The organism is Pseudomonas sp. FDAARGOS_380, assembly GCF_002591235.1.
Taxonomy (GTDB): Bacteria; Pseudomonadota; Gammaproteobacteria; order Pseudomonadales; family Pseudomonadaceae; genus Aquipseudomonas; species Aquipseudomonas salmasensis.
In genome coordinates this window covers 6,349,005-6,402,229 of the sequence record NZ_CP023969.1, presented here as the reverse complement: position 1 = coordinate 6,402,229, position 53,225 = coordinate 6,349,005, and the positions used below count along the sequence as shown (strand labels likewise).

Sequence of the window (53,225 nt, the reverse complement as noted above, 5' to 3'; positions counted from 1 at the left end):
CTTGGCGGCGATCGCCAAGAAGCTGGATTTGCCAGTGGCCCCGCGAGAGAAGATCGTCGATAAAGCCGAAACCCTGATGCCAGAACTCAAGGACGGTGATTCCTTTGACGCTGCCTATACCGCGCAGCAGGTCAAGGAGAACGAAGACGCCATTGCCCTGTTCCAGAAAGAGGGCGCCGCGTCGGATGTGCCAGAGATAAAGGCATTGGTGGATGAGACGCTGCCCAAGCTTGAAGAGCGCCTGCAAAAAGCCCGTGCCCTGGCCTCGACCTATGGCAAGGGCCATCAAGGCGACGGCTGAGACCTTCCTGATATGAAAAACGGCGGTTGGAGAGGATCCAGCCGCCGTTTTTTATACCGAGTTCAGGCCCGTTCTGGACGCGGCCTATAACGCCAGTTCACCTTGACCGGTGCCTTCCAGCGCCAGCAAATACTGCTTGGCCGCCAGCCCGCCCGCGAAGCCGGTCAAGCCGCCAGAAGCACCAATCACCCGGTGGCAGGGCGCAATGATTGAGATCGGGTTACGCCCATTTGCGGCGCCGACAGCGCGCACGGCTTTGGGGTTGCCGATCTGCTCGGCGATTTGGCTATAGCTGCGGGTTTCGCCGAAGGGGATGGTCAGCAGTGCCTGCCAGACCTGTTTCTGAAAGTCGGTGCCGGTGAAGTCCAGTGCCAGTTCGAACTGGTTACGCGTTCCGGCAAAGTATTCCTGCAGTTGGCGTTCGGTTTCCAAAAGCACCGGGCTGTCGTGGGCCTCGATCAACTCACCCAAGCGTACGCGGTTGGCGCGTTCTACTTCCCAGAGGATGGCGCTGAGTTTGCCATCGCGCGCCACCAGGGTGAGTTCACCGACAGGGGAAGGCATGAGCTTGTAGTGGTAAGTCATCGGCAGGCTCCTTGAGGGGCGTGAAGGGGGACGACGTCACTGTAGTTCCATCAGGGCGTCTGGAAACTACGTTTCTTGCGGTCAAACTAGAAGTTCCAGTAAACCCAGCTTGAGTAATAGGGGGACACGTAGAGCCAGGCGATGATGCAAAGGGCCTTCAGGACTGACGCCGTACTTAACATGACCATAGAAACGACGTTGAGCAGGGTCAAAATCAAAGCGAACATAGCCACATGTGGGGTTGCGTGACGCCACGCAAACCTTACGCCATACCCTGACGCGACAATCACTCCTAACTCCAGCAATACTCTAAAAGGGAAGGGGAAGGGCAGACGCACAAACGAGATCAGCAGTGGTAAAACCAGTACCCAGCCCGCCACTTGGCGTAGGATGATTTTGGGTGTGGGTGGCTTGGTTCTCAGCATTGCCTGCTTCCGGTCTCTGGGGCGACGAGCCTGTATCATCGCGATGTTTAGCCCTCATCGCAGTAAGATTTTACTTAGGCGCAACTACCGCTCCTGCTGTAATACCTTGAGCGCTGCGGACGCCAGGAATCCCGAGCGGCTTTTTTCCTGTGGATGATTCAACACGTACTCATCGATGCGATTCAACAGATAGCCGGGCAGGGTGATGTTGAGCTTTTGGGCTTTGCCCAGGTATTTGGTGACGTCGATGTCCACCACAGCCCATGTGCAACCGGCGTACTGAGGGTTGGCAGCGTGTACGGTGACTTTCTGCGCGGTGGGGATCGGCGCGCCATCTTCTGCCAGGATCTCGAAGTGCCCTTCGATGGCTTCGCGGGCCATGGCCATGGCATCGTCCAGATCATCGCCGGCTGAATAACAGCCAGGAATATCCGGGACTTCCACGCCCCAGGCGTGGTCCGCGTCGCCCGTTGAAATTGCGATGGGGTAAAGCATGTTCTTGCCCTCCTTTTGGTGGGTTTTGGTGGTTACTATACCCACAGCTATAAAGTTATCAACACTCTACCTACCAACGGTTGATGTCCGAGATTTCGATAGGTGTTGAATGAAGTGTATGGGCGCGCGGAAATGACGCCGTTTGGAGGTATTGCGAGATACTTCACGTCCTCAGGCACGGCTTCGAGCAGCAGAACAACGCTGAAGACCGAATCCAAGGCATAAAAAAACCGGTCACCAAGGACCGGTTTTTTGTGCATCTTGCGCCAGAACCCTCCTGGCGCAAGTGCAAATCTGAGTGGAGCGGGTAGAGGGAATCGAACCCTCAACTAAAGCTTGGGAAGCTTTCGTTTTGCCACTAAACTATACCCGCTCAGAGCGGCTGACTTTGTACCAGATGTTCGGCTGGATTTGAAGTTTTTCTTTGAAAAATGTGAGAGTTGCGTGTGGCGAGCAAGCTTGCTCGCCACAGTGTCAGGCTTGATTTCAAAGCGCCCATGCATGCTGCGCCTGGCCCTGGCTATATCGCAACGGGCTGGCGGGCCGCTGCCCTTTCAAGAAGCCCACCACGGCCTCACGGCTATCGCGGCATGCGGCTTTATGTTCCATGTCCAGGAAGTGTCCCGTCGCCTGGATGGTGCTGAAGCTGCTCTTGGCCACATGCTGGCCAAACAGCTTGGCGTCGTCTGCACTGGTGTATTCGTCCCATTCGCCGTTCAAGAACAGCACCGGAATGTCGATCTGTCTGGCGGCCTTGAGGTAACACTGCCGGTCGCTGTTGAGCACGTGGCTGATGTGAAAATGCATCTGCCCATATTCGTGTGCGGCCAGGCTGCTGACATGGCGGTAGTTGAAGCGCTTGAACAGCGACGGCAGGTGCTTGCCGATGGTGCTGTTGACCAGGTGGCCGACACGGTCGCGGTCGAGGTTGCCCAGGTAGTCGACGCCCCGTTCCAGGTAGTCACGCATTGGCGCATTGATCACTGGCGAGAATGAGCTGATCACCGCTTTTTCCACGCGCCGCGGCCGGTGCGCAAGGGCAACCAATGTGGCGGCGCCGCCCCAGGAGAAGGACAGCACGTGTTCAGCGGCGAAGTGGTCGAGCAGTTCCAGGAGGATCTGGCCTTCGACTTCCTTGGTCAGCATGTGCTCATGACGGTTGTGGATTTTGGAACGGCCAGCGTAGGGCTGGTCGTACAACACCACATTGAATTGCGGGTACAGGCTTTTCACGGTTTGAGCGAAGGACGCTGTGGTCGCCATGGAGCCGTTGACCAAGACGATGGTCTTGGCTGCTGCGTCCGCGCGATAGAACTCCGTGTACACCCGATACTGACCCTGTATATCCAGCACAGCGATTTCTGGCCTCATGTCGTAAGACTCCTGGCAAGCGGGTAGTGCGCGCAAATCACTCTGCACGAGCTTTATGACAGGTAGGCATACGCCTGGAAAATGAGGGCCCATGTCGGTCCGATGACGGCTGGCCGGCGGGTGTTGTTATGGCGGGCTGTTTGCCGGGAGGGCCCGAAGATCAAGCGCGGGCGAGGCAAGGTGTTTCTTGGAGGTTATAGGGCGACTCGTCAGTCATCATCTGGCTGAAGCCTTGATTCAAGCAGCACCGAAGGCAGGTCGCAAGGCAAGCGGCTGGTTTTTTGCCATCACCGGCTGAACGGTCGTCAGACTTGTCGGATCTCGTCGTCAGTCAGTGGCCGATACTGACCCGGCGCAAGCGACGCATCCAGCGCCAAAGGGCCCATTCGTTCGCGGTGCAGGCCGATGACCTTGTTATCAAAATGCCCGAACATGCGCTTCACTTGGTGGTAACGGCCTTCGATGATGCTCAACCGGGCCGTTCTTGGGCCCAGCCGTACAAGCTCTGCGGGTTGGGTCGTGAGATCTTCAAAGGCGAAATACACACCTGCCGCGAACGTCACCGCATACTCCGGGCCGATGTCCTGTTCGGTTTGCACGTGGTACACCTTGGGCAACTTGGTTTGCGGTTGCGTGAGGCGCCGCGACCATTGGCCGTCGTTGGTGATCAGCATCAGGCCGGTGGTGTTGAAATCCAGGCGCCCGGCGATATGCAGGTCGGCTTTGTCCGGTTCGTCCAGCAGGTCCAGGACCGTGGGGTGTTGCGGGTCTGATGTGGCGCTGACGCAACCCTGGGGTTTGTGCAGCATGAAATAACGCGCCGGCTTGCCCGCTTGCAGGATTTCACCGTCCACGCAGACCTGGCTGAATTCCCGTACGTCATGGTGCGGATCGCTGACCGCAACGCCCTCGACGGTCACCCGACGCTCCACCAGCAACAGGCGCACTTGCTTGCGATTGAACTGTGGCAGGTTGCTGAGGAAGCGATCAACGCGCATGGCGGGTACGCAACTGTTCGTCCACTTGGGCGCAGCGCGGGCACAGGCAGGCTTTATTGCGCAACTCATCCGGCAGGGCTTCAAGCACCGCCGGGTCGATGATGACGCTGTAGCACCAGCAGGCCTGATCGGCTGTGCGCGGGTCGGCCAAGGAGCAGTCGTTGCGGGCACCGCAGGCGGGGCAGAGGGTCGGTGTGGTCATGGGTCGGTTCAGAAGGGAATCGGGTAGGGCGCGTTAGTTATTGCACGATACAGCGCGGCTGGGCGGCATTCCATCACCATGGCTGTTTGGCGAGGCTTCACTTCGTCTGAAACAGATGTTTCCACTTGTGTCGCGAACGCACCAGATTCTGTTTTTGATGTCAGATGTTTCGTCATTCAGTGAAGGCTGAATGCCGCTCGCCAGCGTCGCTGGAGGAGCTCTTCCGCGGTCCAGGAGGCCGCCATGTATCGACGACTGCTGCTTATCGCTTTGCTCGGCCTGACCCTTTCAGCCTGCGTGCCCTACTACGATGGAGGCGCTACCTACTATCGCTCCGAGGTCTACACCGCACCGGCGCCAGCCTACTACTACGGCGGCCCGCGTTATTACCCTTCCGGGCGCAGCTATTACGCGCCAGCGCCCCGTTACTATGCACCACAGCCTCGCTATTACTCGGCGCCGCGCTACTACCAACCAGCCCCGCGTTATTACCCCCGCGCCGGCTACCGGCCCTCCCAAAACCATGGATGGGGCGACCGCTGGGGCAATGGCGGGCGTGGCCGTGGTTCCGACCACGGAGGTGGCCGCGGCGGGCACCGTTAAATATCTTGAAAAACAAGCGGCGCATCATGCGCCGTTTTTTATGGGTACCGTACGTCCGTACTGTCAGATTTAACAGCTATCTTTGAGTTGCTAGCTGTACTTCACTAGCGCAGAGCCGAGTGCTTTTGCGTGGTGAGACTGAGCAGATGGAACCCCTATGTTCAAACAATTGATTTGCGTGCTACTGCTGATGAGCTACGTCATTGCACCGGCAAGAGCGGAGCAGGGCTGTCCTTATACAACGCAGATCGCATACGCCGACGGCCATTATCGCGCCAAGGACCATGGCCTGCGCTGGCAAAGCCCGAGGGTTGCGTCTCGTGGTGTTATCGACGGATTCATTGGCGCAGTGTTCATGCCGGCCGAGGGCGAGGAGAGAGGAAACGGCTACATGGACAAGTGCATCTACCGCACCAGTCGGAACGGGGTGGTAGCGTTGAGGCCACGCAAGGGCAATGAGGTTATCAACATGTCGTTGACCAGCACCTTGTATTGGGAGCTGCAGCCCGATGCGTTCAAGTTGCCGGTGTACACCTGCACGGACAGCCAGCCGGACAATTGCGCTTTCAAGGTCAACGACAAGCGTACAGACCTGTCAGTAGTCAGATAAATCCGCCAGAGGATTCCTACCTTCCCAGGCCTTGTCAAAGTGCGCCTGCACCACCGCTTCCGGCAGTGTGTTGATATCCGGCCAATGCCAATGAGGCGTCTGGTCTTTGTCGATCAGGCGCGCCCGAACCCCTTCGGCGAACTCCGGATGACGGCAGCAATTGAGGCTCAGGGTGTATTCCATCTCGAATACCTGGGCCAGGGAGAGGTGACGGGCGCGCTGGAGTTGTTCCCACACCAGATGCGCCGTCAGCGGGCAGCCCTCACTGAGGGTTTTGCCGGCGCGGTTCAATAGCGGGTCGCTGTGGTCGCGCAGCAGGCTCAAGGCGCGCCAGGCACAGCGCACATCTCCTACATCCAGCCATTCGTCGATCTGTGCGCGGCGCGGTAGCCATTGCGCTTCGGGTTGCTGGCTGTCTGCCTCCTGGGCCAGCGCCTTGAGCAGACTGTTGAGCTGCATCGCGCTCTGTTCCTGCCAGTTCAGCTGCAGCAGGCCATCGAGCAATTCGTCTTGCTGGTCATCGCGCAGGAAGCGGTCGGCCAGGCCCAAGTCCAGTGCGTCGCGGCCGTTGATATGGGCGCCGGTGAGGCCCAAAAACAAGCCGAGCTTGCCCGGCAAGCGCGACAGGAACCAACTGGCACCCACATCCGGGTACAAGCCAATGCTGATCTCGGGCATGGCCAAACGACTGCTCGGCGTAACGATACGCACGGCGGCGCTTTGCAACAGGCCCATGCCACCGCCCAATACATAACCGTGGCCCCAGCAGATCAACGGCTTTGGGTAGGTATGCAGGCGGTAGTCAAGACGATATTCAGCGGCAAAAAACTGCGCGGCCAGGGCTGGAACCTCACCGGGCTGTTCACGGCACGCCTGGGCCAGGCTGCGTACTTCGCCACCGGCGCAAAAGGCTTTGGCGCCGTTGCCGCGCAGCAGCACGCAGACGATCTGCGGGTCTTTGGCCCAAGCCTCCATGCGCTCATCCAGGGCCAGGATCATCGGCAGGGAGAGGGCGTTAAGGGACTTTGGCGCATCCAGGGTGGCGATGCCGATGCGGGCGCCGCCACTGCCGGTCAGTTCTTCGAAATGCAGGTTCATCGTGACCTCAATCGAGAAGGTGAAGGATGAGTATGATCCCTTCGTGGGAAAGTGCCGGTGCTATGTCAGATCAATTGACAAGCGGGGTCGGCTTTCCTAGGGTTCGCCTCATTCTTTTTTACAAGACAATTGAACTATGACCGATGGCGACCGTATCAAACTCGAACCCAGCTGGAAACACGCTCTGCGCGATGAGTTCGAGAAGCCCTACATGGCGCAATTGCGCGAGTTTCTGCGCCAGGAACATGCCGCTGGCAAAGAGATCTACCCGCCCGGCCCATTGATTTTCAACGCCCTCAATTCCACGCCCCTAGACAGGGTCAAGGTGGTGATCCTCGGCCAGGACCCTTACCACGGCCCTGGCCAGGCCCACGGCCTGTGCTTCTCGGTACAACCGGGCGTGCCGGCACCGCCGTCGCTGGTCAATATCTATAAAGAACTCAAGCGCGACCTGAACATCGACATCCCCAACCACGGTTACCTGCAAAGCTGGGCCGACCAAGGCGTACTGATGCTCAACACCACCATGACGGTGGAGCGCTCCAATGCCAATGCCCATGCGGGCAAGGGCTGGCAGTTTTTTACCGATCGGATTATCGAAGTGGTCAGTGAGCATCAGCCGCACTTGGTGTTCCTGCTGTGGGGCGCCCATGCTCAAAGCAAGCAGAAGCTCATCGACGCCACCAAGCATCTGGTGCTGACGTCGGTGCATCCGTCACCGTTGTCGGCGTATCGCGGGTTTCTGGGCTGCGGGCATTTCAGCCGGGCCAACAAGTTTCTTGAGCAGAATGGTGAGGCCCCGATCGAGTGGCGGCTGCCGCCACTCTGAACCGGACGACGTCGGGCTACAAACGGACTTGTGACACCGTGCTATTGCCAATATTGGCAACATAGGCGGTTCGGCCGTTGGGGGTCACGACGATACCCCGCGGTTTGTTGAAGCCAGTGAGGGTACCGGTTACGGTTTGTGTGCGGGTATTGAGAATGCTCATGCGGTTACCATCGGTTTCCGTGATGTAGGCGATCTCGAGCATAGTATGAAAGGCCACCTGAAAGGGAGCTAGCAAACCGGTCAGTATCCTACTGACCTGTGCGGTGGAGGTGTTGCCGATATAGACCTCACCACGATCTTGGTAGGTGATGTAGACCTGTGCGTTGAAGCGAGCATGCGCAATGGAGGTAGGTTGGCCGGCAACGGTATTGGTTTGGGTCACCACCCTGTTAGTTCCAAGGTTGATGCTAGTCCACCCATCAAGATCCGAGGCAAGGTGTAAACGGGCGTTGCCTGGTGCTATCGCGATCTCTCGAGGGTAGCGTACTTGGGGGGCGGCGATTCGCTGGTGAGTGGAGGCATCGATCACTACCAACTCTGAAGCGCCTTGGTCGGCGACGTACAAGCGTGTTCCGGTAGAATTCAAGGCCAACCCATTGATAGTAGTAAACCCCCTTATATGGTCACTGACGTTATCGGTCAAAGTGTCTATCACGGTGATCGGCGTATTGCTGGCCTGGCTGTTATCGCTGGCGTAAAGGCGCGGGGCAGTGGGGTGCATTGCCAGCCAAATGGGCGATCCCACAGTGGTGATTGTCCTGAGGACGCTAAAGTTCGCTGTGTCGATGACAGTAATGCCTTGTGGCAATGTGGAGCTTGCTACATACAGACGCGTTCCATCCCCATTGAGTACTAGGTGATTGGGGGACCCCGGGACGGCAACCGTATTTACGATTGCGACGGGTTCTTCATTTTCGTTTTCGAGCGTTGTTTCGGTTGGGGTCACCACGATTGCGCTCCTCAGTGGGAAGTCGCTCCATGAAAGGCCGCTAAGGTGAGTTTGGCTAGCTGTGAAGATTGCCAGTTCAGACAAACGGTCGTGGCCCTTGAGGGGCCACTTCCAGAATTAAGATTGGCGGTTCCAGTGCCTGAACAACGGCTCTGCCAAAAACAGCACAAACAGCAGACGCATCACCTGCATTGCCGTCACCAACGGCACCGACAATTGTAGCGTCTCGGCCGTCAGGCTCATTTCTGCAATGCCGCCGGGCATCATGCCCAGGGTCAGCGAACGCAGGTCCAACTGGGTCAGAGCGCTCAAGCCCACCGCCGCCAATGTCGCCAGCAGCATGGTCAATGCCGTGCCAATCAAGGTGCGGCCCATAAACGACGGTGCACGACGAAAGAACTGCCGATTGAAGTGGCAACCCAAACCGCTGCCGATCAACCATTGGCCGATCTGGCTGCCGCCGTCTGGCAGGCCGATGTGCAAGTCCCAGGTCACGCTGGCCACCGCACTCACCAGCAATGGCCCGAACAGCCAAGGGTTGGGTTGGCGCAAGCGTTGCCAGCCCCAGGCAATCAGCGCGCCCACCGGAAACAGCAGGGCCAGCCAGGCCCAGTCCACGGGCGCCGGATGAAACTGCGGCGCGCCGCCCCCGAGCAAATATTTGAAGATCGCCGGCACACACAGCACCACCACCAGCACCCGCAGGCTTTGCCCGGCCGCCACCCGGCTGAGCACCGCGCCATTGCGGGCGCCGAGGTTGACCATCTCGCCGGAACCGCCGGGCATGCTGGAAAAAAACGCCGTGGCGCGGTCTTCACCGCTGCGGCGCATCAACCACACGCCCACCACGCTCGACATGCTGGTGACCAGTGCGCCGAAAAAGATCAAGCCGAAGTGGCTCATCACCTGCTCGATCACCACCGGGGTGAAGTGCAGGCCAATGCCGATGCCCACTACCCATTGGCCGCATTTGCGCCCGCCGGGAATCTCCGCCAACTGCCAGGGCGTGAGGCAACGCACCAGGATGATCGCCAGCAACGAGCCGACCATGTACGGCAAAGGCCAGCCCACCAGGCTGGCCAGGTAACCGCCGGCCAAGCCGACCAGCGGTGTTCCCCACCAATGTTTAAAGGTGACCTCAGACATCGGCCAGGGCACGACGCTGTTGCACGCGTTTACGCCAGATACGCAGCAGCGGTACGAGCAGCATGATTGCGGTGAGTACCCAGACGCCAAAGGTGATCGGGCTCGACCACAGGATTTCCAGCGCACCGTTGGAGATCGACAGCGCACGGCGCAGGTTCTGCTCCATCAGGCCGCCGAGGATAAAGCCCAGCAGCAGCGGCGACAGCGGGAAGTCCAGCTTGCGCAGGATGTAGCCGAAGATGCCGATGGCGATCATCAGGAACAGATCGAAGGTGGTGGCATGCACGGCGTACACGCCAATCGCGGTGATGATGGCGATCACCGGCACCAGCGCCCAGTTCGGCACGGCGAGGATACGGGTGAAGATGCGGATCATCGGGATGTTGAGCACCACCAGCATGATGTTGGCAATGAACAACGAGGCGATCAGGCCCCAGACAATGTCCGGTTGCTGTTGGAACAGCAGCGGGCCAGGGGTGATGTTGTACAGCGACAGGGCGCCGATCATCACCGCCGTGGTGCCCGAGCCAGGAACGCCGAGGGTCAGCATCGGTACCATGGCGCCGCAGACCGATGCGCCAATCGCGGTTTCAGGGGCGGCCAGGCCGCGCATGTCGCCTTGGCCGAATTTGCCGCTGGCACCTGCGATGCGTTTCTCGGTCATGTAGGCAACGGCCGAGGCCATGGTCGCACCGGCACCCGGCAACACGCCGATGATAAAGCCCGACACGCCGCAACGCAGGTTCACGGTGAGCACCGACAAGGCTTCCTTGGCGTTGAACATCATGCGCCCGGTGGCTTTCACTGCTTCCTGGCCACGGTGGGTTTTTTCCAGCAGCAGCAAAATCTCGCTGATGGAGAACAGGCCGAGTACCAGCACCACGAACTGGATACCGTCGGTCAGGTGAATATTGTCGCCGGTAAAGCGGTATACACCGCTGTTGGCGTCGATGCCCACGCAGGAAAGGAACAAGCCGATCAGCGCTGCAACGAAGGTCTTCAGCGGTTTGTCACCGGCCATGCCGCCCAGGCAGACAATCGCAAACACCATCAATACGAAGTATTCCGCCGGGCCAAAAGCAATCGCCCACTTGGCCAGCAGCGGGGCGAACAGCACCATGCCGCAGGTGGCGATAAACGCGCCGATGAACGAACTCCAGGCCGACAACGACAGTGCCACGCCAGCCAGGCCTTTGCGGGCCATCGGGTAGCCGTCGAGGGTGGTCATCACGGTGGACGCTTCGCCCGGGATGTTCAGCAGAATCGAACTGATGCGGCCGCCGTATTCGCAGCCCAGGTACACGGCTGCCAGCAGGATCAGCGCCGACTCGGGCGGCAAGCCCAGGGCGAAGGCGATGGGGATCAACAGCGCCACGCCGTTGATCGGGCCCAGGCCCGGCAACAGGCCGACCACGGTGCCGATCAGGGTGCCGCACAGTGCGGTCACCAGGTTATAGGGGCTCAGCGCAATGCCGAAACCCTGGCCCAAATAGCCAAAAGTATCCATATCAGTTCTCCAGAACGTCGAGCAGGCCGAGGGGCAACGGTACGTCCATGGTTTTATCGAACAGCAGATAAAGACCGACGCTCATCAAGGTGATGATCACCACGCTGGGCCACCAGCGGCCGCCGTACAGCCGTGCCATCGGAATACCGATCAGCATGCTGCTGAGAATGAAACCCAAGGATTCGAACGTGCCGGCAAACACCAGCAGCAGGGCCACACAGATGCCGATCTTGATCAGCGTGGGTCGATCCAGCGCCGGTTCGTCGTCGGTATGCTTGGTCGCCTGCGGGCGAATCATCATGTAGACAAGCGCCAGGCCCATCAGCCCGAGCAGCAGCAGGGGGAAGGCTCTTGGCCCTACGGGTTCGTAGGAAAAGGCCGCCTGATACGGCCAAGCCATCAGTGCCAGGCCGATACAGGCCAGTAACAGCACCGCGGCAAAAATGCGTTGTAAGAGCATAGAAAACTCCAAGGCCCCTCTTGTAGGAGCGAGCTTGCTCGCGAAAAACGTCAACGATGACGCCGGCCATCCTGGATGCACACGGTGTACTTGCGTTCCTCGCGAGCAAGCTCGCTCCTACAGGGGCATTACACAAAAGAGGGGCGGTTACTGGATCAGGCCGAACTCTTTGGCCAGCACTTTGTAGTCAGCCACCTGCTTCTTCACGTAGGTGTCCAGCTCCTGGCCGGTCATGGCGAACGGGAACAGCTCACGCTGGTCACGCAGCTTGGCGAACTCCTCGGAGGCCAGCAGTTTGTCGAAGGCGTCTTTCCACCAGGCGTAGTCGGCATCGCTGACCTTTGGCCCGAGGTAGAAGCCACGCACCACCGGCCAGACGATGTCGTAGCCTTGCTCTTTGGCGGTCGGAATGTCCTTCATCTCTGGCTCGTCCAGGCGCTTCTCGGAGAACACTGCCAGCAGGCGCATGTCGCCACTTTGGATATGCGGCATGGAGTCGGAGATGTCGGTACTGCCCACTTGGATGTGACCACCCAGCAAGGCCGTAGCGATTTCACCGCCACCCTCAAGGGCGACGTAACGCAGTTCGCGCGGGTTGATCCCGGCGGCCTTGGCGATCAGCGCGGTTTGCATCCAGTCCTGGCTGCCGACGGTGCCGCCGGAGCCGATCACCACGCTGCCTGGGTCTTTCTTCAAGGCTTTGACCAGGTCGTCGAGGGTCTTGTAGGGCGAGTCGCTTTTCACCGCGATGGCGCCATAGCTGGTGCCCACTGCCGCCAACCAGCGCACGGCGCTTTCATCAAAACGGCCGAACTTGCCCTGGGCCAGGTTCAGCAGCGAACCGCTCGACCAGGCAACCAGGGTGCCGGCGTCCGCAGGGCGCTGGGCGACGACTGCGTTGTAGGCCACCGCGCCCACGCCGCCTGGCATGTAGGTCACACGCATCGGTTTGGTCAGCAGCTTTTGGTTCACCAGCGCGCTTTGCGCCAGTTTGCAGGTCAGGTCAAAACCGCCGCCGGGGGAGGCCGGGGCGATGCATTCCGGACGCTTGGGTTCGTCGGCGGCCAGCAGTTGGCCGGCGAACAGCATGCAGCCGGCGGCGAGGGCAAATTTACGCAGTGAAAGGGTCATGGTGATCTCCATCGTTTTTGTTATGAGGGGGGTACTACCAAAGTGCGACGCTGTAGCTGACCAGCAAGCGCATTTCATCTGCGTCACGGGCCGAATAGTTGGAGCGATAGGTGGCGTTACGCAGGCGCACGGCCACATCTTTGAACGTGCCGCTTTGCACCACGTACTTGATCTCGCTGTTGCGTTCCCACTCCTTGCCGGTCTCGCCGTTCTTGAGCTTGATGTTGTCACCCGAGAGGTAACGGCTCATGAAGCTCAAGCCCGGAATGCCCAGCTTGGCGAAATCGTAGTCGTAGCGTGCTTGCCAGGAGCGTTCTTCGGCGCCGGCAAAATCGTTGATCTGCACGAAGTTGACCAGGTACGGGTCACTGCCATCCACATACGGGAAGGCGCTGTCGCCGGACATGTGCTGGTAGCCGGCGCTGAGCTTATGGCCATTGAGAGCGTAGCTGAACAGGCCGTTGAGGGATTTGTTATCGATGTTGCCGCCGCGGGCCGAGCCGGTGTCATCACTGATCGCCAGGCGCAGGTCGGCGGCGAAGGTGCCAGGGCCCATCGGGCGGGATGCGACCATGCCGAGGAAGTGCTGGCGGTAGACGTCGTCGAGTTGGGCGAAGTGGTAGCTGCCGGTGATCTTGTCGGCGAACTTGTAGTCGACGCCACCGAAGTTGAAGTGCTTGCCGGTGGCACCGCTGAGAAAGCGGCTGTTCTTGTTATTGAGCGCGATGTCTTCGTAGTTGGTGTCGTCGCGGTCCTTGGCTTTGTCCAGGCGGCCACCGGTGAACAACAGGTTCTTGAATTCCTTGGAGGTGATCAAGCCACCGTTGAAGGTCTGCGGCAGGATGCGCCCGTCGTTGGGCTTGAGAATCGGCAGTTCGGGGATCAGCGAGCCGATCTTAAGCTCAGTGGCGGAGATTTTCACTTTGCCGGTCAGGCCCAGCTTTGAGTACTCGTTGGCGGCGCGGCCGTCATCGTGGGTCGGCAGCAGGCCGGTGCCGGTGCGGTCGGGGCTGGAGTCGAGCTTGACGCCGAGCATGCCCAGCGCATCCACGCCAAAGCCGACGGTGCCGTCGGTGTAGCCCGATTGCAGGTTGAGCATGAAGCCCTGGGCCCATTCGTCGCGCTTGGATTGCTGGGCACTGGTACCGTCGCGAAAGTCGCGGTTGAAGTACATGTTGCGGGTTTCCAGGGTCGCGCTACTGTCTTCGAAGAAGGCAGCCTGGCTGAGCGGCGCAAAGCCGGCAAGGGCGGCGGCACTGGCGAGGGCGGTGTGGGTCAGGCGGGAAGAGCGAACAGGCGGGCAAGCCTGTGGCTGGGTCGACAGCATCGTGGTGTACTCCGTTATTGTTCTTATTTTGGCGAAAACGCTTCAAGGCGTTTTTCGGGCGCTACGGGTCAGGCAACTCGGCGGGCATAGACCACCGTGGTTGGATGCTAAAGGGCGAAGCTTTCACTAACCTTTCAATCGCCTTTCAATGTTTTCGGGCTTCACAGGCCAGGTTGCAGCTGTAAACTGCCGGGCAAAGCGTGGCGCCGACCACCCCTGAATGAGGTAGAAATCCATGCGTGTCCTGTTGGTTGAAGACCATCTGCAGCTCGCCGAAAGTGTCGCCCAAGCGCTCAAGAGCATGGGTTTGACCGTTGATGTATTGCATGACGGCGTGGCGGCGGACCTGGCCTTGAGCAGCGAGGAATACGCCGCGGTGATCCTGGACGTGGGGTTGCCGCGCCTGGATGGTTTCGAGGTGCTCGCGCGTTTGCGGGCACGTGGAAAAAACCTGCCGGTGCTGATGCTGACCGCTCGCAGTGATGTAAAAGACCGCGTGCACGGCCTGAACCTGGGCGCCGATGACTACCTGGCCAAGCCGTTTGAACTCACGGAGCTTGAAGCACGGGTCAAGGCACTGTTGCGGCGCAGCGTGTTGGGCGGCGAGCGCCAGCAGACCTGCGGTGTGCTGGTGTACGACCTCGACACCCGGCGCTTCACGGTCGCAGGCGAACTGATGACCTTGACCTCCCGAGAGCAGGCGGTACTCGAGGCCTTGATTGCCCGCCCGGGCCGCGTGATGAGCAAGGAGCAATTGGCTTCCCAGGTATTCGGCCTGGACGAGGAGGCCAGCCCCGACGCCATCGAGATCTACGTGCATCGCCTGCGCAAGAAGCTCGATGGCCAGCCCATCGCCATCGTTACCTTCCGCGGCCTTGGCTATTTGCTGGAAGCCCGTGATGCATAAGCCCAGCAGCCTGCGCTGGCGCTTGCTGTGCAACCTCGCGCTGTTGCTGGTGCTGTTGATGCTCGCCAGCGGCATGAGCGCTTATTGGAACGGTCGCGAAGCCGCCGACACCGCCTATGACCGCACGCTGCTGGCCTCGGCACGCACCATTGCCGCCGGCTTGACCCAGGTGGACGGCACCCTCAGCGCCAATGTGCCTTATGTAGCCCTGGACACCTTTGCCTACGACAGTGCCGGGCGCATTTATTACCAGGTCAATGACATTGATCAGAAGCTGATTTCCGGTTACGAAAACCTGCCCGGCCCGCCGCCCGGCACGCCCCGCACCGACGATTACCCAGCCTTGGCGCGGTTCTACAACGCCATGTATCTGGGCCAGCATGTACGGGTGGTGAGCCTGCTCAAGGCCGTCTCGGAACCGAACATGAATGGCATGGCCGAAGTTCGTGTCGCGGAGACCGACGAAGCGCGGGTGGCCATGGCTCGCAGCCTGATGGCTGACACCCTGCTGCGCCTGGGCATGCTCGCCATCGGTGCATTGTTGCTGGTGTGGTTCGCGGTCAGCGCCGCCCTGCGCCCGCTGGAACGCCTGCGCACGGCTGTAGAAGAGCGCCAGCCCGATGACCTGCGGCCCCTGCCTTTGGTGGAAGTTCAGGACGAGTTCGGCCCACTGGTGCGCTCGCTCAACCATTTCACCGAACGTCTGCGCGGGCAGTTCGAGCGCCAGGCGCAGTTTATTGCCGACGCTGCCCACGAACTGCGCACACCCCTGGCGGCGCTCAAGGCCAGGCTGGAACTGGGCCTGCGTGCCGAAGAGCCGGCCACTTGGCGCAGCACCCTGGAAACGGCCGCCCAGGGCACCGACCGCCTGACGCACCTGGCCAATCAGTTGTTGTCACTGGCGCGCATCGAAAACGGTGCTCGCGCCATTGCCGAAGGCGGTGCGCAGTTGCTCGATCTAAGCCAGCTGGCCCGTGAGCTCGGTATGGCCATGGCGCCGCTGGCTCACGCGCGGGGCGTGGCCCTGGCGCTGGAGGCCGATGAGCCGGTATGGCTGCGCGGCGAACCGACGCTGCTTAATGAGTTGCTGAGCAACCTGGTAGATAACGCCTTGGCCCATACGCCGCCCGGCGGCAATGTGATTCTGCGGGTGACGGCCCCGGCGGTGCTGGAGGTGGAAGATGACGGCCCTGGCATCCCACTGGATGAGCGGGACCGTGTGTTCGAGCGCTTTTATCGACGCAGCCAGCAGGGCATGGGGTCGGGCTTGGGGTTGGCGATTGTCGGGGAGATTTGCCGTGCGCACCTGGCGCAGATCAGCCTGCATGATGGCGAGCTGGCGGGGCTTAAGGTACGCGTGAGTTTTATCGCGGGTTGATCAGTAAAACATCGAGCGCGCTTCGTCCAGTTCGCTGCGCAGGGCGTCGCTGTGCAGGTCTATGCGTAACTTCATGAGGGCCGGCAGTGTGGCAATCGGCACGCTCCCCAGGGGATGGTCGGTGCCGCGGTGGCAGTACAGCGCGGCGACCTGCACCAGGTCGACGTAGTCCAGGCTGGCAGAGTCGCGTGTCAGGTCCAGGTATTGGCCCGGCACGTTCACCAGCATCTCGGGAAAGTCCCACACCCGTAGCAGCTTGTCCCCCAGCACCGGGTGGATGCTGTCGATGACGTGGTTGAGGCTGACGGGGTCGGACAGCAGCTCATAATGGTCCTCGGCATACGTGAGGATCGGCAGCACGCCGATTTGATGTACCAGGCCGCCCAGCGCCGCCTGGTCTGGCTTGAGCTGGCTGTGGCGACGGCACAAGGCGTAGCTTACGCCTGCCACCTCCAGGCTGCGGCGCCACACGTCGCGCATTTTCTGTTCGACCACCTCGGAGCGGGCGTGAAAGATCTGCTCCATCACCAGGCCGATGGCCAGGTTGCTGCTGTAGTTGGTACCGAGCCGGGTAATGGCGGTGTGCAGGTCGGTGACTTCCTGGCTGGCCCGCAGCAACGGGCTGTTGACCACTTTGATCAGGCGCGCCGACAGGGCCGTGTCACGACTGATCACCTTGCTCAGGTGGCTGATGCTGATCTCCGGGTCTTCGGCGGCCTGGCGAATTTTCAGGGCCACCTCCGGCAATGTCGGCAGAACCAGGTCATCGTTATCGATGGCCGTTACCAACGCTTGTTGGACTTTTTCCGCCAGCTTGTTCATTCATGCTCTCTAGGGTGCTGCAAAAAAGTACGGCGATTAACGCTGGATCTCGCGATCTCGGTCCAGTTGGTAGGGCAGGTCAAGCAGGTGCAAGCCCGGGCCTTCCAAGGTGCCCAAGCGCACGTCGCCACTGTCGGCAGCTTCGGCTTGCAGCACCGCGAGAAGTTCAATCGACTGGTCAGCTTTTGCGGCGATGACCACTTCGCCGATTGCGCTGTTATGGCTGGGGGAAAACAGTGGAGTACCTGGCTCGGGGAGTTCGGCTGTTTCCAGGCTCAGGCGATACAAGCGCCGCTTGAGTTTGCCCAGGTACTGCATACGCGCGACGATTTCCTGGCCGGTGTAGCAGCCTTTCTTGAAACTCACGCCGCCCACGGCTTGCAGGTTGAGCATCTGCGGGATGAACAGCTCGCGCGTCTGGGGCATCACCTGGCCGATACCGGCACGGATCTGGCCAAGCAGCCACGCATTCAAGTCAGCCTGCTGCAACTGTGCGGCCAATTGGCTGCGCACGGTGTCGGCGTGTTCGGCAGGTACCCAGAGTTCGGCACGGCCCGGCGAAACGCGGACGGCGATCAATGCCTCGTTGCGTGCCACGCTGTCGGTCTCGACCGGCAGTTCCAGGCCCAGAGCGGTCAAGGCCGCGTCTGCGTTCGCCAGGCCGAAGCGCGCCCAGGCAGCGCTTTCGTCGGTGAGCTTGGACTTGGAGAACACCGCGTACTTTTTCAAATCCGCCAACTGTGGCTCTAGCAACTCGGTGGCCATGGCCAGGAGTACGCCATCACCCTGTAGCAGGATGCGGAAGCTCGACTGCATCCGGCCTTTTTGCGTGCAGCGCGCGCCCAGGCTGGCCTGGGTATCACTCAGGTAATTGAGGTTGCAGGTCAGTTGGCCCTGCAGAAACTTGGCAGCATCAGAACCGCGGACGGCGAGAACGCCTTCGTGGGACAGGGAGCAGAAAAAAGCGGAGTCAGCCATGGGTCATCGCAGGTCAAAAAGTCATGGGTGCATCATAGAGGGGCGTCCGGCAAATGCATAGTTTCGTCGCGGTCGACCAAAGCCGACTGTTCCGGTGTCGTCGGGGCTGTATACTTGCGCTCTAATTTAGGAGGGCTCCATGGTCGAAGATGTAGAAATCAATCGCCTCTACTGGCACAGCCGTCGCGGCATGCTGGAGCTGGATGTGTTGCTGGTGCCTTTCACCAAAGAGGTGTACGCGACGCTCAATCAGGTGGACCGCGACCTCTACGTCAGGTTGCTCACGTGTGAAGACCAGGACATGTTTGGCTGGTTCATGGAGCGCGCCGAATCCGAAGACCCGGAGCTGCAGCGCATGGTTCGGATGATCCTGGACCGTGTCCAGCCCAAGTAATTGTTTCGAATGCCGCTGGCAGGCCTCGCGGCTGTTGCTGGCGGCCTATGTGCTTGCCCAACTGATCGCGCTGGGCAGCCTGCTGGCTCTAAACCTGCCTTACTCAAGCCTTGGCATCCTGTTATGCCTGGCTCATTGTGCCTGGATATTACCGCGGCAAATCCTGCTCACTCACCGTTCGTCGATTCGTGGCCTGCGCCGTGACGACGATGGCTGGCAATTATGGAGCGCCGCACGCGGGTGGCACCCTGTGCAACTGCGGCCCGACAGCCTGGCGTTGCCGCTGATCGTGGTGTTGCGTTACCGGGTGCAGGGTGAACGGCGAGTGCAGTCCATCTGCGTGCCCAAGGATGCGCAGGCCGCCGATGTGCACCGGCGCCTGCGTGTACGCCTGAAGTTCAGCCGCCGTAGGTGGTTGGCACCAGGATAGTGTCGCGGGCTTCGGGCAGCATCTGGGGGTAGTCGAGGGTGTAATGCAGGCCGCGGCTTTCCTTGCGTTCCATGGCCGAGCGGATCATCAACTCGGCCACTTGGGCCAGGTTGCGCAATTCGATCAGGTCGCGGCTGACCTTATAGTTGCTGTAGAACTCATCGATCTCATCCAGCAGCAAGCGCACCCGATGTTGCGCCCGTTGCAGGCGCTTGTTGGTGCGCACGATACCCACATAGTCCCACATGAAGCGCCGCAGCTCGTCCCAGTTGTGGGCGATGATCACGTCCTCGTCCGAATCGGTAACCTGGCTCGCGTCCCAGCGGGGCAGGGCGGCCGGTACCGGGATACGCGGTAGTTGCTCAAGAATGTCCGCTGCCGCCGAGCGCGCATACACGAAGCATTCGAGCAGTGAATTGCTGGCCATGCGGTTGGCGCCGTGCAGGCCGGTGAAACTGGTTTCGCCGATGGCGTACAGGCCTGGCACGTCGGTGCGGCCATGCTGGTCGACCATTACGCCCCCGCAGGTGTAGTGCGCGGCGGGTACCACGGGGATCGGGCCCTTGGTGATGTCGATATTGAAAGTCAGGCAGCGTTCGTAGACGGTCGGGAAGTGGGTCTTGATGAAGGCTTCGGGCTTGTGGCTGATGTCCAGGTACACGCAGTCGATACCCAGGCGCTTCATTTCGTGGTCGATAGCGCGGGCGACGATATCCCGTGGCGCCAGCTCGGCGCGTGGGTCGAAGCGCTGCATGAAGCGCTCGCCATTGGGCAGCTTCAAATGCGCACCTTCACCGCGCAGGGCTTCGGTGATCAGGAAGCTCTTGGCCTGCGGGTGATACAGGCACGTGGGGTGGAACTGGTTGAATTCCAGGTTGGCGACCCGGCAGCCCGAGCGCCAGGCCATCGCAATGCCGTCGCCGCAGGCACCGTCGGGGTTGCTGGTATAGAGGTAGACCTTGGCGGCGCCGCCCGAGGCGAGAATGGTGAAACGTGCGCCATAGGTATCGACTTCACCGCTGGTGCGGTTGAGTACGTAGGCGCCCAGGCAGCGCTCGCCCGGCAAGCCCAGGCGTTTTTCGGTGATCAGGTCGACGGCGACGCGCTGCTCCAGCAATTGGATGTTGGGGCGTTGGCGGGCCTGCTCGAGCAGGGTCTTGAAAATCGCGGCCCCGGTGGCATCGGCGGCGTGAATGATTCGGCGATGGCTGTGGCCGCCTTCGCGGGTCAGGTGGAACTCAAAGCCGCCGTCGTCGCTGCCGGCATGTTCATCACGGGTGAAGGGCACACCTTGGTCGATCAACCATTGGATGGCTTCCCGGCTGTGCTCGACGGTGAAGCGCACGGCGTCTTCATTGCACAGGCCACCGCCAGCGTTAAGGGTGTCTTCGACGTGGGATTGCACGGTGTCGGTGTCATCCAGCACTGCAGCAACGCCGCCCTGGGCCCAGAAGGTCGAGCCGTTGGCCAGGTCGCCTTTGCTCAAAACCGCTATACGCAAATGGCTGGGCAGGGTCAGGGCCAGGCTCAAGCCGGCGGCGCCGCTGCCGATTACGAGGACATCGTGTTGAAACTGTTGGCTCATTTGACGGATTCCGCAAAAAGCGATCCAAAGGGGGCGCAAACAGGACGCCTGGATCGGCGAATCAAAGGGTCACACGGGCCACTAGTATATAGAGGGGTGGAGCGGCACAATAGCCACGCCTTCGTGGCATTGTGAGATTATGCTGCGCAGCTTTGGGAAATGGCCGGTTGGCGGGACGGGAACTTTTTGCATAAGCCCCGACTCAATAGCAGGTTGCCCGAAAGCTGGGAAAACGTTGAGTTTATTGGCCCGTCGGGAGCATTGGACGCGTCACGAAACCGGCGACAAGATTATTCGCGCAGCCGGCACCGACCGTGCTGCGTTTTTCGTGTGTGCCAAATCAGTGCATGCCGGAAACTTGCTTGAAGGGGGAGAACTTTTGCGAAAAGCCCGAGTCTATGTTTGCAAGCCTGATCGTTTAGTTATGCAAGCCTCCTTCAAGTACAACGAGGAGTGTTCATGCTAACCCAGGAAGAGGATCAGCAGCTGGTCGAGCGCGTACAGCGCGGTGATAAGCGAGCATTTGATCTGCTAGTGCTGAAATACCAGCACAAAATTCTCGGGTTGATCGTGCGGTTTGTGCACGACACCCATGAAGCGCAGGACGTTGCACAGGAAGCCTTTATCAAGGCTTACCGTGCACTTGGAAATTTCCGCGGTGACAGTGCGTTTTACACGTGGCTATACCGCATCGCCATTAACACGGCGAAAAACTATCTGGTGTCACGCGGTCGCCGCCCACCAGACAGTGATGTCAGTTCAGAAGATGCTGAATTCTACGATGGTGATCACGGCCTCAAAGATCTCGAGTCGCCGGAGCGTGCATTGCTGCGCGACGAGATCGAAGGCACCGTCCATCGCACTATTCAGCAACTGCCAGAAGATTTGCGTACGGCGTTAACTTTACGTGAATTCGATGGTCTGAGTTACGAAGACATTGCGAGCGTCATGCAATGTCCGGTGGGGACTGTGAGGTCACGGATTTTCCGGGCCCGGGAAGCCATCGACAAAGCCTTGCAACCGTTGTTGCAGGAAAACTAAAGACAGCGGCGACAGCCAAGAGAGGAACCGCCATGAGTCGTGATGCCCTGCAGGAATCGCTGTCCGCAGTGATGGATAACGAAGCGGATGAACTGGAACTTCGTCGAGTGCTCAATGCATTTGATGACGCCCAAACCCGTGATACCTGGTCTCGTTACCAAGTCGCTCGGGCGGTGATGCACAAGGATCTCCTAATCCCTCGTCTGGATATTGCTGCGGCCGTTTCTGCTGCACTGGCTGATGAAGCCGTTCCGGCAAAAGCCTCGCGTGGTCCATGGCGCAGCCTGGGTCGTCTGGCAGTGGCCGCTTCGGTGACCGTTGCTGTGTTGGCAGGTGTTCGCCTGTACAACCAGGACGAGATCGCAGGCAACGAGCTGGCCCAACAGACTCAGCAACCGGTCATGGCCGGTCCGCAAGTCAAAGGCCCGGCCGTGCTGGCTGGCTACAAGGAAAGCACCGATACCACCGGCCCTATGGCCAATGGTGTACTTCAGGGGCAATCCGGCTGGCAGGATCAGCGCCTTCCAGGCTACCTGCGTCAACATGCGCAGGAATCGGCCGCCAAAGGCACTGAAAGCGCTCTGCCATACGCTCGTGCAGCAAGCCAGGAAAACCGCTGATTCGCTAAGGAGCCCTATGCGCGCCATACCGCTCCTTACGCTTTTGCTCAGTAGTTGGTTTGCACTATCCGCCCATGCCGATGAAGCCCAAGACTGGCTGACTCGACTTGGGCGTGCAGAGCAGCAGCAAAGCTTTGAAGGTACGTTTGTCTACGAACGTAACGGCAGTTTTTCCACCCATGACATCTGGCACCGCGTCCAGGATGGTCATGTCCGTGAACGCTTGTTGCAGCTTGATGGCTCCGCCCAGGAAGCGGTTCGGGTAGACGGCCGGGCGCAATGCGTCAGTGGCATGTTGGTTGCCAGCCTCGGTCATTCTTCTGATGCACCCTCGCGTGTTCTTGATCCCAAAAAACTCAATCCATTCTATGAACTGGCCGTCATTGGCAAATCCCGCGTGGCTGGTCGTAATGCGGTGATTGTGTCGATCAGTGCGCGTGACCCTTACCGTTATGGGTTTGAATTACACCTGGATCGTGAGACTGCGCTGCCGCTCAAGTCCTTGCTGCTCAACGATCAAGGGCAGTTGTTGGAGCGTTTTCAGTTCACGCGCCTGGATACTTCGGCTACCCCTTCTGACCAGGACTTGCAGCCCAGCGGCGACTGTTCGCCGGTAACAATGTCCGCCGTTAAAGCACCTGACCTGTCTGCCACGCAAAGGTGGCATCTGGACTGGCTACCGCCTGGTTTCCAACAGATCAGCAGCGCTACGCGCAAAGATCCCCAAACGAAATCTACCGTCGACAGCCTGATGTATGACGATGGGCTCGCGCGTTTTTCGGTGTTTCTCGAGTCGGCCAGTGGCGCTGACGTGAATGAAACCCGCGCTCAGCTTGGGCCAACCGTGGCAGTCTCGCGGCGCTTGAATACGGTGGATGGCGAAATGATGGTCACGGTGGTGGGCGAAATTCCCATCGGCACTGCTGAGCGTATCGCGTTGTCGGTGCGTGGTGAAAAGGCCGCCGCCAAGCCCTGAGATTGTTAATCTTATGTTCATCCTGTTGTTTCAATCTGAGCCCGAATTTCGTTGGGTGCTGGGTGTATGAAATTTCTGGATCAGCATTTTCACTTGCAAAAACTTCCCATGTTTTTTATAGGTCAGGGTTTGATGGCTCTGGCCTTGTTTGTTCGCGGAACAAAAATGCCGGTCGCAGTATCCGGCGTTTATTGAACCCTGTCGCTTAACCCTGCTCGTCGTAACGGGAGCTGTATGTCGATACCACGTTTGAAGTCTTACTTATCCATAGTCGCCACAGTGCTGGTGCTGGGTCAGGCCTTACCTGCGCAAGCGGTCGAGCTGCCTGACTTCACCCAACTGGTGGAGCAGGCCTCGCCTGCCGTGGTGAACATCAGTACCACGCAGAAGCTGCCGGATCGCAAGGTCTCGAACCAGCAGATGCCCGACCTGGAAGGCTTGCCGCCCATGCTGCGCGAGTTCTTCGAGCGAGGGATGCCGCAACCACGCTCCCCCCGTGGCGGCGGTGGCCAGCGCGAAGCCCAATCCCTGGGCTCCGGTTTCATCATTTCGCCTGATGGCTACATCCTCACCAACAACCACGTGATTGCCGATGCCGATGAGATTCTCGTGCGCCTGGCCGATCGCAGTGAACTCAAGGCCAAGCTGATTGGCACCGATCCACGTTCCGACGTGGCCTTGCTTAAAATCGATGGCAAGGATTTACCGGTGCTTAAACTGGGCAAGTCCCAGGACCTGAAGGCCGGTCAGTGGGTGGTCGCGATCGGTTCACCGTTCGGCTTTGACCACACCGTTACTCAAGGCATCGTCAGCGCCATCGGTCGCAGCCTGCCAAACGAAAACTACGTGCCGTTCATCCAGACCGACGTGCCGATCAACCCGGGTAACTCCGGTGGCCCGCTGTTCAACCTGGCCGGCGAAGTGGTGGGGATCAACTCGCAGATCTACACCCGCTCCGGCGGCTTCATGGGCGTGTCCTTCGCGATCCCGATCGATGTGGCCATGGACGTCTCCAATCAGCTTAAAAGCGGCGGCAAGGTCAGCCGCGGCTGGTTGGGCGTGGTTATCCAGGAAGTGAACAAGGACCTGGCCGAGTCCTTCGGTCTCGACAAGCCGGCCGGTGCCCTGGTTGCGCAGATTCAGGACAATGGCCCTGCGGCCAAAGGCGGCCTGAAAGTCGGTGACGTCATCCTGAGCATGAACGGCCAGCCGATCATCATGTCGGCGGACTTGCCTCATTTGGTCGGCGCGCTCAAGGCCGGCGGCAAAGCCAAGCTGGAAGTGATTCGTGATGGCAAGCGCCAGAACGTCGAACTGACCGTTGGGGCAATTCCGGAAGAAGGCGCGACCCTGGATGCCTTGGGCAACGCCAAGCCAGGTGCCGAGCGCAGCAGTAACCGCCTGGGTATCGCCGTGGTTGAACTGACCGCCGAGCAGAAGAAAACCTTCGACCTGCAAAGCGGTGTGGTGATCAAGGAAGTTCAGGACGGCCCAGCCGCCTTGATCGGCCTGCAGCCGGGTGACGTGATCACTCACTTGAACAACCAGGCAATTGACACCACCAAGGAATTCGCCGACATCGCCAAGGCGTTGCCGAAGAATCGCTCGGTGTCGATGCGCGTCCTGCGTCAAGGCCGTGCCAGCTTCATCACCTTCAAGCTGGCCGAGTAATCCGCTAGCCCCATAAAAAAGCCCCGCTGCCGGTTAACGGCAGCGGGGCTTTTTTGTGGGCGGCGGGTTTAGCTCATCATGCCTTTTACCAGGCGCTCTTGTTCGATCAGTTCACGCTGACGGGCGTCGATGCGCGAGGACAGCGGGAAGTTACTGCCAGCACGCCGCTTGGCAAAGTCCAACTGCTGGATCGCTTGCTGGAAATCCCCCACCAGTGCGAAATATTCGGCGCGGGCCTGATGCAGGCCAATGATGTTGCCGGACAAGCCGCGAGTTTCGGCGACCTGATACCACACGTCCGGATCGTCCGGGCGCGACTTGAGCAGCCCGTCCAGCGCCTTTTCTGCATCGGCGGTACGGTTCTGTTTAAGCAGCAGGTCTACTCGCACCTGGTTCAGCGGATAGTTGCTGGGGTACTGGGTGAGCATGCGGTCGGTACGTTGCTGCGCATCCGGCATGCGGTTGCTGGTGATGTCCAGTTCGATTTGGGCCAGGTTGTAGGTGATGTCGTTGGGCGCCTTGGCCAGCAGCGGCGCCAGGCTTTCCCGTGCTTCCTTGAGTTGAGTGCCCTTGATCTGGGCGATGGCCAGGCCATAGCGTGCCACGTCATTTTTAGGGTTTTCATCCAGCTGCGCCTGGAAGCGCTTGGCAGCCAGGCCTGGTGTGTCTTCGTACTTGAGCTGTACCCGCGCGCGAATCAATTGATAGCGCAGGCTGTCTTCCTTGCCGCCGGGTTTGGCTTGTTCGGCGCGGTTGCGGGTGTCGGCGATACGCGATTCGGTGACCGGGTGAGTCAGCAGGAACTCCGGCGGCTTGGCGTCGAAGCGGTATTGACGCATCAACCGTTCGAACATGGTGGGCATGGAGCGCGGGTCGTAGCCGGCTTTCTCCAGGTTGAGGATGCCGATACGGTCGGCCTCCTGCTCGTTCTGGCGGGAGAAGCGGCGCTGTTCCTGGATCGCGGCGGCTTGTGAGCCGGCAATCGCGGCGATACCGGCATCGCCGGCACCCGCAGCGGCGGCGATAATGCCGCCAAGCAGGGCAGCCATCATCGGCAGTTGCATGCGTGATTGCGCTTCCACACCTCGGGCGAAGTGGCGTTGAGACAAGTGCGCCAGTTCGTGGGCCAGTACCGACGCGTATTCGCCTTCGGTCTGTGCATTGAGGAACAAACCGCCGTTGACCCCGACGATCCCACCCGGAGCCGCGAAGGCGTTGAGCTGTGGGCTGTTGATCAGGATAAATTCCAGGCGCCGGTCATTGACCTGGCTGGTCTCCACCAGCTTGTACACGCTGGTTTCGACGTAATCCTTGAGTTGCGGGTCATTGAGTTGCGAGACCTGGCCGCGCAGGTAAGCCAGCCAAGCGCGGCCCAGTTGGTATTCCTGTTGCGGCGAGACAATGGCAGAACTGGCGTCGCCGAGTGACGGCAGGTCGTCAGCGAAGGCCGGGGAGGCCAGCAGGCAGGCCAGCGTCAGCAGGGTAGGGCGCAAAAAAGTCATGCACAAAGCCTTTCGACAAAGAGCTTACTGTAGCCGGACACTGAGCTTGGGACCAGATATTCTAAGCAGCCCGAATGTTTGCCTGGAGTAACACCATGACCGACGTTGTAGCCTGTGACGCCGAACTCGACGCCAGCGGTCTGAACTGCCCGTTGCCCTTGCTCAAGGCCAAGCTGGAGCTCAATCGATTGGCCAGCGGCGCCGTGCTTAAAGTGACCGCCACCGATGCAGGCTCCCAGCGTGACTTCCGCACTTTTGCCAGGTTGGCGGGCCATACGCTGGTTCGGGAAGAAGAGGCTGCTGGCGTGTACTGCTATTGGTTGCGAAAGGCCTGAAGGCCTTACGAGGCAAGGTATCTACACAACTTCGGTACCAAGCTGGCCCCTGTGGCGAGGGAGCTTACTCCCGTGACGACCTGGCGGCCGATGCTTGTCTACCTGACCCACCACGATCCAAATGTGGGAGCTGGCTTGCCTGCGATGGCGGCCTCCCAGCCGACACTTCTCTACCTCACACCCCGCAATCCAACTGTGGGAGCGGGCTTGCTCGCGAAGGCGGCCTGACAGTCAACACAGTTGTATTGTGTACATATCCATTGCTGCGGTAACGGCCACTTAGGGTTCCGCCCTGACGGCGGCTCACTTTTGAAAAGCGCAAAAGTAAGCAAAACGCTCTTGCCCCACCACTCGGCACCTCGCTTGGGCTCGGTGTGCCCGTAATCCGCCAGTGATTTGGGGGGCCGCCGCCACGCGCCATCCATGGCGCGGGGCGGCTAAACCGGCATCCCTGCCGGTTTACCCCCCAAATCCCTGTCGAATTCCGGCCAGCGTGGTTTGACGGGGCGCTTAAGATCAAAAGCAGATCAAAAGCAGATCAAGAGCAGATCAAGAGCGGCTCGCTTCGCATCGTGGTTACCGTGTGCTGCTACAGCCCACAAGGTTGTGTGAATACCTATGCTTATCGAGGCAAGATCAAGCCTTGTTCAGCGCCTGCGCTGCCGCCAAAACCGCATCAACATGCCCCGGCACTTTCACGCCGCGCCATTCCTGACGCAGCACGCCTTGGCTGTCGATCAGGAAGGTACTGCGATCCACGCCCAGGTATTCTTTGCCGTACAGCTTCTTCAACTTGATCACATCAAACAGCTGGCAGACGGCTTCGTCCTTATCGCTGATCAGTTCGAAAGGAAATTCTTGTTTGCCCTTGAAGTTCTCGTGGGACTTCACGCTGTCACGCGACACGCCGAACACTTCGGTATTGGCGGCCTTGAACGCGGCGTACTGGTCACGAAAACCCTGGCCTTCGGTGGTGCAGCCTGGGGTGCTGTCTTTCGGGTAAAAGTAGATCACCACTTGCTTGCCCTTGAGGGCCGCGAGGCTGAAGCTCTGGCCGCTGGTGGCCTGGGCCTCGAAATCGGCCACGGGTGTGTCGATGGCTACCGGCATAGAGAAGTACTTCCTTACATTGGGTTCTGTGGGCGCCATGGCTCGATCAAGGCGTCGAGGTTCAGGGCATCGGCGAAATCCAGGAACTGGTCGCGCAGCCAACTGATCTGTACGCCGGCCGGCAAAGTCACGGTAAAGGTGGCATTGAGCATGGTGCCGCCGGTTTGTGGCGCCTGGTAGGTGTCACAGGTCAGGTTTTCCAGTTCGACGTTATGGTCGATAAAGAACTGGCACAGCTCGTTGACGATGTCCGAGCGGTAGGCCGAGCTGACATACGCTACGTACGGCAGGGCCTGGGGGCGGTTTTCCAGGGCGGCGCTGCGTACCACGTTGACGGTGAAGTCATGCTTCTTGGCCAGGCCCGGCAGGCCGGTTTCCAGGCGCGCCAAGGCATCCCAGGAGCCAGAAATCTGCAGGACCAGCGCACTGCACTCGCCATGGCGGGTGAGGCGGGAGGTCACGACGGCGCAGCGGTTCTCATGGCTGGCGCGGCACAGCACGTTGGTCAGCTCCATGGGGTTGGCGCCGAGGGCACTGATAACAAGGAATTGTTCGCGAACTGTGGGGGTGGACATGCAGCCTTCCTAAAGCGATGAGCGGTCGATGCCGTGTGGGCGGTATCGATCAAAGGATCAAGGGTAGCGAAAAGCGTCGCCAAGGGCTAGGAGGTGGCGTTTTCATTGCGTGATCAACCGGCTTCGGGCGGTGCTTTGGCCCAATGATGGCATTGCCCGACGTTTAGTTGCGCCAGAACGCATCCTCACGCGGTACTTCGCTTGTACAAGCATCTTGGCGCCAGTACCATTACGGCTCTCTTTTTCCGGCAGGAGCGGTTGCATGATTGCGGGCAGTATGGTGGCACTGGTCACACCCATGGATGCACAAGGTCGTCTCGACTGGGACAGCCTGGGCAAACTGGTGGACTTCCACCTGCAAGAGGGCACCAACGCCATTGTGGCGGTCGGCACCACAGGTGAATCGGCCACCCTCGATGTGGAAGAACACATCCAGGTGATCGAATTCGTGGTCAAGCGCGTGGCGGGCCGCATTGCCGTGATCGCCGGTACGGGCGCCAACTCGACGCGTGAAGCGATCGAGCTGACCAAGAATGCCAAGAAGGCCGGCGCCGACGCTTGCCTGCTGGTAACCCCGTACTACAACAAGCCGACCCAGGAAGGCTTGTACCAGCACTTCAAAGCCATCGCCGAAGCCGTGCAGATCCCGCAGATCCTCTATAACGTACCGGGTCGCACCGCGTGCGACATGAAGGCCGAGACCGTGATCCGCCTGTCCACCGTGCCGAACATCATCGGCATCAAGGAAGCCACCGGCGACCTGCAGCGCGCCAAGGACATCCTGGCCGGCGTGAGCAGCGACTTCCTGGTGTATTCCGGTGACGACGCCACCGCTGTCGAGCTGATCCTGCTGGGTGGCAAGGGCAACATCTCCGTGACTGCCAACGTGGCCCCGCGCGCCATGAGCGATATGTGTGCCGCCGCCATTGCCGGCGATGCAGCCACTGCTCGTGCAATCCACGAGAAGCTGATGCCGCTCAACAAGACACTGTTTATCGAATCCAATCCTATTCCCGTGAAGTGGGCGCTGTTTGAGATGGGCCTGATGCCGGACGGTATCCGTCTGCCGCTCACCCGCCTCAGCGAAGCCTGTCACGAACCGCTGCGACAGGCCCTGCGCCAGTCCGGCGTCCTGGTTTAATTGAGGAAGCACTACGCATGAAGCGATTGGCCGGACTTTCCGCACTTGCCTTGATTATCTCCAGCACCAGTGGCTGCGGTTGGGTATGGGGCCCGGAAGGCTACTTCCGTGACCGCGGCAGCGATTACCTGGAAGCGCAAGCAACCAAACCGATGCAACTGCCGCCTGATGTCAATGTCGCCAAGCGCCTTGAGCCGTTGCTGCCGATCCCACGCAACGTTGCCGACGACACGGTCAAGGGTGAGTACGTAGTGCCACGCCCACAGCCGATCATGGCCGTGGCCGATGCCAGCGACTACAGCCTGCAAAAAAGCGGCGACAACCGCTGGATCGTGGCTCAGCGCCCACCTGCCGAAGTCTGGCCGGTGGCGGTGCAGTTCTTCCAGGACAACGGTTTCCGCCTTGACCAGCAACGCCCGCAAACCGGTGAGTTCACCACCGCGTGGCAGCAAGGTCGTGAGCTGTCTGCCAACATGGCCCAGCGCCTGCTGGCGGGCGGTGTAGCCGCCGACAGCGAAGCCCGTGTGCGTGTGCGCATCGAGCCTGGCGTGCAGCGCAACACCAGCGAAGTCTATGTAGTCAGTGCCGAACGGCCTGCGGGCAGCACGGCTGACGTCGACTTCACCCCGCGCTCGGTCAACACCGGCGTGGACGCCGCGCTGGTCGACGAGATGCTGGCCAGCATGAGCCGTATCTCCGAGAAGGGCGGTTCCGTTTCCCTGCTCGCCGCCCGTGATTACGACACCCCTAGCCGCGTCAGCCTCACCGAAGACGGCAGCGGCAACGTCGTGCTGAACCTGGGTGAAGACCTCGACCGCGCCTGGGCCAGTGTTGGCCGTGCGTTGGAGCAGGGCCCTTGGCGCGTTGAAGACATCAACCGCAGCCTGGGCCTGTACTACATCAACGTGGCTGAAAAAGCCGAGAAGAAAGACGACGAGCCAGGTTTCTTCGGCAAATTGTTCGGCAGCGCGCCGACCAAGGAAGAGATCGAAACCCGCGCCGAGCGTTACCAGGTTCGTTTGAGCAAGGTGGGCGAAAGCGTGCAAGTCACCGTCGAGAAGAACATCAACACCGTCGCGCCAGCTGAAACAGCGCGCAAAGTGTTGGGCGTGATTCAAGACAACCTGGGCTGATCCGATGCGTTTTGCCGTTCTCGGCAGCGGTAGCCAAGGGAACGGTACGCTGGTCGCCCATGATGACACGTACGTGCTGGTCGATTGTGGTTTCTCCCTGCGGGAAACCGAGCGGCGCCTGTTGCGCCTGGGGGTTCACCCCACGCAACTGAGCGCGATTCTGGTAACCCACGAGCATGCCGACCATGTGCATGGCGTGGGTTTGCTGTCTCGGCGCTACAATTTACCGGTGTACTTGAGTCGCGGCACGTTGCGCGGGATGCGCAAACCCATTGAGCCTGCTGGCTTCCTGGCCGGTGGTGAGCAACTGCAAATTGGCGCCCTGAGCATCAATGTTGTTGCGGTTGCTCACGATGCCCAGGAGCCGACGCAATATGTATTCAGTGACGGTGAGCGGCGCTTCGGTGTGCTCACCGACCTGGGTTCCTATTGCGCCAAGGTGCTGGAGGGTTACCGGGACCTCGATGCCTTGATGATCGAGTCCAACCACTGCCGAGACCTGCTGGCACGCGGTCATTACCCCTACTTTCTCAAGCAACGGGTGGGCGGCGAGCTGGGACATTTGAACAACCACCAGGCCGCATACCTGGTGTACGAGTTGGGCTGGCAAGACCTGCAACACCTGGTCCTGGCTCACCTCAGCAGCAAGAACAACCTGCCGACGCTTGCCCGGCAATGTTTTGTCGACACTCTAGGGTGCGACCCGGACTGGCTGCAACTGGCCGATCAAGATTCAGGGCTCGACTGGCGACACATCGCCTAGCCCACCTTACTCAAAGCGGAGCCCATCATGGAAAAACGTGAAGAACTCTACCGCGGCAAAGCCAAGTCGGTGTACAAGACCGACGACGCCAACCGCCTGATCCTGCTGTTTCGCAACGACACCTCGGCGTTCGACGGCAAGCGCATCGAACAGCTTGACCGCAAAGGTATGGTGAACAACAAGTTCAACGCCTTCATCATGCAGAAACTCGAAGCGGCCGGTATCCCGACCCAATTCGACAAACTGCTGGGCGACAACGAATGCCTGGTCAAGAAGCTCGACATGATCCCGGTCGAGTGCGTCGTGCGTAACTACGCCGCCGGCAGCCTGGTCAAGCGTTTGGGCGTGGAAGAGGGCCTCAAGCTCAACCCTTACACCTTCGAACTGTTCCTGAAGGACGATGCCAAGGGCGACCCGTTCATCAACGAATCCCACGTCGTGGCGTTCGGTTGGGGCACCGCTGAGCAACTGGCGCGCATGAAGGAGTTGTCCCTCAAGGTCAACGACGTGCTGAGCAAGCTGTTCGACGACGCCGGCCTGTTGCTGGTGGACTTCAAGCTCGAATTCGGCGTATTCCACGACGGCTCCATCGTCCTGGGCGACGAATTCAGCCCGGACGGCTGCCGCCTGTGGGACAAAGACACCAAGAAGAAGATGGACAAAGACCGCTTCCGCCAAGGCCTCGGTGACGTGATCGAAGCCTACGAAGAAGTCGCCAAACGCCTCGGCGTACCGCTGTAATCGACGCAAGCATCTGATAGCACGGAAAAAATTCGCTTCGGCGCTTTGCATCCATCAATCATGCTGTTATGATGCGCGCCGTTGGAGAGATGCCAGAGTGGCCGAATGGGACGGATTCGAAATCCGTTGTACCTTCACCGGTACCTAGGGTTCGAATCCCTATCTCTCCGCCATTACATAGAAAAAGCCCCGTAGCTGAATAAGCTGCGGGGCTTTTTCGTTTCAAGCCGTTATTAACGGCTGCTTCAGGGATTTATTGTAGTCCTGCCTAGCGCTGTTCAAGGCGCTCAGACGCTTTGCGATAAGCCTGATCACGCTCACGTTTATCAACGGCGACCACGAACACTGTAATTTCTTGATCGATCACTTGATACACCAGCCTGTACCCGCTGCTACGCAGTTTGATCTTGTAGCAGTCAGGCAGGCTATGTAGGCGATTAGCTTCAATACGTGGGTTGTTCAGGATTTCGACCAGCTTCTTTTTGAGTTGCTGACGGAGGGTGTCACCGAGCTTTTGCCATTCCTTCAATGCACGCGCATCAAAATCAAGGCTATAGGTCATCCAAAGAAACCCTCACTCGTTGAGGCGACGCAAGGCGCTCACGTACCGTCGCCATCAAGGCTTCATCCTCTTCAGTCATCAGCACAGGCTTAAATGGCAACTGGCCGCGCTCGGCAACATATTGCAACGCCTGGCGTATCAGTTCGGAAGGGGTGACACCGAGTTTCTCCAGCTCCAAGTAGGCGCGAGTTTTCAGGTCGTCATCGATACGGATGTTGATAGATGCCAAGGGATAGCTCCTTATGTAATGACGTTGGTCATTACATTGGGGCAATCGGGTTTCATTGGCAAGTCTGTCTAGACATACGGCAATCGCTCTCATCTGTTGATCCTACTTTTTGGCCGTCGGCTTCGCCGGGCGCTTTTTATCGGATTCTTTCACCGTTTCCCTTGGTCTTTTCTTCGCCTCTTGCTCTGTTACGTATTCACCTGTGACCGCATCGCGATATCTTGTTGGCATGTAAGCACCCTTGACAGTATGCCGCCCCGGCGGCGACCTTTTTCAGGCTAGCTCAGAGGCTTATGCGCACAAGGTTTCCTATGGGCATTCTGGTTACCAAGCTTTTCCGAAACAGGTGCTTACGTTATGCGGGTTCGGCGGTTTTCGAGCAGGGTTGCGTTGGCTGGGGTAGGGCGCTAACCTTCCGCCGTCGCCCTCATGGCGACCGGTTTTGACAGGCCGAATAACGTGCGATCTCTGTGCATCCCCAAACTGGTTCCAGGCGTCTGTCTGTGCCCATTTGTTATGGCGGCTGTGCGTGGGGCATCTTCGGGTGCGCCGGGTTTCCACGTTTCCGGTCTGTCAACCCGCGTACAGCTGCCACCCAATCCTGTTTGACAGCGGGGGAGTGGTAGCTTCTTTTCATAACGTGGAGTTACATCATGAAGAACAGCACCGCTGATTTTACCGAAGGGTATGCCCGCAAACTCTTTTGCGTAGCCGATGACGTCGGCACCGAAGAAGCCCTCACAAACGCCACCGAAATCCTGTCATCTGCCCTGCAAACCGCTTACCAATGCGCCGAAGATCCAGTCAGCACACAGTCGCCCGTGATCATGGCCCTGGCTCAATTGATTGAGAACGCGCAAGCCCTGGTGGACGCTGTCCTTGAGCGTGATTTCCCCACGGCCAAATAAATACCTGCTTCTGAAACGAAAAAAGCCTGCTGAACTCAACGCTCAGCAGGCTTTTTTGTGGCTGCAACTCGGTCAGGCAGGCTGCGCCACCAAGCTGTTGCTCACCTTGCGGCCCAACACCAGCACGGTCGCAAACCCCAACCCCACCAACACCGTGGCCAGGCTCAACAACACCGCGCTGCCCATTTGGTCGACGATCCGTCCACCAAAGAACGAGCCCAGGGCAATGATCACCTGAAACAGCGCCACGAACAGCGGCATGCCTCGTTCCACATCCTTGGGCGCCACCACGAACATCCAGATACTGGCGCAGGCCGGGAAGGCGCCAAAGGCAAAGCCCCAGAGCGCGATCAGCACCACGGCGCCTGTCATACCGGTGGCGAAGTAGGGGAACAGGGCGGTGCTGGTCCCGATCATCAGCGCCACCAGCAGCAGCGTGTTACGCACGCTGCGGTTGGCGGCGAAGCCGGCGAACACATTGCCCAGCACGCCTGCCACGCCATACAGCAGCAACAATGAGCCAATCGTCGGCCCATCGAAGCCGGAGCTGTGTTTGAAGAACGGCGCCACATAGGTGTACGCAGCAAAGTGCGCCAGGCCGATCAGCAGTACGGCAATCAACCCGACCCGCGCTTGTGGGTTGATAAACAGGGCTGGCAGGTCACGAACCTCAATGGCCTTTTCCGGTTTGAGGCGCGGCAGCAGCAAGACTTGCGCCAGCAGCACTGGCACACCCACCAGCGCGGTGACCAGAAAGGTCATGCGCCAGCCCATCAGGCCGCTGAGCCAGGTGCCTACGGGCACGCCGAGGACGGTGGCCAGTGTCACGCCCATCATGATGATCGACGTAGCTTTTGCGACGCCCACGCCCTTGGGCGCCAGCCTGCCGCTGAGGGCGATGGCCGTGGCCCAGAAGCCGCCGATGCTGATGCCGAGCAATACACGCCCGAACAGCAGCAGGCTGAAATCGGTGGCAAAGGCCACCACCCCGTTGGCGAGGATCATGACCAGCGTCAGGCCGATCAGCAGATAGCGGCGGTCCATAGCGCCAATGCCAACCGACAGCAACGGCGCTGCAAGCGCCGCCATGATGCCGGGCAGGGTGACCATCAGGCCGGCGTGGCCGGCACTGATGCCCAAGTCGCTGGCGACGTCGTTGAGCACGCCCACCGGCAGAAACTCGCTGGTCACCAGGGCAAAAGCACCCACGGCGACCGAAAGAATCGCCAGCCACTGCTGTTTGACGCTTTGTTGATTATGTTCGGGAAGGCCGTTAGAGGCCTGGCTCGCGCTTGGCATGGTGTGGGGTTCCAAGGTGAAGTCGCCTGAAGTCAGACGCAGGAGAGGGAAGCTGGGGGCGATTATAGGAATCAGTGCTGGCAATCGAGCAGGCGCTCGTTTCGATAGTAATCATCAGAGCTATCGATGTGAGGTTTTTGACGAGTCCTCACTCTGCATAAAAAAATGAAAAAGCCCGAAGCTGATTCAGCTTCGAGCTTTTCCGGTTATGACGCTGTTTAAGGTGCAGGGACGGAGTTTTATTTTAGCTAGCCAACGCATTCAGTACATGTACTGGGTCATTATGGATAGCTTTCAACAACGCCTTCGCCGGCCCAGTAGGTTCGCGACGACCCTGCTCCCAGTTGCGTAACGTGCCGAGCTGAACGTCAATCAGCGCTGCGAATTTAGCCTGGGTCAGCCCTGTCGCCTTACGGATCTCTTTGACTCGCATTGAGTCGATATGGAATTCACGAGAAGGCTCCCGTTCTCCGCTCAGGATCTCGTTCATCTCTTGAACGCTTTCCATCAATTCATCAAAAAATCTGCTCATAGCTATCTCCAGTGCTCAATCGCAGCCTTCAGTGACTTGCGCTCGTCGGCGCTCAAGTCCTGCTGTTCATTTTTGGGATAGATCATCAGTAAAACAATCTGTGATGCCGAGACGAAGTGGTAATAGATCACACGTGCCCCGCCTCGTTTTCCATGGCCCTTGGCTGCTACTCGTATCTTGCGAATGCCACCCGTACCTTCGATCACGTCGCCGGCAGCGGGATTCACTACAAGCAGGTTCTGAAAGGCCATGTGGGCATCCTCGTCGATCAATTCTTTAACGCGACGGGTGAAGACCGATGTTTCTATGAAAATCATCGCTAATGTACGCCATTGGCTTAGTTCGCTGCAATCCTAGCCGTGCGTGCTTCGGTGCGCATCCGGTGAGTTGTAACTGCTTTTTGACGCACTCGGATGCGGCCAATTATGTTCTGGCCAACCGCCCCAAAAGACACTCAATAAACACCCCTTCCGCCCGACTCATCTTCTGCTCCCGATTCCACAGCACGTGAATATCCACATCCGCAATGCCCTCATCCGGCGGCAGCCGCCAGAGCAGCCCGTTCTGCACATCTTCGGCCACCACATGCACCGGCAGGCATCCCAGGCCATACCCGGCAATCACCAGGCGCCGCACTTCTTCCAGGCTGGACGACGACGCCACGATCCGCCCGCCGAACCCTTGCTGATCGCGAAAAATCGTCAGCGGCGAGAGCATCCCGCCGATCTGGTCGCTGGTAAAACTCACGAAGTTTTCCGACTGCAAGTCCCCTTCGACCAAACCTGTGCGTCCGAACAAGGGGTGGTGTTTCCCACAAAAAAACGCATAGCGTTGACGCAGAAACAGATGCTGTTCCAGGCGCGGCTGTGGCCGGCGGTTGAGGCTCAGCCCCAGGGTTGCGGTTTTTTCCAGCAGGGCGGCGACGATGTCGGAGCTGCGCATCACTTCGACCTCCAGGTCTACCCGTGGATGCTCGCGATGAAAGCCTGCGAGAAAGTCATCGAAAGTGTCGGAATTAATCCGGCTGATCATCAGCAAGCGCACTTTGCCGATCACTTCATCACCCGGCTTTTGCAGGGCATTGCTCATCTGCGAGACCTGGCCGTACATCTCGCCGGCAATGGCGAAGATCTGCTCACCGGCCTCGGTAAGCACGAAGCGCGGGCCACGGCGTAGGATGAGCTGGCAATCGAGCTGCTCTTCCAGGCGCTTGAGCGCCTGGCTGATCGCCGGTTGCGTGAGGTGCAGGCGGGCGGCGGCTCGGCTGATGCTCAGTTCCTGGCCGATCACGCGGAAGGTGCGCAGCAGGTTCCAGTCCAGGCGGTCATTGAGCAGGGGGTGAATATCGCGGCGAGATTCGGGCATGGGGTCGCTCGATAATAAGCAGTTTTTATAATCAAGATAATAAATAGAAAATTGACTAATCATAGCCCCGGGCCGAAAAATCGGGCTTAACAAGCGCCAACAGAGCGCCTCGGTTTGTCCTTCTCCTGCCAAAAAAATAACCAAAGGAGCCAGCCCCATGAAGCCTTCCGCTTCGCCGCAGCCTCGCCGTGCCGCGGCCGCCGCCTTTATCGGCACCATGATCGAGTGGTACGACTTTTACATCTATGCCACCGCCGCCGCGCTGGTGTTCGGTCAATTGTTCTTCCCCTCTGACGATAAATTGTTCAGCACCATGGCCGCATTCGGCACCTTCGCCGTGGGCTTTTTCGCGCGACCGTTGGGTGGCGTGGTGTTCGGCCATATCGGCGACCGCATCGGGCGCAAGAAGTCCCTGGTGATCACCCTCGTGATGATGGGCGTGGTGACGGTGTGCATCGGCCTGTTGCCGACCTATGCGCAGATCGGCGCTGCGGCCCCAGTGTTGCTGATTTTGCTGCGTGTGGTGCAGGGCATCGCGGTCGGCGGCGAGTGGGGTGGGGCGGTGTTGATGGCCGGGGAACATGCGCCAAAGGGGCGCCGTAACTTCTTTGCATCCTTCGCGCAGTTGGGCAGCCCGGCCGGTTTGATTCTTTCCTTGCTGGCGTTCAGCGCTGTCACCCGTCTGCCGGAAGAAGACCTGCTCAGCTGGGGCTGGCGCCTGCCGTTCCTGGCCAGCGCCTTGCTGCTGGTGGTCGGCCTGGCGATTCGCCTGGGTGTGAACGAGTCGCCGGAGTTCCTCGAAGACAAAGCCCTGGCGGAAAAAGCCCGCGCCATCAAGAAAGACCAAGCCCCTGTGCTGGAAGTGTTGAAGACGGCTTGGCGCCCACTGTTGCTGTGCATTGGCGCCAACACGTTGGGGATTGCCGGCGTGTATTTCACCAACACCTTCATGATTGCCTACAGCACTCAGCAATTGGACCTGCCGCGCTCGCTGATCCTGGAGTGTCTGTTCTTCGTGGCCATTATCCAGTTCTGCGTCCAGCCATTGGCCGCCTGGGTGGCAGAGAAGGTGGGCGCTACGCGGTTCCTGTGCGCCATGTGCGTACTGGCAATGGCTTCACCGTACCCGATGTTCGTCTTGGTCAGCAGCGGCCAGGCGCCTTTGATCATCCTCGGCATTGCCTTGGCAGTGGTGTGCATGGCGTCGTTCTACGCCGTGATCGCAGGTTATGTCAGCGGCCTGTTTGAAACCCGTGTGCGCTACACCGCCATCTCCCTGGCTTACCAGGTATGCGGCGCGTTGGCCGGTGGCTTGACGCCGCTGATCGGCACCTGGCTGGCCCATCAATACCTGGGCCAATGGTGGCCGATGGCGGTGTTCTACAGCGTGATCGCAGGGGTGTCGTTGGTGTGCGTACTCGCTTTGTCCCGCCGCCACGCCACGGCCCACCGCCTGGAAATGGCACACAGTTGAAGGAGTCAGCAATGTTGAAGATTAATGGCGAGCGCCTGTGGCATAGCCTGATGGCCATGGCCGAGATCGGCGCGACGGCACGCGGTGGCAGCTGCCGTCTGGCATTGAGCGCTGAAGACAAGGCCGGTCGGGAGCTGTTCAGTCACTGGTGTAAAGCCGCTGGCCTGACGTTGAGCGTGGACGCTATCGGCAACCTGTTCGCCCGCCGCGCGGGTACCGACAATGACGCCGCCCCGGTGATGATGGGCAGCCACCTGGATACCCAGCCCGAAGGCGGGCGCTTTGATGGGGTGTACGGCGTGTTGGCTGGCCTGGAGGTGATCCGCAGCCTTGACGACCACGGCATCCAGACGCGCAAGCCATTGGAAATTGCCGTGTGGACCAACGAGGAGGGCGCCCGTTTCACCCCGGCCATGCTGGGCTCGGCGGTATTCACCGGCACGCTCGCCCTGGACAAGGCACTGGCCACCGCCGATGTCGACGGTATCAGCGTGGCCGAGGCGTTGCGCACCACCGGCTACAACGGCGAGCGCCCGTTGGGTCGCGCAGTGGATGCGTATTTCGAGGCGCATATCGAGCAAGGCCCGATCCTGGAGGACAACGCCAACAGCATCGGCGTAGTCACCGGTGGTCAAGCGATTCGCTGGCTCGATGTGCGGGTCGAAGGCATGGCCGCGCACGCCGGCACCACGCCGATGCCGTTGCGTAAAGATGCGCTGTACGGCGCGGCGAAAATGATCCAGGCCCTGGAAAACCTCGCCGCCGATTTTGCCCCGCAGGGTCTCACCACGGTGGGTGAACTGAGCATTGCCAAGTCGTCGCGCAACACCATTCCCGGCTTGCTCAATTTTACCGTCGACCTGCGCCATCACCACGACGCCGATATCGACGCCATGGAGCAGCAAGTGCGTGCACGCCTGCAGGCAATCGCGGACAACCGTGGCCTGAGCGTCACCATCACGCCGCACTGGATCAGCCCGGCCACGCCGTTCGACGCCGAGTGCGTGGCCTGCGTGCAGGCTGCGGTCGACGGCTTGGGCTACAGCCAGCAGACCATCGTCAGCGGCGCCGGCCATGATGCGATTCACCTGGCGCGCTATTGCCCCACCGCGATGATCTTCATCCCCTGCGTCGGCGGCCTCAGCCACAACGAAGCCGAAGATGTCTTGCCCGACGATGTACGCCAGGGCACCGATGTCTTGCTCAACGCCGTGTTGAAACGCGCCGGGCGCGTTCATTTCTAAAGGAAGCCATGCCCATGTGGGAGCTGGCTTGCCTGCGATAGCGGACTGTCAGAGAACAATGTACTGCCTGATTCACCGCTATCGCAGGCAAGCCAGCTCCCACAGGTTCTGTGTTTATCCAGGAGCAACTCATGAAGACGTTTTTCCACCCCGAACAACTCCTGCATCATCCACGCAGCTACTACTCTCGCGGCCAGATGCGCACGCCCCAGGAGGTTCCCGAGCGTGCGCGCAACCTGCTGCTGGCTGCGCAAACCCTGGGCTTCGATATCCAGCAACCCACCGATTACGGCATGGACCCGTTGCTCGCCGTGCACGGCGGCGCCTACCTGGCTTTTCTTCAAGAAGCTCACCAGCGCTGGAAAGAGATCCCCGAAGACTGGGGCGACGAAGTCATGTCCAACATCTTCGTACGTGAACCCAATGCTTTGCGCGGCATCCTGGCCCAGGCGGCACGCTACCTGGCCGATGGCAGTTGCCCCATCGGTGAGTTGACCTGGCGCTCGGCCTATTGGTCAGCCCAAAGCGCCGTCGCCGCAGCGGGTGACATCCTCGATGGCGCACCTGCCGCCTACGCCTTGTGCCGGCCCCCGGGCCATCACGCCCGCTTCGACGCGGCCGGTGGCTTCTGTTACATCAACAATGCGGCCGTGGCTGCGCAAGCGCTGCGCCAAGGTTTCCAGCGTGTCGTCGTGCTCGATACCGATATGCATCACGGCCAAGGCATCCAGGAAATTTTCTACGACCGCGACGACGTGCTGTATGTGTCGATTCACGGCGACCCGACCAACTTCTATCCGGGCGTGGCAGGCTTTGCCGAGGAAAAAGGCTACGGCGCCGGCGAAGGGTACAACCTCAACCTGCCGATGGCCCATGGTTCCAGCGAAGCGGTGTTCTTCGAAAAGCTGGAGCAGGCCCTGGCAGCGGTGAAGCGCTTCTCGGCGGATGTGCTGGTGTTGTCATTGGGCTTTGATATCTACGAGCTGGACCCCCAAAGCAAAGTCGCGGTGACGCGCGAAGGCTTTGCGCGGTTGGGGCAGTACATTCGAGGGCTGGGGTTGCCGTGCCTGATCGTGCAGGAGGGTGGTTATCACCTGGAGACGCTGGACAGTAACGCTCAGGCGTTTTTCAGTACGCCAGCGGCTTGGGAGAAGCGATCAGGCGACTAAGTGCTAAAAGCCTGTTGATCAGTTTTCAGCAGGCTTTTCATACATTGATGGGCGCTCGTTCGGCGGCCGATAACCCGCTGATATGTATGACTCCATATGTGTAACAGGATTATCTCGGCAGACCCTCTCGGCACACATGGCGCCCCACCGGTTCCCATACGATAATGCTCGCCACCTCGACCACTTTGGCCTGCCTCCCGTGATCATCAACTTCGACCTCAACGACCTCCAAGCCTTCCGCGCCGTGGTGGACAAGGGCAGTTTTCGTGGCGCTGCCGAGGCCATCCGTATCTCGCAACCGGCCCTCAGCCGGCGTATCGAAAAGCTCGAATCGGCGCTGGATGTAAAGCTGTTCGAACGCACTACGCGGCGGGTCAGCCTGACCATGGTCGGGCGTGCGTTTTTGCCCCAGGTCGAGCGCATGCTCGATGACCTCGACATCGCGCTGATGGGTATCAGCAACGTTGCCTCGACGCGCATGGGGAATGTCACCATCGCCTGCGTGCCGTCTACCGCGTACTACTTCATGCCCCACGTGATCTCCGAATTTCACAAGCTGTACCCGAAGATTCGCCTGCGAGTGCTGGATGCCAGTGCCGGCGAGGTGAGCAATGCGGTGGCCAGCGGCGAGGCGGACTTTGGCGTGAGTTTCAGCGGCAGCCTGGCCGATGAGGTGGAATTCGAGTTGCTGTTGCAGGAGCGCTACGTGCTGGCCTGTCGGCGTGACCACCCGTTGGCTGGGCGTGACAGCGTGAGCTGGACCGAAGCCTATGAGCATGACTACATCGAGGTGGACAAGACGTCGGGCAACCGCTTCCTGCTCGACCAGGCCCTGCGTGGGGTGCGGGTGAAAAAGCCGAGTATCTGCGAGACGCACCACGTGACCACGATGATCGGGCTGGTGGAGGCGGGGTTGGGCGTAGCGATGGTGCCGTCGATTGCGATGCCGGCGCACACTCACCCGATTCTGGTCAGTGTGCCGCTGGTAGAGCCCCACGTACTGCGCAATGTGGGCTTGATCAAGCGCCGCGGGCGGACGTTGCCACCGGCGGCGCTGGAGTTGGAGCGTTTGGTGCGGGAAATGCCGTTCCGGTCAGCGTGACACCGAGTCCAGGCCGGTGGATTGCACCTCCGGTTGGGCCTCGGGCGATGCCATGAACTGCAACAGCGCCTTGGCCCGCTCCGGGTGTTCGGCGTTCACCGGAATACCGGCGGCAAAACGGGTAACGGACTGCACGTCTTCCGGGATCTTGCCCACAAACGTTACACCCTTGACTGGCAACAACTCCGCCACTTGCTGCAAGCCGACTTCGTAATCGCCCTTGGCTACCTGCTCGCCCACCGGTACGCGTTCGATCATGGTGCCTTTGGCCGGCATGCCGAGTTTCTTGAACAATTGCTTCTCGACGTACACGCCGCTGGCGCTATCGGAATAGGCCACCGACTTGGCTTTGCTCAGCACAGCCTTGAGCTCGGCATCGGTATTGATCGCAGGTTTGGCCGCACCTTCCTTCACCACCAGGCCGATCCGCGAGTCCGCCAATTCCACGCGGGAGGCGGGGTCAACCTTGCCTTGTTTGATCAACTCATCCAGGGCATAGCCGACCATGATCACCACATCGGCGTGCTCGCCACGGGCCAGGCGGTTGGGAATCGCTTCCGGCGCCTTGCCCATGGACGGGCCAAGGATGGTGTCGAGGGTGTCACCGCTTTGCTCGGCGTATTGCGGGCCGAGCAATTTATACGCGGCGGTGAAGCCGCCCGAGGTCATGACTTTGAGTTGTTCGGCCTGGGCTGATAGCGCCAGGGTGCCGAGGACGACAGCAGCGAGGGTCTTGAACAACGGCTTCATTGCGCGGCCTCCTGCATGACTTGACCACGGGTGTTGGCGCGGCGATACAACGCCAGGGTCGAACACAAGGCACACAGCGCGGCGAAGATCATCCAGTACGCAGGTGAAGCCTTGTCTTCGGTGATGTGAATGAACCAGGTGGAAATCGCTGGCGTGAAGCCACCGAACACCGCCGTCGCCAAGCTGTAGGCCAGGGAGAAACCTGCCACGCGCACTTCCACCGGCATGATTTCGGTCAGCGCCGGGATCATCGCGCCGTTGTACATGCCATACAGGAACGAGAACCACAGCAGGGTTTCCAGCATGTGCGCAAAGCTGGGGGCGTTGACCACGTAGGACAGCGCTGGATAAGCCGTAAGGACAGTCAGCACCGTCATGGCGATCAGCACCGGTTTACGGCCGAAGCGGTCGCTTAACGTGCCGCCGATCGGCAGCCAGAAGAAGTTCGAGATCGCGACCAGCAAGGTCACCAGCAAGGCGTCCGAGGTGCTCAGGTGCAACACGGTTTTGCCGAAGGTCGGTGCGTACACGGTGATCAGGTAGAACGCGGTGGTGGTCATGGCCACCATCAGCATGCCGCCGATGACGACGGTCCAGTTCTTCACCAGGGTCGCCATCACTTCACGCATGGTTGGGCGATGCTTGCGCTTGGCGAACTCTTCGGTTTCCTGCAGGTTGCGACGCAACACAAAGATAAACGGAATGATCACGCAACCGACGGCAAACGGAATCCGCCAGCCCCAATCGGCCACCACCGCAGGTTCCATCCACATGTTCAGGCCATAACCCAGGGCCGCGGCGACGACGATGGAGATCTGTTGGCTACCCGACTGCCAGCTGGTGTAGAAGCCTTTACGGCCCGGCGTGGCCATTTCGGACAGGTACACCGACACGCCACCCAGTTCCGCGCCGGCCGAGAAGCCTTGCAGCAGGCGCCCCAACAGCACCAGCAATGGCGCCCATAGGCCGATGGTCTGATAACTCGGCACCAGCACGATCAGCAGCGTACCGCTGGCCATGATCGACAAGGTCACGATCAAGCCTTTGCGGCGGCCCACGTCATCAATGTAGGCACCTAGAATAATCGCGCCCAATGGCCGCATCAGGAAGCCCGCGCCGAACACGGCGAAGGTCATCATTAATGACGCAAACTCATTAGCGGCCGGGAAGAACGCGGCAGCGATATAGGTGGCGTAGAAACCGAACAGGAAGAAGTCGAACTGTTCGAGGAAATTGCCCGAAGTCACGCGCAATACCGCGCCTACTTTCGAGGGGGCAGCCGCAGGCCGGGAAGGGATCGTCATGGTTTTGTGTCTCCAGCGTTCTTTTTAAAGTGCTTGTTTCGCTTAAGACTTGGGATAGTGGCTGACACATTTAGAAATGATAAGTGACAAATTTGGATTGATTGATGTGTGTTAGCTATCAATCTGAGCCGGCTTCAAAACGGCCTGCCGTGTTCTATGCTTGAATTTTGGTCCAATTCTTATCGGCGGAGATCGCTATGGGGAACGAACAGCAGCACAACAAGCCGGAGCGTGAAGAACCCCGGCAGCCGCGCGAAGACGAAAAGCCGCAAACCTGGAAGCATCCGGACGACGGCACCGAGCTTTCCGAACGTGACCAGGAGCGCCCGCTGAAGCCCTGAGCATCAGGTAAAACGCGGTCTAATTGTGGGAGCGGGCTTGCTCGCGAAGGCGGCGTGTCAGTCAACGGAGTCGTCGGTTGAACCATTGCATTCGCGAGCAAGCCCGCTCCCACATGTTTTTACCGTGCACATAGACGCAGCCCCGCAGCCTTCCTAAACTGCCGCTTGTCTTGGGGAAAGGGGCAGGCGCCGATGAATCGCAATGAATTACGCAAGGCCGATATCAACCTGATGGTGGTCTTCGAAGCACTGATGCTCGAGCGCAATGTGACGCGGGTGGCGGAGAAGCTGTTTCTCGGCCAACCGACCATCAGCTCGGCCCTCAACCGCCTGCGTACCCTGTTCAACGACCCACTGTTTATTCGTGTCGGCCATCGCATGGAGCCTACGGCGCGCGCCGAGGAGATCATCCAGCACCTGTCGCCGGCTTTGGACTCGCTGTCTTCGGCCTTGAGCCTGACCCATGATTTCGACCCGTCCATCAGTACCATGACTTTCCGCATCGGCCTGTCCGATGACGTTGAGTTTGGCCTGCTGCCACCTTTGCTGCGCGCCTTGCGCCAGGAAGCGCCGCAGGTGGTGTTTGTGGTGCAGCATGTGGACTACTGGCGCATTCCCGACCTGCTGGCTTCCGGCGATATTACCGTCGGCATCACCCAGACCCGCGGGCTGCCGGCCAATGCCAAGCGCAAGCTGTTGCGGCACATCCGCCCGTGCCTGCTGCGCGCCGATGCTTCGGACACACCGCTGACCCTCGACGAATATTGCGCACGGCCCCACGTGTTGGTGTCCCACACCGCCAACGTGGCCGGGTTTGCCGATGAGTGGCTGGCAGAGGTGGGCCGCAAACGCCATGTAGTGCTCTCGGTGCCGCAATACAGTTCGTTGCCGGCCTTGCTTGCCGGTACCGACATGATCGCCAGCCTGCCGGATTACACCGCCCAGGCCATGGCCGCCAGCGGGAACCTGTTCTGCGAGCCGTTCCCGTTCGAAACCCCGACCCTGGATTTGTCCATGGTGTGGCTCAGCCATGTCGATACCGACCCGGCGGAACGCTGGATGCGCTCTCGGTTGGAGGCATTCATGAGTGATAGAGGGCTGGTGGCCAAGGCTTGAGCTGTTTTTCCGTGGTATATAGCTAGGCATCTTCCTACAAAAAACTCGGAGAAAAGCATGCCGCACCTGCACTTGGAACACACCGCCAACCTGACGCAACTGGACACCGACAAGGCCCTGTTGCGCCTTAATCATGCGTTGGTGGCCTCCGGTCAGTTCGGCGCCGAGTTCGACATCAAGAGCCGTGCGGTGACGGTCGAGCGTTTTCGGGTCGGCACTGGCCTGGGTGAGCGCGGTTTCGTTGCGGTGCGTTTGGCGTTATTGAGCGGGCGTTCGCCGCAGGTCAAGAAACAACTGTCAGAAAACCTGCTGGCGGTGCTCCAGGACCTGGGCCCATGGCCCGAAGGTGTGCAGGTGCAACTGAGTGTCGAGTTGCTGGATATTGATCGCGATTCCTACAGCAAAATCGCCATCGGCTGACTCCCACCACCCCTGTAGGAGCGAGCTTGCTCGCGAAGATCGCTAACGATAACGCGGGGTGCCTGATTCACAGCGGCGCACTCTGGTTCTTCGCGAGCAAGCTCGCTCCTACAAGAGGCCTTGGTCCGCGCATACCTTCACCACTTGTTCCCGAAACCAGGTATTGGCGCTGTCCTGCCCACTGGTTTCGTTCCACTGCATATCCAGGGTGAAACCCGGCAAACCATTGGGGGCTTCGCAAACGCCGAATGCCGGCGCTGGCGCCAGCAACTTTTGCACGCGGCGGGGCAGGGTGACGATAAAGTCGGTGCCGGCAATCATCTTCAATGCCGCGCTGTAGCTGTTGGCCCGCGCGATCACCTGGCGCTTGCGGGCCTGGCGGGCGAGCCAGCCGTCGATCATGTTGGTGTCGGAGGTCCAAGGCGTTGGGAATACGTGGCGCCGCTCAACGAAGGATTGCAGGCTGAACGCTGGTTCCCTGGGTGCAGAGCGTTGGTCGCACACGCAGACCAAGTCGTCCTCCAACAGCATCTGGGTCTTGAAGTCTTTGTGGGCGCGGTGAAAGTGCGGGCCGAAGCAGATCACCAGGTCCAGGCGACCTTCACGCAGGTCGTCGGCGGGGATCTCGGTTTCCAGCTTCTGCACATTGACGATCACCGGCAGGTCGGCATGGTCGAAGCGCTTGAGCAGGCGCGGCAGGATCAACTGTTCGAAATATTCCGGCGCGCACACATTGAAGGTCACCGCCTGTTGGGTTGGGTCGAACGCCTGGCCACCGGCATGGCACAGGTTGATGCTTTGCAGAATCTTCTGCACATGCTCGTACATGGTGGTGGCCTTGTACGTAGGGCGCATGCCCGCGCGGGTGTTGATAAACAGCTCATCTTCAAAGCTGGTGCGCAGCTTCTTGAGGCTATAGCTCACGGTGGACTGGCTGACGAACAGCGTTTCGGACACCTCGGTAACGCTGCTCTGGTCGTAGACGGCGATAAACACCATCAAATCCTGCATATCGAGCTTTCTGAGCAAGTTACTGTTTAGCATCGGTTTCGTCCGTAAACCCTTTGTACCGAACTCAGTACAAGACTGAGCAAAATGTTAACGGAACGCTCGTACCAATAGAAAGCTCTGTAGGACGCTTCAATGTTTTGTGTGGGACAAAAAGTGTTTGCAATACGACGTCAGCGGATATGGCGTGCGTAATGCGCCGGGTTGAAACGCATCACGATCAGCAGCATCAGCCCGCTCACGGCCATCAATGACCACCAGGCCCATTCGAAGCTGCCCAATTGGTCGCGGATCATGCCGGCGATCAGCGGCGACAGGCCGGCAATCAGATAACCGATGCCCTGCACGAACGCGGTAAGGCCACCGGCGCGGCGTGGGTTGTCGAGGTGGTCCAGGGACAGGATCAGGCTCATCGGGAACAGGCCGCCAATGCCCAGGCCGAGCAGGCAGGGCCACAACAGGCTCCAGTGTTGCGGGCTGAGGATGAGGCCGCAGAAGCCCAGGATGATCAGCACCAGCAACACCGCCACCACGCCGCGTTTATCCTGGCGGCGGTTGGCGATGGCGGGGGCGACCAGGCCGGAGATCACTTCCATGGCGGTCAAGAAGCCCAGCAGCAAGCCGGCATTCTGTTCACTCCATCCCTGTTCGACGTAGTAGGGCGCCAGCCACGCCAGCACACAGGTGTAGGACGCGGTGCCGAGGCCAAAAAAGATCGCCAGCAACCAGGCGCGGCGGTTGCTGAAAAATGCCTCTTGGGGGCCTGAACCGGCTTGAGGCAAGGGCGGCAGGGCCGAACGCTGCGCATACCAGAAGACCAGGGCCAGCAACGCCAGCACTGCCCAGATTGCCAGGCCGATACGCCAACTACCGGTGTGGGCTTGCATCCACGGCGAGAACGAAGCAGCCAGCGCCGCGCCGCCCATGATCGCGGTGACATACAGGCCCATGAATAACGACACATTGGCGCTGAAGCGCGACTTGATCAGCGCCGGCATCAATGCCTGGATCAGCGCAATGCCGACACCGGCCGCAATGGCACTCACGATCAGCTCCAGCGCCGAATCCAGGAACAGCCGCGACACAGTCGCCAGCCCAATCACCAGCAGCGACAACACAATGCTGCGATGCTCGCCCACGCGCTTGGCCAGCCCCATGCCAAAGAACATCGCCAGGCCCATGGTCATGACCGGCAACATGGTCAGTAAGGCGGCGCTGCTGAAACTTAGTGGCACATCCGCGCGAATCGACGCCAGTAGCGGCCCCACGGCTGCCATCGAGGGGCGCAAGTTGAGGGCGACGAGCGCCACGCTGATCATCAGCCATACGGCGGTGGTGGATTTTGCCTGAACGTTTTCCATGGGCTTGCCTTGAATGAACAAGGGCGAATCAGGCCATGCAGCGTGTAGCGGGGCAAATCAGAAAGTCGCAGGGGCTATTGAAAAAATGCGGATGCCGAGTGGTGAGGTAAGCGCGCAGTGGGCGTTGGCTATCAGGCCGGGATTACAGGCTCGGTAACTCCCACCGCCCCTGGTCGATTTCAATCAGCGTCGGTCCCTGGCGATCAGCGGCGGCACGTAAAGCAGTGCGCAACGCTTCAATGCCATGGACGCTTTGCGCCGCGCAGCCCAGGGCCTTGGCCACACCGATAAAGTCCGGTGTGTAGATGTCCACACCCACTGGCTCGATATCACGGTTGACCATGTACTTCTTGATCTCTTCATAACCCTGGTTATTCCACAACAGCACGATCACCGGTGTACGGGCCTCCACCGCGCTGGCCAGTTCCGGCAGGGTGAATTGCAGCCCGCCGTCGCCGATCAGGCACACCACCGGTTGGCCATCGCCGCGTCCGAGCCAGGCGCCAATGGCGGCGGGCAGGGCATAACCCAGGGTGCCGTACCCGGTGGAGGCGTTGAACCAGCGGCGTGGGTGGTCGAGGTTCAGGGTCAGGTTGCCGCTGTACACCGGTTGAGTGGAGTCGCCCACGAACACCACGCCCGGCAGTTCCTCCAGAACGGCGTTGAGAAACCGGGTTTGCGCGCGCGTCGCAGCGTCCCACGTAGGTTCCAGCTCGGCCCACAAGCGGGCGACGCGTGCGGTGCCCCAGTCGGGCGTGCGAGGCGCCAATGGCTGGCGGTTCACTTCGGTGAGCAGCGCCTGGGCGGCGATGCGTGCGTCGGCCACTAGCGCCACTTGAGGCGGGTAGTTGCGTACGGTCTGGTCCGGGTCGATATCAACGCGCAGTAGCGCACCGGGAATGTCGAAACCGCCGGCGAAGGTGACATCGTAGTCGGTTTCGGCCAATTCCGTGCCGATGGCCAGCACCACGTCGGCTTCAGCCACCAGGGCACGGGTGGCGAGCAGGGTTTGCGTGGAGCCGATCAGCAGGGGATGCGCGGCGGGCAACAGGCCCTTGGCGTTAATGGTCAAGGCCACGGGCGCGCCGAGGGCTTCTGCGAGGTGGGTCAGTTCGGCGGCTGCGTCAATGGCGCCGCCACCGGCCAGGATCAGCGGGCGCTTGGCCGCAGCCAGCCTTTGGCTCATCTGCTGCACGGCCGCCGGTGATGCGCCAGCGCGGGCGACGCTGACAGGCGTGCTGCCTAGCAACGCGTCGGCATTTTCCACCAGTACATCCAGGGGAATTTCGATATGCACCGGGCGCGGCCGACCGGCCTGGAACAACGCGAATGCCCGCGCCAGTACGCCCGGCAGTTCCGCCGCCGACATCAAGGTGTGGGAGAACGCCGCCACACCGGCCACCAGCGCGCTCTGGTTCGGCAGCTCATGCAACTTGCCGCGCCCGCCGCCCAGTTGGCTGCGTGACTGCACGCTGGATATCACCAGCATCGGGATTGAGTCGGCATAGGCCTGACCCATGGCTGTGGTGATATTGGTCATGCCGGGGCCGGTGATGATAAAGCACACGCCGGGCTTGCCACGGGTGCGCGCATAACCGTCGGCCATGAAGCCGGCGCCCTGTTCGTGGCGGGGGGTGATATGTCGGATGCTGGAGCGCGCCAAGCCCCGGTACAGCTCCACGGTGTGCACGCCGGGGATGCCGAATACGTGGTCCACGCCGTAGCTTTCCAAAAGGTGCACCAATACTTCGCCGCAGGTCGCCATACAGGTCGCTCTTGTGATGGATTCAAAGCGCTATTGGAGCGGTTGGCCGGTGGCGGCAACAATCGATAAAAAGTCATACTCGCCATGTCCTCCCGTCATGGCTGTGCCCCGATGAAACGCCTTCCACCGTTATCTGCGTTGCACACCTTCTGGGTCACCGCCCAGTGCTGCAACTTCACCCGGGCCGCCGAACACCTGCACATCACCCAGGGCGCGGTGAGTCGGCAGGTGGCTGGGCTGGAAAGCCAGTTGGGCTATGCGTTGTTCCAGCGCCAGGCGCGGGGCTTGAGCCTGACGGACGAGGGGCGCGAATGGCTGGCGTGCGCACAACAGGTGTTCGGCTTGCTCGCTGACGCGGTGGAACACATCGGTGACCGGCGCCGAACCTTGCAGCTCAAAGCGTCCACTTGCGTGATGCGCTGGCTGTTGCCACGCTTGCTGCACTGGCAAAAAGAACGCCCGGATGTGCCGGTGGAGCTCACCACGACGGTGGCCTATAACGTCGACTTTCGTCGTGAGCCGTTTGACGCGGCGGTGATCTACGGGCCCATCGCCGAGCAGCCGGCCGAGGCGCGGCATCTGTTCGACGAGCGCCTTACGCCGGTCTGCGTGCCTGGGTTGCTGGGCAGTTTGCGTACGCCGCAGGATTTGCAGCATCAGGTGCTGTTGCACCCGACCCGAGACGAGCGCGACTGGGCGTTGTGGCTCAAGACTGCCAATGCCTGCTTGAGCGATCCCGTCCAACGGCATCACTTCGAAACGTTGGACTTGGCAATGACTGTGGCGTCCCAGGGCACCGGGGTGGCGATGGGTGACAGTGCGCTGATTGGCGAGGATCTGAAGGCGGGGCGGTTGGCGATGCCGTTTGAGCTGCGGGTGTCGACGGGGATGGGCTATTACTTGGTGTATCCGCCGGGGAAGGAACCGTCGGTTGGGTTGGTCGAGCTGATGGATTGGTTGGTCAGTGAGGCCAGTGTGGGATGACAGCCAACGCCTATCCACCTGACTCGCCGCGATCCAACTGTGGGAGCTGGCTTGCCTGCGATGGCGGCCTGACAGCCGACACCTATCTACCTGACACCCCACGATCCAACTGTGGGCGGGCTTGCTCGCGAAGGCGGCCTGGCAGTCAACACAGTTGGATTGTGTACATATCCATTGCTGCGGTAACGGCCGCTTAGGGTTCCGCCCTGACGGCGGGTCACTTTGGAAAAGCCCCAAAGTAACCAAAGGGCTCTTGCCCCACCACTCGGCACCTCGCTTGGGCTCGGTGTGCCCGCAATCCGCCAGTGATTTGGGGGGCCGCCGCCACGCGCCATCCATGGCGCGGGGCGGCTAAACCGGCATCCCTGCCGGTTTACCCCCCAAATCCCTGGCGAATTCCGGCCAGCGTGGTTTGACGGGGCGCTTAAGATCAAAAGCAGATCAAGAGCGGCTCGCTTCGCATCGTGGTTAGCGTTGGGTCAGTAGCCGACGGTGAAGCGCTGGCGAGAGTGCTTCGGGTTTTCTACTTCATCCAGCATGGCGATGGCGAAGTCGGCAAAACTGATCGAGCTGGTGCCGTCACTGCTCACCAGCAGATCATCCTTGCCCAGGCGGAATTTGCCGGTGCGCTCGGTGCCGTCGAACAGGGCCGATGGCGACAGGAAGGTCCAGTCCAGTTCTTGTTCCTGGCGCAGCGTTTCCAGGAAGTCAGCCCCGGCACTGGCTTCAGCTTTATATTCAGCCGGGAAGCCTTCGCTGTCGATCACGCGTCCGCCACCGGGCAACAGCAGCGAACCTGCGCCGCCGACCACCAACAAACGTTTCACGCCGGCCTTTTTCACCGGGCCGATCACGGCGCTGGCGGGGAGGGTGGAGAAGTGCGCGGCGCTGATCACCACGTCGCTGCCGCTGATGGCTTGTTGCAAGGCCTTGGCATCCAGGGCATCGGCCTGTTTGACCGTAACGCCTGGGCGCACAGCCAGCTTGTCGGTATTGCGGGCGATGGCGGTCACGGTATGCCCGCGACGCAGTGCTTCTTCCAGCAGTTGGCTACCGGCGCGGCCGGTGGCACCAATGATTGCAATCTTGCTCATGATGTTCTCCAACAGGGTTAGGGTTTAAAACCAATCACCACTTCATTTCGCCCTTGGCGACTTTGGCGCTCAGTTCCAGCGAGCTTTCGTCGGCGAGGGTGGGGTAGCGTTTTTTCATGGCCGCAATCAGTGCGGCGGAATCCTTGGCCTTGGCGGTTTCGAGGTCGAAGGCCTTGATGTAATCGGCGGTGAAGGTGACCGAGGCCAGCGACGGCTTGCCCAGGTAATGGCCCGGCACCACGGTGTTGGGCTTCAGGTCTTCAATGCGCTTGAGCGTAGCCAACCAGTCTTTATGGGATTGCGCGCTCTGGGTATCGGCCATCCAGACGTGGATATTTTCAGCGACCACCACACCACCGACCACCGCTTTGATCGACGGGATCCACACAAAGCTGCGATCCGGCTGCGGGCCGTCGAGGCCCACCACTTCAAGCTGTTGCCCTTCCAGGGTCAGGCTGTGGCCTTTAAGCACTTGCGGCACAAGGGTCTTGGCCGGCTTGTCGGCGCCCATTTTCGGGCCCCAGAAGGCCAGCTTGTCGGCGACGGTGGCGTTGATATGGTCCACCACTGGCTGTGGCGCCAGCACCTTGGCGTCGGGGAAGGCGGCGATCAGGGTGTCGAGGCCGAAGTAGTAGTCCGGGTCGCCATGGCTGATGTAGATGGTGGTCAGGTGCTTGCCGCTGGCGCGGATCTTCTGCACCAGTTGCTCGGCTTGGCCTTTGCCGAATTGCGCATCCACCAGGATCGCGTCTTTCTCGCCGCTCACCAGCACCGAGCTGACCGGGAAGATCGCGGCTTCGCCTGGGTTGTACACGTCCAGTGTCAGCTCTGCCGCCGCTGCGTGGGCAGCGAAGGCGAGGGCGGCGGTGGCCAGGGTCAAGCGTTTGAAGGTCGAGAACATCGGGGCAGCTCCTGCCATCGGTAAGGGATGCACAGAGCTTAGTTGCATAAAACGCGACAAAAAATGCGATGCTGGGACATAGTTTGTTTCTAAAAGCGGGCAAATCATGGATCGTCTTCAAGCAATGCGCGTGTTTGTCACCGTGGTGGACCTGG

Annotated in this window: 59 protein-coding genes and 2 tRNA genes (2 of these 61 cut by a window edge); 29 read left to right on the top strand and 32 right to left on the bottom strand. The window is 60.2% G+C overall.

Going from position 1 to position 53,225, the window contains the following annotated elements; all coding sequences use genetic code 11:
- Positions 1-301, top strand: partial view of a DUF4142 domain-containing protein gene (locus CRN80_RS29840; RefSeq protein ID WP_003189402.1) — the 3' portion only. 227 nt of this gene lie to the left of the window's left edge; only the last 301 of its 528 coding nucleotides appear in the window; its start codon lies beyond the left edge, outside the window; the stop codon is at positions 299-301.
- A gap of 84 nt (positions 302-385) precedes the next feature.
- Here the strand turns inward: CRN80_RS29840 and CRN80_RS29835 are convergent, their stop codons facing one another.
- The 6 genes from CRN80_RS29835 to CRN80_RS29805 form a co-directional block, all read right to left on the bottom strand.
- A complete protein-coding gene (locus tag CRN80_RS29835; protein ID WP_032893070.1) occupies positions 386-886 on the bottom strand; it encodes a methylated-DNA--[protein]-cysteine S-methyltransferase in 501 nt (166 codons plus the stop codon).
- A 509-nt stretch (positions 887-1,395) separates the two neighbouring features.
- Complete coding sequence (locus tag CRN80_RS29825; protein ID WP_073521615.1) at positions 1,396-1,806, bottom strand: type II toxin-antitoxin system HicB family antitoxin; 411 nt, start codon at positions 1,804-1,806, stop codon at positions 1,396-1,398.
- 299 nt (positions 1,807-2,105) lie between these two features.
- A tRNA-Gly gene (locus tag CRN80_RS29820) sits at positions 2,106-2,179 on the bottom strand.
- Positions 2,180-2,292: 113 nt separating this feature from the next.
- Positions 2,293-3,177, bottom strand: coding sequence for an alpha/beta fold hydrolase (locus CRN80_RS29815; RefSeq protein WP_032893003.1), 885 nt, complete (start codon positions 3,175-3,177; stop codon positions 2,293-2,295).
- Positions 3,178-3,482: 305 nt separating this feature from the next.
- Positions 3,483-4,175, bottom strand: a complete 693-nt coding sequence (locus CRN80_RS29810) for a pseudouridine synthase (RefSeq protein ID WP_098952475.1) — start codon at positions 4,173-4,175, stop codon at positions 3,483-3,485.
- Positions 4,165-4,377, bottom strand: a complete 213-nt coding sequence (locus CRN80_RS29805) for a cysteine-rich CWC family protein (protein WP_032893000.1) — start codon at positions 4,375-4,377, stop codon at positions 4,165-4,167. Before CRN80_RS29805 ends, CRN80_RS29810 begins: the two co-directional genes overlap by 11 nt.
- A gap of 243 nt (positions 4,378-4,620) precedes the next feature.
- On the opposite strand from CRN80_RS29805, the gene CRN80_RS29800 reads away from it, so the two are divergent.
- Positions 4,621-4,980 (top strand): hypothetical protein, encoded by a 360-nt coding sequence (locus CRN80_RS29800; RefSeq protein WP_032892999.1) that lies wholly within the window; start codon positions 4,621-4,623, stop codon positions 4,978-4,980.
- A gap of 157 nt (positions 4,981-5,137) precedes the next feature.
- The gene (locus tag CRN80_RS29795; protein WP_098952473.1) at positions 5,138-5,590 is read left to right on the top strand and encodes a DUF3757 domain-containing protein; all 453 of its coding nucleotides are present in this window, start codon (positions 5,138-5,140) and stop codon (positions 5,588-5,590) included.
- Here CRN80_RS29795 and CRN80_RS29790 read toward each other — a convergent pair.
- Complete coding sequence (locus tag CRN80_RS29790) at positions 5,576-6,688, bottom strand: enoyl-CoA hydratase/isomerase family protein (RefSeq protein ID WP_098952472.1); 1,113 nt, start codon at positions 6,686-6,688, stop codon at positions 5,576-5,578. The two genes, CRN80_RS29795 and CRN80_RS29790, sit on opposite strands and share 15 nt — an antisense overlap.
- A gap of 136 nt (positions 6,689-6,824) precedes the next feature.
- Here CRN80_RS29790 and ung point away from each other — a divergent pair, with 136 nt between their 5' ends.
- Complete coding sequence (gene ung / locus CRN80_RS29785) at positions 6,825-7,517, top strand: uracil-DNA glycosylase (protein ID WP_098952470.1); 693 nt, start codon at positions 6,825-6,827, stop codon at positions 7,515-7,517.
- A gap of 16 nt (positions 7,518-7,533) precedes the next feature.
- Here ung and CRN80_RS29780 read toward each other — a convergent pair whose 3' ends face one another.
- From CRN80_RS29780 to CRN80_RS29755, 6 genes are all read right to left on the bottom strand, one after another.
- Positions 7,534-8,469 carry a YncE family protein gene (locus CRN80_RS29780; protein WP_098952468.1) on the bottom strand — a complete coding sequence of 312 codons (936 nt, stop codon included), beginning with the start codon at positions 8,467-8,469 and terminating at the stop codon, positions 7,534-7,536.
- 117 nt (positions 8,470-8,586) lie between these two features.
- Positions 8,587-9,615 (bottom strand): AbrB family transcriptional regulator, encoded by a 1,029-nt coding sequence (locus CRN80_RS29775; RefSeq protein WP_032892993.1) that lies wholly within the window; start codon positions 9,613-9,615, stop codon positions 8,587-8,589.
- Entirely contained in the window at positions 9,608-11,122 is a 1,515-nt protein-coding gene (locus CRN80_RS29770; protein ID WP_032892992.1) for a tripartite tricarboxylate transporter permease, read from the bottom strand. Before CRN80_RS29770 ends, CRN80_RS29775 begins: the two co-directional genes overlap by 8 nt.
- A gap of 1 nt (position 11,123) precedes the next feature.
- A complete protein-coding gene (locus CRN80_RS29765; protein WP_044272791.1) occupies positions 11,124-11,582 on the bottom strand; it encodes a tripartite tricarboxylate transporter TctB family protein in 459 nt (152 codons plus the stop codon).
- 147 nt (positions 11,583-11,729) lie between these two features.
- Entirely contained in the window at positions 11,730-12,719 is a 990-nt protein-coding gene (locus CRN80_RS29760; RefSeq protein ID WP_169918518.1) for a tripartite tricarboxylate transporter substrate binding protein, read from the bottom strand.
- Between the two features lie 28 nt (positions 12,720-12,747).
- Positions 12,748-14,040 carry an OprD family porin gene (locus CRN80_RS29755; RefSeq protein ID WP_098952467.1) on the bottom strand — a complete coding sequence of 431 codons (1,293 nt, stop codon included), beginning with the start codon at positions 14,038-14,040 and terminating at the stop codon, positions 12,748-12,750.
- A 235-nt stretch (positions 14,041-14,275) separates the two neighbouring features.
- On the opposite strand from CRN80_RS29755, the gene CRN80_RS29750 reads away from it, so the two are divergent.
- Complete coding sequence (locus tag CRN80_RS29750) at positions 14,276-14,947, top strand: response regulator (RefSeq protein WP_014717358.1); 672 nt, start codon at positions 14,276-14,278, stop codon at positions 14,945-14,947.
- Positions 14,940-16,325, top strand: coding sequence for a sensor histidine kinase (locus CRN80_RS29745; protein ID WP_098952465.1), 1,386 nt, complete (start codon positions 14,940-14,942; stop codon positions 16,323-16,325). The genes CRN80_RS29750 and CRN80_RS29745 overlap by 8 nt, the downstream gene beginning before the upstream one ends.
- On the opposite strand, the gene CRN80_RS29740 is transcribed toward CRN80_RS29745, so the two are convergent.
- Together CRN80_RS29740 and CRN80_RS29735 are read right to left on the bottom strand one after the other, a co-directional pair.
- Positions 16,326-17,147, bottom strand: a complete 822-nt coding sequence (locus tag CRN80_RS29740) for an HDOD domain-containing protein (RefSeq protein WP_098952463.1) — start codon at positions 17,145-17,147, stop codon at positions 16,326-16,328. It abuts the gene before it with no gap.
- Positions 17,148-17,183: 36 nt separating this feature from the next.
- On the bottom strand, positions 17,184-18,125 hold the full coding sequence (locus CRN80_RS29735) for a folate-binding protein YgfZ (RefSeq protein ID WP_032892987.1): 942 nt from the start codon (positions 18,123-18,125) through the stop codon (positions 17,184-17,186).
- A gap of 139 nt (positions 18,126-18,264) precedes the next feature.
- On the opposite strand from CRN80_RS29735, the gene CRN80_RS29730 reads away from it, so the two are divergent.
- Together CRN80_RS29730 and CRN80_RS29725 are read left to right on the top strand one after the other, a co-directional pair.
- A complete protein-coding gene (locus CRN80_RS29730; protein WP_014717362.1) occupies positions 18,265-18,519 on the top strand; it encodes a succinate dehydrogenase assembly factor 2 in 255 nt (84 codons plus the stop codon).
- Complete coding sequence (locus CRN80_RS29725; RefSeq protein ID WP_098952462.1) at positions 18,503-18,949, top strand: protein YgfX; 447 nt, start codon at positions 18,503-18,505, stop codon at positions 18,947-18,949. The genes CRN80_RS29730 and CRN80_RS29725 overlap by 17 nt, the downstream gene beginning before the upstream one ends.
- Here CRN80_RS29725 and nadB read toward each other — a convergent pair.
- On the bottom strand, positions 18,918-20,534 hold the full coding sequence (nadB, locus tag CRN80_RS29720; protein ID WP_032892985.1) for an L-aspartate oxidase: 1,617 nt from the start codon (positions 20,532-20,534) through the stop codon (positions 18,918-18,920). The genes CRN80_RS29725 and nadB overlap by 32 nt on opposite strands.
- Positions 20,535-20,993: 459 nt before the next feature.
- Between nadB and rpoE the strand changes: the two genes are divergently transcribed.
- The 5 genes from rpoE (at position 20,994) to CRN80_RS29700 (ending at position 24,842) form a co-directional block, all read left to right on the top strand.
- Positions 20,994-21,575: an RNA polymerase sigma factor RpoE gene (gene rpoE, locus CRN80_RS29715; RefSeq protein WP_003172477.1), complete on the top strand. Its 582-nt coding sequence runs from the start codon at positions 20,994-20,996 to the stop codon at positions 21,573-21,575.
- A 32-nt stretch (positions 21,576-21,607) separates the two neighbouring features.
- Positions 21,608-22,195, top strand: coding sequence for a sigma-E factor negative regulatory protein (locus CRN80_RS29710; protein ID WP_032892984.1), 588 nt, complete (start codon positions 21,608-21,610; stop codon positions 22,193-22,195).
- A gap of 16 nt (positions 22,196-22,211) precedes the next feature.
- Positions 22,212-23,171, top strand: a complete 960-nt coding sequence (locus CRN80_RS29705) for a MucB/RseB C-terminal domain-containing protein (protein ID WP_098952460.1) — start codon at positions 22,212-22,214, stop codon at positions 23,169-23,171.
- 66 nt (positions 23,172-23,237) lie between these two features.
- Positions 23,238-23,366, top strand: a complete 129-nt coding sequence (locus tag CRN80_RS31945; RefSeq protein WP_256557875.1) for a hypothetical protein — start codon at positions 23,238-23,240, stop codon at positions 23,364-23,366.
- 39 nt (positions 23,367-23,405) lie between these two features.
- Positions 23,406-24,842: a DegQ family serine endoprotease gene (locus CRN80_RS29700; RefSeq protein WP_014717365.1), complete on the top strand. Its 1,437-nt coding sequence runs from the start codon at positions 23,406-23,408 to the stop codon at positions 24,840-24,842.
- A gap of 68 nt (positions 24,843-24,910) precedes the next feature.
- Here the strand turns inward: CRN80_RS29700 and CRN80_RS29695 are convergent, their stop codons facing one another.
- Positions 24,911-26,344, bottom strand: coding sequence for a M48 family metalloprotease (locus tag CRN80_RS29695; RefSeq protein WP_032892982.1), 1,434 nt, complete (start codon positions 26,342-26,344; stop codon positions 24,911-24,913).
- 95 nt (positions 26,345-26,439) lie between these two features.
- Between CRN80_RS29695 and CRN80_RS29690 the strand changes: the two genes are divergently transcribed.
- A complete protein-coding gene (locus CRN80_RS29690; protein WP_032892981.1) occupies positions 26,440-26,679 on the top strand; it encodes a sulfurtransferase TusA family protein in 240 nt (79 codons plus the stop codon).
- A gap of 636 nt (positions 26,680-27,315) precedes the next feature.
- Here CRN80_RS29690 and CRN80_RS29680 read toward each other — a convergent pair.
- Together CRN80_RS29680 and CRN80_RS29675 are read right to left on the bottom strand one after the other, a co-directional pair.
- A complete protein-coding gene (locus CRN80_RS29680) occupies positions 27,316-27,789 on the bottom strand; it encodes a peroxiredoxin (protein ID WP_098952457.1) in 474 nt (157 codons plus the stop codon).
- Between the two features lie 14 nt (positions 27,790-27,803).
- On the bottom strand, positions 27,804-28,364 hold the full coding sequence (locus CRN80_RS29675) for a glycine cleavage system protein R (protein WP_003189463.1): 561 nt from the start codon (positions 28,362-28,364) through the stop codon (positions 27,804-27,806).
- A 262-nt stretch (positions 28,365-28,626) separates the two neighbouring features.
- Between CRN80_RS29675 and dapA the strand changes: the two genes are divergently transcribed.
- The 5 genes from dapA (at position 28,627) to CRN80_RS29650 (ending at position 32,315) form a co-directional block, all read left to right on the top strand.
- Positions 28,627-29,505: a 4-hydroxy-tetrahydrodipicolinate synthase gene (dapA, locus tag CRN80_RS29670; RefSeq protein ID WP_014717368.1), complete on the top strand. Its 879-nt coding sequence runs from the start codon at positions 28,627-28,629 to the stop codon at positions 29,503-29,505.
- A 17-nt stretch (positions 29,506-29,522) separates the two neighbouring features.
- The gene (gene bamC / locus CRN80_RS29665; protein ID WP_098952456.1) at positions 29,523-30,638 is read left to right on the top strand and encodes an outer membrane protein assembly factor BamC; all 1,116 of its coding nucleotides are present in this window, start codon (positions 29,523-29,525) and stop codon (positions 30,636-30,638) included.
- 4 nt (positions 30,639-30,642) lie between these two features.
- Entirely contained in the window at positions 30,643-31,401 is a 759-nt protein-coding gene (locus tag CRN80_RS29660) for an MBL fold metallo-hydrolase (protein WP_003189469.1), read from the top strand.
- Between the two features lie 27 nt (positions 31,402-31,428).
- Positions 31,429-32,142: a phosphoribosylaminoimidazolesuccinocarboxamide synthase gene (gene purC / locus CRN80_RS29655; RefSeq protein WP_027604309.1), complete on the top strand. Its 714-nt coding sequence runs from the start codon at positions 31,429-31,431 to the stop codon at positions 32,140-32,142.
- Between the two features lie 83 nt (positions 32,143-32,225).
- Positions 32,226-32,315: transfer RNA gene (locus CRN80_RS29650), tRNA-Ser, on the top strand.
- Between the two features lie 95 nt (positions 32,316-32,410).
- Here the strand turns inward: CRN80_RS29650 and CRN80_RS29645 are convergent.
- Together CRN80_RS29645 and CRN80_RS29640 are read right to left on the bottom strand one after the other, a co-directional pair.
- Positions 32,411-32,704, bottom strand: coding sequence for a type II toxin-antitoxin system RelE/ParE family toxin (locus tag CRN80_RS29645; RefSeq protein ID WP_032892910.1), 294 nt, complete (start codon positions 32,702-32,704; stop codon positions 32,411-32,413).
- Positions 32,694-32,933, bottom strand: coding sequence for a type II toxin-antitoxin system RelB/DinJ family antitoxin (locus CRN80_RS29640; protein WP_020301039.1), 240 nt, complete (start codon positions 32,931-32,933; stop codon positions 32,694-32,696). The genes CRN80_RS29645 and CRN80_RS29640 overlap by 11 nt, the downstream gene beginning before the upstream one ends.
- 653 nt (positions 32,934-33,586) lie before the next feature.
- Between CRN80_RS29640 and CRN80_RS29630 the strand changes: the two genes are divergently transcribed.
- A complete protein-coding gene (locus CRN80_RS29630; protein WP_098952452.1) occupies positions 33,587-33,841 on the top strand; it encodes a DUF6124 family protein in 255 nt (84 codons plus the stop codon).
- A 72-nt stretch (positions 33,842-33,913) separates the two neighbouring features.
- On the opposite strand, the gene CRN80_RS29625 is transcribed toward CRN80_RS29630, so the two are convergent.
- The 4 genes from CRN80_RS29625 to CRN80_RS29610 form a co-directional block, all read right to left on the bottom strand.
- Positions 33,914-35,140: an MFS transporter gene (locus CRN80_RS29625; protein WP_056791672.1), complete on the bottom strand. Its 1,227-nt coding sequence runs from the start codon at positions 35,138-35,140 to the stop codon at positions 33,914-33,916.
- A 244-nt stretch (positions 35,141-35,384) separates the two neighbouring features.
- Positions 35,385-35,672: a NadS family protein gene (gene nadS / locus CRN80_RS29620; RefSeq protein ID WP_056791674.1), complete on the bottom strand. Its 288-nt coding sequence runs from the start codon at positions 35,670-35,672 to the stop codon at positions 35,385-35,387.
- Positions 35,673-35,674: 2 nt separating this feature from the next.
- Positions 35,675-35,989 carry a type II toxin-antitoxin system RelE/ParE family toxin gene (locus CRN80_RS29615; RefSeq protein WP_098952451.1) on the bottom strand — a complete coding sequence of 105 codons (315 nt, stop codon included), beginning with the start codon at positions 35,987-35,989 and terminating at the stop codon, positions 35,675-35,677.
- Between the two features lie 106 nt (positions 35,990-36,095).
- Positions 36,096-37,037: a LysR family transcriptional regulator gene (locus CRN80_RS29610; RefSeq protein ID WP_044272854.1), complete on the bottom strand. Its 942-nt coding sequence runs from the start codon at positions 37,035-37,037 to the stop codon at positions 36,096-36,098.
- 157 nt (positions 37,038-37,194) lie between these two features.
- On the opposite strand from CRN80_RS29610, the gene CRN80_RS29605 reads away from it, so the two are divergent.
- The 4 genes from CRN80_RS29605 to CRN80_RS29590 all read left to right on the top strand — a co-directional run bounded on the left by CRN80_RS29605 (position 37,195) and on the right by CRN80_RS29590 (position 42,026).
- Positions 37,195-38,511: an MFS transporter gene (locus CRN80_RS29605; RefSeq protein ID WP_032892903.1), complete on the top strand. Its 1,317-nt coding sequence runs from the start codon at positions 37,195-37,197 to the stop codon at positions 38,509-38,511.
- Positions 38,512-38,522: 11 nt separating this feature from the next.
- Positions 38,523-39,755, top strand: a complete 1,233-nt coding sequence (locus CRN80_RS29600) for a Zn-dependent hydrolase (RefSeq protein WP_098952449.1) — start codon at positions 38,523-38,525, stop codon at positions 39,753-39,755.
- Between the two features lie 131 nt (positions 39,756-39,886).
- Complete coding sequence (locus CRN80_RS29595) at positions 39,887-40,924, top strand: histone deacetylase family protein (protein ID WP_098952447.1); 1,038 nt, start codon at positions 39,887-39,889, stop codon at positions 40,922-40,924.
- Positions 40,925-41,123: 199 nt separating this feature from the next.
- Positions 41,124-42,026, top strand: a complete 903-nt coding sequence (locus tag CRN80_RS29590) for a LysR family transcriptional regulator (protein ID WP_032897556.1) — start codon at positions 41,124-41,126, stop codon at positions 42,024-42,026.
- On the opposite strand, the gene CRN80_RS29585 is transcribed toward CRN80_RS29590, so the two are convergent.
- Both CRN80_RS29585 and CRN80_RS29580 read right to left on the bottom strand, forming a co-directional pair.
- On the bottom strand, positions 42,018-42,776 hold the full coding sequence (locus CRN80_RS29585) for a substrate-binding domain-containing protein (RefSeq protein WP_098952446.1): 759 nt from the start codon (positions 42,774-42,776) through the stop codon (positions 42,018-42,020). The genes CRN80_RS29590 and CRN80_RS29585 overlap by 9 nt on opposite strands.
- The gene (locus CRN80_RS29580; RefSeq protein WP_098952445.1) at positions 42,773-44,080 is read right to left on the bottom strand and encodes an MFS transporter; all 1,308 of its coding nucleotides are present in this window, start codon (positions 44,078-44,080) and stop codon (positions 42,773-42,775) included. The genes CRN80_RS29585 and CRN80_RS29580 overlap by 4 nt, the downstream gene beginning before the upstream one ends.
- 197 nt (positions 44,081-44,277) lie before the next feature.
- Between CRN80_RS29580 and CRN80_RS31335 the strand changes: the two genes are divergently transcribed.
- From CRN80_RS31335 to CRN80_RS29570, 3 genes are all read left to right on the top strand, one after another.
- Positions 44,278-44,421: a hypothetical protein gene (locus CRN80_RS31335; protein WP_003189552.1), complete on the top strand. Its 144-nt coding sequence runs from the start codon at positions 44,278-44,280 to the stop codon at positions 44,419-44,421.
- Between the two features lie 192 nt (positions 44,422-44,613).
- Positions 44,614-45,537 (top strand): LysR substrate-binding domain-containing protein, encoded by a 924-nt coding sequence (locus CRN80_RS29575; protein ID WP_014717462.1) that lies wholly within the window; start codon positions 44,614-44,616, stop codon positions 45,535-45,537.
- 57 nt (positions 45,538-45,594) lie between these two features.
- Positions 45,595-45,957, top strand: coding sequence for a 5-carboxymethyl-2-hydroxymuconate Delta-isomerase (locus tag CRN80_RS29570; protein ID WP_032892896.1), 363 nt, complete (start codon positions 45,595-45,597; stop codon positions 45,955-45,957).
- 108 nt (positions 45,958-46,065) lie between these two features.
- Here the strand turns inward: CRN80_RS29570 and CRN80_RS29565 are convergent, their stop codons facing one another.
- From CRN80_RS29565 to CRN80_RS29555, 3 genes are all read right to left on the bottom strand, one after another.
- Positions 46,066-47,001 (bottom strand): LysR family transcriptional regulator, encoded by a 936-nt coding sequence (locus CRN80_RS29565; RefSeq protein ID WP_032892894.1) that lies wholly within the window; start codon positions 46,999-47,001, stop codon positions 46,066-46,068.
- 137 nt (positions 47,002-47,138) lie between these two features.
- Positions 47,139-48,326 (bottom strand): cyanate transporter, encoded by a 1,188-nt coding sequence (locus CRN80_RS29560; protein ID WP_098952443.1) that lies wholly within the window; start codon positions 48,324-48,326, stop codon positions 47,139-47,141.
- A 142-nt stretch (positions 48,327-48,468) separates the two neighbouring features.
- Positions 48,469-50,091, bottom strand: a complete 1,623-nt coding sequence (locus CRN80_RS29555; RefSeq protein WP_098952441.1) for a 5-guanidino-2-oxopentanoate decarboxylase — start codon at positions 50,089-50,091, stop codon at positions 48,469-48,471.
- A 111-nt stretch (positions 50,092-50,202) separates the two neighbouring features.
- On the opposite strand from CRN80_RS29555, the gene CRN80_RS29550 reads away from it, so the two are divergent.
- The gene (locus CRN80_RS29550; RefSeq protein WP_032892891.1) at positions 50,203-51,075 is read left to right on the top strand and encodes a LysR substrate-binding domain-containing protein; all 873 of its coding nucleotides are present in this window, start codon (positions 50,203-50,205) and stop codon (positions 51,073-51,075) included.
- Positions 51,076-51,554: 479 nt separating this feature from the next.
- On the opposite strand, the gene CRN80_RS29545 is transcribed toward CRN80_RS29550, so the two are convergent.
- Together CRN80_RS29545 and CRN80_RS29540 are read right to left on the bottom strand one after the other, a co-directional pair.
- A complete protein-coding gene (locus tag CRN80_RS29545; protein WP_098952440.1) occupies positions 51,555-52,169 on the bottom strand; it encodes an NAD(P)-dependent oxidoreductase in 615 nt (204 codons plus the stop codon).
- Between the two features lie 34 nt (positions 52,170-52,203).
- The gene (locus tag CRN80_RS29540; protein WP_098952439.1) at positions 52,204-53,070 is read right to left on the bottom strand and encodes an MBL fold metallo-hydrolase; all 867 of its coding nucleotides are present in this window, start codon (positions 53,068-53,070) and stop codon (positions 52,204-52,206) included.
- A 106-nt stretch (positions 53,071-53,176) separates the two neighbouring features.
- On the opposite strand from CRN80_RS29540, the gene CRN80_RS29535 reads away from it, so the two are divergent.
- Positions 53,177-53,225 carry the 5' portion of a LysR family transcriptional regulator gene (locus tag CRN80_RS29535; protein ID WP_044273488.1) on the top strand. The gene runs 857 nt beyond the window's last position, so 49 of the gene's 906 nt are visible here — the first part of the coding sequence; the start codon lies at positions 53,177-53,179; the stop codon falls past the right edge of the window.

What these genes read in the sequence shown, in the direction of transcription:
- CRN80_RS29835 (WP_032893070.1), bottom strand. Translation starts at nt 886, where the DNA reads ATGACTTACCACTACAAGCTCATGCCTTCCCCTGTCGGTGAACTCACC.
- CRN80_RS29825 (WP_073521615.1), bottom strand. Translation starts at nt 1,806, where the DNA reads ATGCTTTACCCCATCGCAATTTCAACGGGCGACGCGGACCACGCCTGG.
- CRN80_RS29815 (WP_032893003.1), bottom strand. Translation starts at nt 3,177, where the DNA reads ATGAGGCCAGAAATCGCTGTGCTGGATATACAGGGTCAGTATCGGGTG.
- CRN80_RS29810 (WP_098952475.1), bottom strand. Translation starts at nt 4,175, where the DNA reads ATGCGCGTTGATCGCTTCCTCAGCAACCTGCCACAGTTCAATCGCAAG.
- CRN80_RS29805 (WP_032893000.1), bottom strand. Translation starts at nt 4,377, where the DNA reads ATGACCACACCGACCCTCTGCCCCGCCTGCGGTGCCCGCAACGACTGC.
- CRN80_RS29800 (WP_032892999.1), top strand. Translation starts at nt 4,621, where the DNA reads ATGTATCGACGACTGCTGCTTATCGCTTTGCTCGGCCTGACCCTTTCA.
- CRN80_RS29795 (WP_098952473.1), top strand. Translation starts at nt 5,138, where the DNA reads ATGTTCAAACAATTGATTTGCGTGCTACTGCTGATGAGCTACGTCATT.
- CRN80_RS29790 (WP_098952472.1), bottom strand. Translation starts at nt 6,688, where the DNA reads ATGAACCTGCATTTCGAAGAACTGACCGGCAGTGGCGGCGCCCGCATC.
- ung (WP_098952470.1), top strand. Translation starts at nt 6,825, where the DNA reads ATGACCGATGGCGACCGTATCAAACTCGAACCCAGCTGGAAACACGCT.
- CRN80_RS29775 (WP_032892993.1), bottom strand. Translation starts at nt 9,615, where the DNA reads ATGTCTGAGGTCACCTTTAAACATTGGTGGGGAACACCGCTGGTCGGC.
- CRN80_RS29770 (WP_032892992.1), bottom strand. Translation starts at nt 11,122, where the DNA reads ATGGATACTTTTGGCTATTTGGGCCAGGGTTTCGGCATTGCGCTGAGC.
- CRN80_RS29765 (WP_044272791.1), bottom strand. Translation starts at nt 11,582, where the DNA reads ATGCTCTTACAACGCATTTTTGCCGCGGTGCTGTTACTGGCCTGTATC.
- CRN80_RS29755 (WP_098952467.1), bottom strand. Translation starts at nt 14,040, where the DNA reads ATGCTGTCGACCCAGCCACAGGCTTGCCCGCCTGTTCGCTCTTCCCGC.
- CRN80_RS29750 (WP_014717358.1), top strand. Translation starts at nt 14,276, where the DNA reads ATGCGTGTCCTGTTGGTTGAAGACCATCTGCAGCTCGCCGAAAGTGTC.
- CRN80_RS29745 (WP_098952465.1), top strand. Translation starts at nt 14,940, where the DNA reads ATGCATAAGCCCAGCAGCCTGCGCTGGCGCTTGCTGTGCAACCTCGCG.
- CRN80_RS29740 (WP_098952463.1), bottom strand. Translation starts at nt 17,147, where the DNA reads ATGAACAAGCTGGCGGAAAAAGTCCAACAAGCGTTGGTAACGGCCATC.
- CRN80_RS29735 (WP_032892987.1), bottom strand. Translation starts at nt 18,125, where the DNA reads ATGGCTGACTCCGCTTTTTTCTGCTCCCTGTCCCACGAAGGCGTTCTC.
- CRN80_RS29730 (WP_014717362.1), top strand. Translation starts at nt 18,265, where the DNA reads ATGGTCGAAGATGTAGAAATCAATCGCCTCTACTGGCACAGCCGTCGC.
- nadB (WP_032892985.1), bottom strand. Translation starts at nt 20,534, where the DNA reads ATGAGCCAACAGTTTCAACACGATGTCCTCGTAATCGGCAGCGGCGCC.
- rpoE (WP_003172477.1), top strand. Translation starts at nt 20,994, where the DNA reads ATGCTAACCCAGGAAGAGGATCAGCAGCTGGTCGAGCGCGTACAGCGC.
- CRN80_RS29710 (WP_032892984.1), top strand. Translation starts at nt 21,608, where the DNA reads ATGAGTCGTGATGCCCTGCAGGAATCGCTGTCCGCAGTGATGGATAAC.
- CRN80_RS29705 (WP_098952460.1), top strand. Translation starts at nt 22,212, where the DNA reads ATGCGCGCCATACCGCTCCTTACGCTTTTGCTCAGTAGTTGGTTTGCA.
- CRN80_RS31945 (WP_256557875.1), top strand. Translation starts at nt 23,238, where the DNA reads ATGAAATTTCTGGATCAGCATTTTCACTTGCAAAAACTTCCCATGTTT.
- CRN80_RS29700 (WP_014717365.1), top strand. Translation starts at nt 23,406, where the DNA reads ATGTCGATACCACGTTTGAAGTCTTACTTATCCATAGTCGCCACAGTG.
- CRN80_RS29695 (WP_032892982.1), bottom strand. Translation starts at nt 26,344, where the DNA reads ATGACTTTTTTGCGCCCTACCCTGCTGACGCTGGCCTGCCTGCTGGCC.
- CRN80_RS29690 (WP_032892981.1), top strand. Translation starts at nt 26,440, where the DNA reads ATGACCGACGTTGTAGCCTGTGACGCCGAACTCGACGCCAGCGGTCTG.
- CRN80_RS29680 (WP_098952457.1), bottom strand. Translation starts at nt 27,789, where the DNA reads ATGCCGGTAGCCATCGACACACCCGTGGCCGATTTCGAGGCCCAGGCC.
- CRN80_RS29675 (WP_003189463.1), bottom strand. Translation starts at nt 28,364, where the DNA reads ATGTCCACCCCCACAGTTCGCGAACAATTCCTTGTTATCAGTGCCCTC.
- dapA (WP_014717368.1), top strand. Translation starts at nt 28,627, where the DNA reads ATGATTGCGGGCAGTATGGTGGCACTGGTCACACCCATGGATGCACAA.
- bamC (WP_098952456.1), top strand. Translation starts at nt 29,523, where the DNA reads ATGAAGCGATTGGCCGGACTTTCCGCACTTGCCTTGATTATCTCCAGC.
- CRN80_RS29660 (WP_003189469.1), top strand. Translation starts at nt 30,643, where the DNA reads ATGCGTTTTGCCGTTCTCGGCAGCGGTAGCCAAGGGAACGGTACGCTG.
- purC (WP_027604309.1), top strand. Translation starts at nt 31,429, where the DNA reads ATGGAAAAACGTGAAGAACTCTACCGCGGCAAAGCCAAGTCGGTGTAC.
- CRN80_RS29645 (WP_032892910.1), bottom strand. Translation starts at nt 32,704, where the DNA reads ATGACCTATAGCCTTGATTTTGATGCGCGTGCATTGAAGGAATGGCAA.
- CRN80_RS29630 (WP_098952452.1), top strand. Translation starts at nt 33,587, where the DNA reads ATGAAGAACAGCACCGCTGATTTTACCGAAGGGTATGCCCGCAAACTC.
- CRN80_RS29625 (WP_056791672.1), bottom strand. Translation starts at nt 35,140, where the DNA reads ATGCCAAGCGCGAGCCAGGCCTCTAACGGCCTTCCCGAACATAATCAA.
- nadS (WP_056791674.1), bottom strand. Translation starts at nt 35,672, where the DNA reads ATGAGCAGATTTTTTGATGAATTGATGGAAAGCGTTCAAGAGATGAAC.
- CRN80_RS29615 (WP_098952451.1), bottom strand. Translation starts at nt 35,989, where the DNA reads ATGATTTTCATAGAAACATCGGTCTTCACCCGTCGCGTTAAAGAATTG.
- CRN80_RS29610 (WP_044272854.1), bottom strand. Translation starts at nt 37,037, where the DNA reads ATGCCCGAATCTCGCCGCGATATTCACCCCCTGCTCAATGACCGCCTG.
- CRN80_RS29605 (WP_032892903.1), top strand. Translation starts at nt 37,195, where the DNA reads ATGAAGCCTTCCGCTTCGCCGCAGCCTCGCCGTGCCGCGGCCGCCGCC.
- CRN80_RS29600 (WP_098952449.1), top strand. Translation starts at nt 38,523, where the DNA reads ATGTTGAAGATTAATGGCGAGCGCCTGTGGCATAGCCTGATGGCCATG.
- CRN80_RS29595 (WP_098952447.1), top strand. Translation starts at nt 39,887, where the DNA reads ATGAAGACGTTTTTCCACCCCGAACAACTCCTGCATCATCCACGCAGC.
- CRN80_RS29585 (WP_098952446.1), bottom strand. Translation starts at nt 42,776, where the DNA reads ATGAAGCCGTTGTTCAAGACCCTCGCTGCTGTCGTCCTCGGCACCCTG.
- CRN80_RS29580 (WP_098952445.1), bottom strand. Translation starts at nt 44,080, where the DNA reads ATGACGATCCCTTCCCGGCCTGCGGCTGCCCCCTCGAAAGTAGGCGCG.
- CRN80_RS31335 (WP_003189552.1), top strand. Translation starts at nt 44,278, where the DNA reads ATGGGGAACGAACAGCAGCACAACAAGCCGGAGCGTGAAGAACCCCGG.
- CRN80_RS29575 (WP_014717462.1), top strand. Translation starts at nt 44,614, where the DNA reads ATGAATCGCAATGAATTACGCAAGGCCGATATCAACCTGATGGTGGTC.
- CRN80_RS29570 (WP_032892896.1), top strand. Translation starts at nt 45,595, where the DNA reads ATGCCGCACCTGCACTTGGAACACACCGCCAACCTGACGCAACTGGAC.
- CRN80_RS29565 (WP_032892894.1), bottom strand. Translation starts at nt 47,001, where the DNA reads ATGCTAAACAGTAACTTGCTCAGAAAGCTCGATATGCAGGATTTGATG.
- CRN80_RS29560 (WP_098952443.1), bottom strand. Translation starts at nt 48,326, where the DNA reads ATGGAAAACGTTCAGGCAAAATCCACCACCGCCGTATGGCTGATGATC.
- CRN80_RS29555 (WP_098952441.1), bottom strand. Translation starts at nt 50,091, where the DNA reads ATGGCGACCTGCGGCGAAGTATTGGTGCACCTTTTGGAAAGCTACGGC.
- CRN80_RS29550 (WP_032892891.1), top strand. Translation starts at nt 50,203, where the DNA reads ATGAAACGCCTTCCACCGTTATCTGCGTTGCACACCTTCTGGGTCACC.
- CRN80_RS29545 (WP_098952440.1), bottom strand. Translation starts at nt 52,169, where the DNA reads ATGAGCAAGATTGCAATCATTGGTGCCACCGGCCGCGCCGGTAGCCAA.
- CRN80_RS29540 (WP_098952439.1), bottom strand. Translation starts at nt 53,070, where the DNA reads ATGTTCTCGACCTTCAAACGCTTGACCCTGGCCACCGCCGCCCTCGCC.